The organism is bacterium, from assembly GCA_016708025.1.
In the GTDB taxonomy this organism is placed as follows: Bacteria; Zixibacteria; MSB-5A5; order GN15; family FEB-12; genus FEB-12.
Window position 1 is genome coordinate 1,441,526 of the sequence record JADJGQ010000001.1, and the last position, 44,630, is coordinate 1,486,155.

A 44,630-nucleotide genomic window follows, 5' to 3' on the forward strand; every position below is an offset into this window, starting at 1 on the left:
TCTGGCGGAAGCTCCGCCTTCAACTGCTCCAGTACTTTCTCCACGCCCGCCGCGATCTCTACCGTGTTGGCTCCGGATTGCTTCACCACGGATAGCGACACTGCCGGTTGTCCGTCAAGACGTGCCAGCGAACGCTGTTCAAGTGTGGTGTCATGCACCGACGCAATGTCCTGCAGATAGACCGGAACACCATTGGTCGTTTTGACAATGACATTATTAAAATCGGTCACCCGTTCCAGGCGCCCCATCACACGGACGAGATATTCGCGCGATGCTTCAGCCACTCGGCCGCCCGGTATCTCCAGATTGGCCGCCTGAATCGCATATTGGATGTCAGCCACCGTCACACCACGGGACTCCATCCGGTGCGGATCAAGCGCTACGAGGATCTCCCGTTCGGAACCGCCGATAAGATCTACCGCGCCGACTCCCTGGACTGATTCCAAACGCTTCTTGATACGGTTCTTGGCTATCTCGGTGATGTCTTTCGGCGTCCGCTTCCCCGAAACCGCTATCGAAATGATCGGCTGGGCAGTCGGATCGTACTGACTGACGATAGGCTCTTCGATCTCGTCCGGAAGGTCATTGCGTACCCCTGCGACTTTCTCGCGCACATCGTTGGTCGCCTCCATCCCATCCTTTTCCAGATGGAATTCGACCACCACCAGCGAATATCCCTCGCGGCTTTGCGAGGTTATGTGACGTACCCCGGAGATCTGGTTGACCGCATCCTCGATCTTCTTCGTGACATCCGTCTCCATGGATTCGGCGGATGCACCCGGATAGACGGTCTGCACGACCGTGAATGGAAAATCGACATCCGGCATCATATCGACTGAAAGACCGGTGTATGAGAAATAGCCCAGGACGACCAGGGCCAACATCATCATGGTCACGAAAACCGGGCGCCCGACTGAGACATCTGACAGTTTCATGGCTTAGCCCTTTGCAGTGGAACTGATAGTCACTTTGAACCCTTCGTCCAGATAATTCTGTCCGAGCGTTACCAGTGTGTCGCCTGGTTTCAGGCCTTCAAGAATAACAACCCGTCCTTCGAGTTCCGGTCCCAATTTGACTGTCCGCTTTTTGGCGACGCCATTCTCGACGACAAACGCAACATCCTCATTGTCCAACCGAATGATGGCTCCCCGAGGCACAGCCAACACCTTTGGTAACTCTTGCTCCGTCACCTGAATCTTGACAAACATGCCCGGACTGAACTGGCTCCCTTCATTGTTTACAAGCGCTTCGACCTGAAAACTCCGGGTTGCCGGATCGGCCGATTCTGCGATCGACACTACTTTCCCCGAAACCGTGTCATGCACGACATCCGAGACGATCCGTACATCCGCTCCTTGAGAGATGTAGCGAATGTTGTCGGTATTCACCGCGAATTTCACTCGCAACTTACCCGGTGTCGCCACCACCGCGAGTTGCTGACCGACATGCACAAAGTCACCATCGCGAACTGAGATCGAGGTCACTGTCCCAGCGATCGGAGTGCGGACATCAACCAATTGGCTAACCGCCTCGTAATTCGCCTTGGCTACCTCAAACTCCGTCTTGGCGCCATCATACTGAGTCTCGGAGATCGCACCGGATTTGAAGAGATTCTCCATCTTGGTGAAGTTCTTCTCCGCGTTTCGAAAGACCGAACTCACTTCGTTGAAATTGGCGGTGGGGCCGTTTTTGTCGAGGCTGACGATAACCTGATTGGCCCGGACGGCCTGACCTTCCCGCACGGGAACATCAGCGACCGCTTCGGCCAATTTCGCATAGAGGACCGCCTGCTTTTCGCCTTCCAGCGATCCACTAAATGTCCTGACCAACCGTTCGTCGGTCGGACCGATTGTCTGTACATTGACAGCTATCGACCGCTCGGTCTGGGTCGCCTTCTGCTCCTCGGAGCAGGAAGTGACCAGAAGCGTCAACGCCGCCAGGAGAGCGACTCGGATAATTGCTTTTTGCCCGTTCATGTCTCTATCTCGTTTCTGCACCAATATCAATGGTGGTTGCTCTTTTCAATTCTGCCTTTGATGTTCTGAAGAAGTAAAGCGCCTGCGCCAGCGAACGGCGGGCATCAGTCAACGCCGCCTGTGCCGACAACACTTCGAGTTGCGTGCCGACTCCCTGCTGATAACGCAAATTCGCGATCTTCAACCCTTCCTCCGCCTGGGCAATGGTCTCCCGCTGAATATCCAGAGACTTCTTGGCCCGAATGACCTGATCATATGCCTGCTCTATCTCAAGACGGACGTCATCTTCCATCTGCGCCTGAGCGATCCGGCTCTTCTCATAGTCGGCGCGGCGATATGCCACCTGGCTCGACCGATTGAAACCATCGAAAATCTTAAAATTGAGAGAAAGCCCAAGAGTTGATGACTTACTGACATTGTTGTCGAGCTGCCAGATATCCGATGACGACCTGGTATCGTAAGTATACGATGCATCCAGCGACGGCCAGTAATCCGCCTTGGCTATCCCGATCGCCTTCTTGGTGATGCCGGTGAGAGTGGTCGAGGCCCGCATTTCCGGACGATTCTGCAATCCAATATCCAGCATCTGATCCAAATTTGGGATTGACGCCAGCGATGTATCCATCACATCCTCGATAAGGATGACCGAATCTCGCAACGGCAGGCCGATAAACGACTTCATCCGCTTTTCGGCCAGTTCCAGGTCGGATTCCGCCTGGAGAATCTGTGGTTCCAGATTAGCGTTCTCTACTCGCGCGCGTAGTAATTCGTACTCGGAGACTACCCCCTGCCCATACTGCTTTTCTACTACCTCAAGGTTGTATGAGGTCGCCTCATGTGCCTTGCGCAGAGTCTCTAAAACTGATCGCTGGAAGATCGCCCCGTAGAACAGCAGATCCGCGTTGTAACGTACCACATTCTCGACAGCCTTCAGATTTGACTCGGAATAGTCTCGGTACAGCTTTGCGATCTGCCAGGCGGTCAGTACCTTCCCCCCCTCCCAGATTGACTGCTTCACCGAAAGCGCATATCCGAAATTATGCTTGTAGGAGGTCTGCAATTCCTGCGTCTCTCCACCAAAGGAAACAAACATCTTCGGGATTGTGAAATTTCTCGCATACGAACTCGAAAAATTGATGTCCGGGAATACCCCTGCACGCGCGGAGGTAACCTGTGTGCGAGCCTGCTCCAGATCCTGCTGAGCAGAGAGGTATTGTCGATTAAAAGTCGCCGCCCGTTGCCGAACGTCGTCAATGGTCAATGCAGTCTCCGCCGCACTCACCCAACTTGCAGTAGCCAGTACTATGAGTGCTGCAACCGCCGCTGCCCATGACCCATGTGAACCGAATTGTCGAAGTCTGTCGTTCATATATCTTCACCCTGTCGAGTCTGAAATTCTTATCCCTTAGCCGGCTGGTACATACCTTCGAACATCCGGCGAACCAGCTTCATCTGGATCGCGTCATCCATACTGTCCCTATTAAACACTCGTCGCCCGGCGATTCCGTCGCACAAGGCAAAAATCAGTACTACGAGCTGCTGTAATTCGTCTGCGCTCACCTTGGTACCGACGTCCAGGTGCTTAAGCACATACTCTATTTTCTGGTTATGTTCGTCCCGGATATACTTGCGAATCCGCGGAAGGCGCATCCCCTGAACCCAGATATCCATGATCGTGCGGAATTCGTTCGGCTTGGTTGCTTTGGTGTGACAGATCACCAATTCGACGATCTGCAAGGGGGTGAGTGGGGTCGGAAGCGATTGCAGGGCCAACAGAAACTGGTTGCTCATCTGCTTGACCAGCGCCAGCAGGATATCTTCCTTGCTCTTGAAATGGAAGTAGAGTGCCCCCTTGGTCAGTCCTGCATTGAGGGCGATCTCTTCTGTCGATGTCCCCGGGTACCCCTTCTCTGTGAACAACTTGCGGGCCGATGCCAGCAGCTGCTCGCGGCGCTGCTCGGCCGGCATTTTCGGGCTTTGCTTTATCTTGGCCATCGATCCATCCTGTCTCGTTGCGGTCCTGCCCGCGCAGGCCCGGCCTCATCTACCTACCGATCGGTATCTAACATATACCTACCGGTCGGTATGTCAAGACTTATAACGGAAGAATGGACAAAAAAGTTTAGTTTAAAACCACTTTTTCTTACGGAAATAGATAAGCTGACCGATCATGCTGCCAAAGATCACGGCCAGCGCCAACGGATACCCAAGACTCCAGTCGAGTTCGGGCATGCTGGCGAAGTTCATGCCCCACAAAGAGGCAAGCAAGGTCGGCGGCACAAAAATAGCGGTCAGAACAGTCAGGAAGCGGATCACGTCGTTGGTGCGAGCCTGAACAGAGGAGTAGTGGATTTCCAAAGAAGAGTTTAGTAGTTCTCTATGGGTGTCAGCGGTATCATTGATTCGGATCAAATGGTCGTGAATATCCGAAAAGTACGGCACCAACGGCTGCGAGATCATGGTGTAATGCTGACGGCTAAGCTGGGCCACGATCTCTTTCTGCGGCAAAACAATTCTCTTGAGCTGAACGATATCCCGGCGCAAAGCGAAGATCGACTTCAGCGTATCTTCGTCGGCGCTCCCCAAAACATCATCTTCAACCTGGTCGACCTCGTACTCAAAAACGTCGAGAATGCCATTGTAGTTATCCACGACCGTATCGATCATCGCGTGGAACAGGTAATCCGCGCCGCGTGATAACAGCCGCTCATCGCGCTCGGCCCGGCTATACAGATAATCAAAGATCCGGTGCTCATCGTAATGGACAGTCACCAGTGTGTTTTTGCTCAGGAAGAAGTCCAGCTCCATGATCTTCAGCCCCTCTTCCCTGCCTACATAGTCGACCACCTGGAACACCAGGAAGAGGTAACGGTCGTAGTCGTCGATCTTGGTCCGCGGCTTTTCCGAGATAACGTCTTCGATCGCCAGCGGGTGAAATTTGAAGTCATGGGTCAGAACAAAGGATTCCTGATCCGACGGCTTGCACATGTCCACCCAGAGCAAAGCCCCTGGAACACTGGCGAGACGGTCGAAATCAGCCACCCCTTCAAGTACCTCAACCCCTTCATTCGGGAGATAGTAGAATGACCGGATCATACTTTCTCCTCCTCAGTGACATCCTTGTCGGCGGCGAGGGTATCCAGCACTGAGCTGTCCGGTTGTTGCGACGCTTTTGCTTTCAGTTCGCGAAGCGAGATCTTCTCAAGATGGAAGAAGATCGACCCCATCGTTACGATCGGGAGGAGATCCATCAGGTGCAGTGAAAGCGCAAACAGAACGGCATCAGTCCGTCCGATCGAAAACGCCGCCAACGAAGTACTGACGGCAAACTCGAAAGTCCCGGCATTACCGGGAGTCAGTGGCACCATCAGGACGATCGTATTGATGATCATAATAGCGGCGGCCGCGGCGATCGGGAGGTCAAAGCCGAATGATTCATACAGGAACCAGATCACCATCATGTGAGCCGCCCATGAAGCGAGCGAATAAATGACCGACCCGACCATATGCTGGCTCGAGCGGATCAGCATGATCCCTTTAGTGAACGACCGGACAAACTTCTTCAGGCCGATATAGACGCCCGGCCATCGGTGGGCCAGCTTACGGCGCGCAAACTCCTCGATCCGGGACTGCTTGCTCGTTATAAGATAGAGACCCGCCAACAGCACCGCAGTCGCACCTGCCAGGATGTAGCTGAGGAATCGATACTCTTCCGGAAAAGCAAACGCCAATGAGGTGAAGAAAATGAAGATGATCAGGCTGAGTGCATCAAATAGCACCTCAAGCACGATCGTTGAGAATATATACGTCTTGCGCAATGCCAGCTTGTTCGAGAAAAGAAACAGCCTCCCGACCTGACCGGTCAACACGGGCATCACCATGTTCAGCACTTGCCCGGCGGAGTAAAGACAGGTCCCTTTGACCCAGGGCAATGGCACTTGGCGGGTGATCATCATGCGCCAGCGCACTGCGCGCAGGATGATAAAAACAAAAGCGGAGATGATTGCCGGGAGGAGATAGTGGTAGTTGACGCGGCCGGCAAGTTCCTGAATTTCGGCCCACCTGATATCTTTGACGCAATACGCCAGCAACCCGATCGCAATGATCGTGCCCCACATCTGCTTGTTGGTCAGGAACTTCTTCATAGCCGGCCTACCCCGTTTTGGGCATAACGGGTAAGATAGGCGGCCACTATAGGAGTGTCAACCGAAGAAAGCCCGGATTCAAGGTGATAACCGATTACACTTCAGCCAGTAAGCTCTTTTGGACCCAGCCCCGCCGCTGGTTTTCGAAGATGACGTCATAATAGTCGCCGGATTCACCCGCGATTCGCACCACCAACCCCGGTTCCCCCTGGAACTCAAGCCCCGCCGACTCAACCGGCCCGGAGAGCACGTTCACCTCTTCCCCGACCACCACCGCCCAACGTGTCACGAAATCGTGATGGTATTTGTAAGAGGTAAGGATGGAGCTACATACCAGCAGGATCAGAACAAAGATGATAGCCGGCTTCAATGCCGAATGCAGCCCCCCCATCCCAAATCGAATGATCAGGAGCACGACTAGCAGGATAAAGATGATCGAGGACAGCCAGGCCAGACTATTCAGGCGAAATGGTGAAACGATCGATTCAAACAGAGAATTGATCGGATTAAGCTGGACCCCCTCAAGTTGCACGGTCGCCAGGCTCCGGGCGAATTCAAGATTCCCTTTGATATCCTGATCAGCCGGGTCCAGTCGTCTCGCCTTGAGATAGTAAAGTACCGCATGTCCCAGATCGCCATTCTTGAAATAGGCATTCCCCAGATTGTAGTATAGAGGAGCTGATTCCAGACCCGATTGCGCCGCTCGCGTGTAAGCTTCGATCGCTTTGGTGAAGTCTTTCTCCTGGAAGAAAGTGTTCCCTTGGGCAAAGTCGTCCGCGGGAGCCGCCTGGATCGCAACGGCCAGCAGCAATCCGATGGAAACGAACATCAATAACTTACGCAAAGCGGACCCCCTCGATCTTCACCATGACAGCTTCGGCTTTGCCAAGCGCTGCGTCCATATCCTGTTGACTCAGATTTGCCGGGGCAAATCGGGCAAAGTCACACTGTTTGAGTAGCCCAAGAGTATCAGCGATCAACTCTGGGTTCGCTTTCCGTTCCCGCAGAAGTTCCGCGATCATGTCGCTGGTCAGACCATTGGGCGAGATATTCAGCTTGTCGGCGACATACTGCATGAAAGCCAGACTCAACTCACCATAGAACTCCCGAATCGATTCCGGGCGCGCCAGAGATTTCGCTTTGGCAAGACGCTTTCTTGCCTGCGACGATGCTCCGCGTGCGCGAGCCAGGCCGACGTTTGAGGCCAGCATCTCCTTCCGCTTCCGCGCGAAGATCATCCCGGCCAGAACCAATACCGGAATACCATTCACTGCCAGATAAAGCGGACTGAACAGAATCACCTCACCCGCCTGCTTGAGCTCGCCGGGATCCTGCTTGATAAACCGGATATCCTGTGCCTGAGTACCGACCGTCACCGATGGTCCCGCAAAGGGAACGTCCGGCGACGCTACATATCCTTCCGGTTTCACCACCGAAAGCGAGATCGGTTGCGTCCTCAGCACCTGGTACTTGTTGGTTTTAGGATCGAAATAGTTGAAACTGAGCGCCGGGATCTGGAGCATTCCCGGACGTTTCGGGACAAAGACCTCTTCGTATATCTTGGTCCCCCCGATCTTGTCGTCAACCTTTGTAACGTTTTCATTGCTGGCGGCACGATAGACCCTAAAATCGTTTGACTCCGCGATCATTGGCTCGCCGACCGATTTGATATTGCCGACTCCACTGATTTTGACTCGAACTGTCACCGGCTGATTTAGCTCAACCTCTGTTTTGTCGGCTGAGGCGGAGATCTCGAATTTCCCTACCGTACCTGTAAAGTCTTCCGGCTTTCCTTCGGCTGGAAGTGGCTTGACATTGATCTTGATCGGCTCCGATCGAACCGCGATCTGTTGCCCTTGTGGGAAGAGATCGCCAAACATATCAAACGGATCTCTCCGCGCATTGCGAGCTGCAACAGTCGTCGTTATAGCCGCTTTGCCAATCGTCAACTCGCCGGTCTGCGTCGGGAAAAGCGCATACTTTCGCTCGATCACCCGATAGTTGCGATTATTGATTCGCTGGAAATACGGCGCGCTGTTCCCCACTACTTCGGTCCAGAAGCCGGTAGTCGCCGGTTCGTCCAACTGTGGACTGCTGTAGTACTGCACGGCGATATAGAACTTCAGCGTCAGGGTCACCTGCTCGCTCACATACGGATTCTTTTTGTCGATCAGGGCTTCCAGAAAATAGTCTTTGTTTCCGCCCTGTCCGTCGACGGCACGGTCTTCAAGTTTTGGCGATGTTGCCTGGCGTTTGTTTTGCACCACCAACAGCACACTGTTACCAACTACCTTTTTCCCGTTGACTGTCACCGATATTCCCTGGATCGGGAATGAGCCGGGCTTCTGCGGAAGCAACAGGTACCGATATGCCACCGATGCTGAGACCTGGCCGTTGACAATACTCACACTACTCGATCTACCCTGAGAGTAAATCTCAAAACTGGGAAGCGACGGTATTTCGACTTCCGGCACATTCTGGCTCGAGCCGGAGACTGTGACTTCGAGCGTTGTCTGTTCATCGAGACCAACCGTGTCCGGGTGCAGGGCCACTTGCACCTGCAGGTCGGCTTGCACAGCCAGCACCGAGGTCGAGCAGATCAGGAGACAGAGCAATGTGCAGAAGCGAATCAGCCTCATCTTACCAGTCCTTGCCTGTGTAGTCGCCGCCCTTGACAGACCTGCGCAATTTCTTCTGGATATCCTGCTCGTCATCTTTCAGCGCGTTCAGTAGTCGCTCAGCATCCTCTTTGGACATCTGCTTGGGCTGTCCCATCTGCTGCTGTTGTTGCTGCTGTTGCTGGTCTTTGTTCTGCTGATCCTGTTGCGCCTGATTCTGCTGCTGCTGGTCTTTCTGATCCTGGTTTTGATTCTGTTGATTCTGCTGGTCTTGCTGTTGCTGGTCCTGCTGCTGCTGGGTCGAATCAGACTTGTTCTGGCTATTGGGGTCCTGTTGCGGTTTGAGCTGCTCTTTCAGTTTCTTGCGCGATAACTCCAGGTTGAACTTGGCATCGAGATCGTTCGGGTTCAGCTTCAGTGCCTCTTCGTACGACTTGATCGCATTCTGATAGTTATTCATGCGGAAATAGGTATTCCCCATATTGTAATGAGCCGCCGCTTCCACCTGTATATCCTGCGTGCGCAGCGCTTTCTGCAGCTTATCGATCGCCTCTTCGTAACTGCCGTCATTGGCCAACGCCGACCCGATATTATAGTCTAATTCCGGCGAAGTTGGGTTATCGGCCTCTGCCGCCCGATACTCTTCAAGGGCAGACTTATAGTCCTTCTTTTTGTAAGCGTCATTCCCCTTCTTGACTGTCCCGATAAAATCGGCAAACACTGTCTGGGCGACAAATAAAAAGAGCACGGTTATCAGAAGCGATGACCTACGCATTGGGCGCACTCCCTGCAGCTTTCTTTCGTTCAGGAATGAAGAACTCTATCACGATCAGAAACAGCCCGAACAGCAACGGCCACTGGTACCGATCGTCATACTTGGTCACCAGCGTCCCTTCAAGTTCCTTCTTCTCCATACCGGCTATATCGTCAAAGATCCGGTCGAGTTCCATCTCGCCCGCAGATGCATTATAGAACTTTCCGCCGGTGGCCAGGCTGAGCTTGCGCAGTGTCGCCTCATCCAGCTTGGTCATGATCACTTCGCCGTTTTCATCCTTCTTGAAACCAACCTGATTCCCCTGCCGATCCAGGATTGGAATAGGCTCGCCCGCCGGATTTCCGATTCCCACAGTGTAGACTTTGATCCCGTCGTTGCGTGCTTCTTCGGCCGACTGCTCGACATTCCCGCCGAAATCTTCCCCGTCGGTCAGGATGACCAGTACTTTGTGTTTTTTCTCTTTCGACTCAAACGATTTCTGCGCCACCTGGATCGCTGAACCGATCGAGGTCCCCTGCACAGAGACCGACTGGTTGTCCATCACCTGCAACAGGAGCCGCGCGGTTCCGAGGTCCAGCGTCAAGGGGCATTGCACAAACGCTTCCCCGGCAAACGCAATCAGCCCGATCCGGTCTCCTTTGAGGCGATCGATGATCGACCTCAGTTCCTGCTTTGCCTTCTCCAGCCGATTCGGCTTCATATCCTGCGCCAGCATCGAATTCGACACGTCGAGAGCGACTATAATGTCAATCCCCTCACGCTTGAGCATCTCCAGATGAGTACCGAACTGAAGGCGGGCCAGCGCTACGACTATGAATGACAACCCAAGAACCAAAAAGATCGCTTTGGTCCGCTGGCGAGCGAAACTGATATACGGCGCTGTCCTGAGGATGAGCGGAAGGTCGCCAAATCGGGAAAGTATCTTCTTCTTCCGGTTAATCGCCCAAAAGAGAAATACTCCGACCAGCAAAACTCCCAGCAGAAGCGCAAAATGTAGTGGCTCGGCAAATCTCATAGCTTACGGCAGTTTCCTGAAATAGCTGTTGGCCAATACGATCTCAAGCATCAGCAGGGCCAGCCCAGCATAGGTAAACCAGTGAAACAGTTCTTTATATTGAACGTGCGATGCTACCTTTCGTTCGGTCTTCTCCAGTTCATCGATCCGGGTGTAGATCTCTTCCAGCTCTTCGCCCGATCTTGCCCGGAAGTATTTACCGCCCGTCCGATCTGCGATCTGTTGAAGCGACTTCTCATCGATTTTGGTCGGCTGATAAACGTATCGTTTGCCGAAAATCGGATCCTGCACCGGGAACATCGCATTCCCCGGCTTGCCGCAACCGATCGTGTATACCTTGATGTCCATCGCCTGGGCAAGGTTTGCGGCCGTCATCGGATCGATCTCGCCGGCATTATTCTCACCATCGGTCAAAAGGATGATCACTTTGGATTTCGACTCGCTCTCACGCAGTCGATTGACCGCCGTGGCGATTCCCATTCCAATTGCGGTCCCGTCATCAACAGTGCCAAAATCTACCTGGTCCACAAAATTAAGCAGGACACCGTAATCGGTGGTTAACGGGCACTGGGTGTACGCATATCGCGCAAAAACCACCAGCCCGATCCAGTCATTAGTTCGTTTCTGAACGAATTTCTTCAGCTCTTCTTTGGCAACATACAGGCGGTTGTTCGGCTTGAAATCCTCTGCGGTCATCGATGATGACACGTCGAGCGCCATCATGATATCCACGCCCTCTGATGTCACGTCCGTTACCTCGGTTCCCGAGCGCGGACGGGCAAAGGCCAGAATCAGAAACGCCACCGCCAGGATTCGCAACAACGCCAGTACAAAACGATACCGCTGTCGATTGGACCGTGCCGCACGCTTGACGATCCGTACATCCGAATACTTTATGGTCGCCGACTGGAAGCGGTGTCTCCTGACATAGAAAAACCACATTACAGCCAGGAGCAGTAATCCACCCAGCAGGATCACCAGGGCCGGGATCACCAGCCCGGATTCGCTGAAGAGATTGAGCGCCAGACCGCCAAATTCCATCGCGTTCATTTCCTGCCTCCTGTATCCGTGGAGGTCGGCGTTGTATTCGATGCCAGATGCATCTGAGTCTGTTGGCGGCGCTCCTCTTCGATCCGTACCAGATTGACTATCGTATGGGCGGCCTCAAAGTCCTGTTCGGCACGGCTCCGTTCCGGAACGTATTTGGCGAACTTCACCAGGTCGGCGTGCTGTAACAGATCCGAGGTCTGCCCGTAAAGCCCTTCCGGAAGGTCCATCCCCTTGAATATGACCAGGAACTCCTCGGTGGTCATATCAAGAACGGTGATTCGATAGACGCGCCCCAGGAAATCGCGGATGATCTCCGTCAACGCGACATAGTAATCCTTGTACTTTTCGTCAGCCAGAGTCGGTGATGACTGCAGGAGCGCCAGCTTTTCATAAGCGATCTCCCATGGCGGGCGAAGGTCAACGTAGGCTCCCGCCTCGGGACGCTTGCGCAATTTCCACCACAACGCAAACGCGATGAGGAGAATCATCAACGAGCCGCCCAGCAAATAGTACGGGACCCAGTTCCGTTTAAACTCATACGGGTCTTTCACCGGGCGAATATCAACCGAATCTCCCGCATTCTCCAGCATCGACTTGATCTTGATCGGAACCGGCTCAGCTAACATCACCTTTCGCGTTTTGTCAGGCAATTCAAATAGGATAGGGATCGCCGGAATCACATAGTCGCCGGTCGTGAATGTGCTCAGCACGAAAGTCGTGGTTGTCTGAACTCGGCCGCCCTCCAGCTTCTTCTCTTTGTCCGGATCGTAATCCTTGACATCAAATGCCCCCAGATTGGCGCCAAGTGGCGGAGGGATCAAGGTGATCGCTGAATCGTGTTCGATTGTCACCTCATATGTGATGAGGTCTCCAATGAACACTTCCGCCTTGTCCACCGAGGTTGTTATCTGGATCCCTGGAATTGATTGCACTGTGTCTGCCCCAGACTGGGCATACACCGCCCCAGTCGCCAAACAGAGCGACAGGCAAATCAGAAGCTTAAGAAAGGGTATAGTCGGTCGAATCTTCATCTACAGGTTCTGATCCAGAAATTCCACATTTTCGGCTTTCGCCAGATCATCCAGGTATTGCGCATAGGCCGCTTGAGCCTTCTGCGATTGATAATCCATAAATACTTCTGCCCGCACAGAATCATACGGCTTGCTGGCATAGCGCGTATCGCGATTCGCCAGATAGAAATTGCGGACATCCGCGGAATCCAGCTCCATCTCCGGAAAGACCTTTTCAGCAAGATACTTCTGCACGACCAAAGATTTGATCATCTGGTCTTTCCGTTCGGCAACTTCCGGGTCACGATCCATCCCCTCGCGAAGGGCCGCGCGGTACATTAATTCGACTCCGACATACTGCCGCAGAAACTCACGCTTCGATTCCATAGACGTGATCTGTAGTTGCGTTTGCTCCGGCAGCGACTGGATCTGTTTTTCGACTTCCGAGCGATAGATCGTCCTGCCGCCCACTTTGGCTACCGCCAAATCACCGGGCACCTGCGGCTTTGCGTCGATATCGGTTGCCGCACCCAATTCGCGGCGGGCGTCAAGGTGGTGTCCCATTTTTTCGAGCGAGACGACCAGATTCTGCGATGCTTCGGTGACGAACGATCCGTTCTGATCGTATTCGCGCGCGCGCACATACCAGGCCGCCGCACTGGCATAATCATTCAGATCCTCGAAATAGACCTTCCCGATCAGGAAGCTGATATTCCCCTTCTGGCTTTCGTCCAGCCCGCCATACTGTAGAATGGCCTGATATTCTTCGATCGCCGCCGCGTACAGCTTGTTGTCCCGAAGTTCTCCGGCGATCTTCTTGGCTTTGTCCACATCCAACTTGGGGCCACCCGCATTGCAGCCGGCCATCACCGCCAGGCCGCACAGCAGCAAAGCGATCAGTATCTGTTTGCCCGGACGATATCCCTGCATAATCGTTACAGTCTCCGTTCACGCATCTTAAAGAAGTTGATCAATGGCACGATGTACGATTGATCGGTACGTATATTAATGAAGTCGAGATTGATCAATTGGAAACTCCGCTTCAGAGCGGAAACATCTTCCTGCGAGCGCGCCGCGAACTCTCGACGAAACGCCTTTGACCCGGTGTCTACCAGGATCACTTCGCCGGTCTCGGCATCTTCAAGTTCGATCAATCCAAAATCCTCGAATACAGTCTCGCGCGGATCGGTCACCTTGATCCCGATGATATCATGTTTATTGTTGGCGACCTGCAACGGCTTGTAGAACCCCTCCGACATGAAGTCGGAGATCAGGAAGATCACTGACTTGCGACGGATAACGCGCGAAAGATACTGAAGCGCCCCGGCGATATCGGTTGTTATCCCGGTCGGCTTGAAATAGAGTATCTCCCGGATCAACCGGAGCACATGGGCACGACCCTTCTTGGGCGGGACGAATTTCTCGATCCGGTCCGTGAAGATGATCAGCCCGACCTTGTCATTATTCTTGATGGCTGAGAATGCCAACAGCGCACAGAGTTCCGCCGCTGTCTCAGACTTGAACCGTTCCTTGGTGCCGAAACGACCCGATGACGACGCATCAAACAGCAAGACGACAGACAGCTCGCGCTCTTCACGAAACTTCTTGATATACGGCTGCCCGGTCCGGGCGGTCACGTTCCAGTCGATCAACCGGATATCATCCCCCGGTTGATACTGGCGTACCTCCTCGAACTCCATCCCCTGTCCCTTGAAAGTGGAATGGTATTCGCCGGAAAAAAGGTCGTTGACCAGTCGCCGCGTGCGGATCTCGATCCGTCTTACTTTTCTGAGTATCTCTTTCGGGATCATGCTCTGCTCATGGAACGTCGATCGCGTCAAACACCTTCTTGACGATATCATCCGAGGTGATCTCTTCAGCCTCGGCCTCATAGGTCAACAGCACGCGGTGACGCAGGACATCGGGGCCGATCGCCTTGATATCCTCCGGCGTCACATAGCCGCGTCCACGCAGGAACGCATGCGCCTTGGCCGCCAGGTTCAGGTAGATCGTCGCACGCGGCGACGCTCCGAATGAGATCAGGCTCGACAGGTCATTCAACCGGTACTTCTGCGGCTCGCGGGTCGCGAAGATCAGGTTGATGATATACTCTTTGATCTTTTCATCGACATAGATCGAGCGCACCACCTCGCGCGCGCGCACGATATCCTGCGGAGAGATCACCTTCTCTACTTTACGTGTCTCGACCGCTGTATTCCTGTCCATGATCTCCCGCTCTTCGGCCGGAGTCGGATAGGTTACTTTCAACATCAACATGAATCGATCGACTTGAGCTTCCGGAAGCGGATAGGTTCCTTCCTGCTCGATCGGGTTCTGCGTTGCCATCACGAGGAACGGTTCATCCAGCTTATAGGTGGTGTCGCCGATCGTCACCTGACGTTCCTGCATTGCTTCCAACAGCGCTGACTGCACTTTGGCAGGAGCGCGGTTGATTTCGTCAGCCAGGATGATATTGGCAAAGACCGGACCCTTGCGAACAGTAAACTCCGCCTTCTGCGGATTGTAGATCATCGTGCCGATCAGGTCGGCCGGAAGCAGGTCGGGGGTGAACTGCAGTCGGCTGAACTTCACCTGAATCGCGTCCGAGAGAGTTTTCACCGACAGCGTTTTCGCCAGTCCCGGCACACCCTCGATCAGGATATGACCGTTCGCCAGTATACCGATCAGCAGTCGGTCGATCAGGTAACGCTGGCCGACGATGACATTGCTGATCTGACCCTGCAGCTTGTCGACAAACGAGGATTCTCGCTCGACCACTGCCTGGATCTGTTGAATATCCGTGTGCATCGATCCTCCACTCTATTTCTTCATCTGCATTTGTTCGAAATACTGCCGGACTTCTGCCTCGAGACGGATCGTCTCGCCCGGCGCCGGGGGTAACGGACTGAATTTCTCACGATCGGCACGAAGCAACCAGCCGGTCAGCTTCTCTTTGTCGGATTCCGACAACTTGGTCTCCCGAATCGCGGAAGCGATCTCTTCCGCCGATCGACCCGTACAATCTACCTTCAATTGATCCTGCGCAAACTTCACCAATAGCTTATACAATCCGGTCTGGAAGCGCTTCAAATCGCCAGCCGACTCACCCGCCAGATGCGTCAGTTTCTCCAGAAACTCTGCCGATGGTACCTGTTTTACCGGGACCGGGCTCTTCCGCCCCCGCAGGAATAAAAGCACCCCAAACCCGGCAACGGCCAATACCACCACCCAGATCAGAATCCATCCCCAAATCGGTAATACCCCAAACAACCCAGTCGATGTTGAGTTCGGAATGGCCGCCGCGACGGTCAGCATCATTGACGAGGTCGTCAGATCTCCAGGAATCGAATCCGGCCAGGCCAGATAATGAATCGTCATTGGCTCAACGCGAGCTGTCCCGGAACCGGTCGGAACTAAAGTAAACGTGAATGTTTTCCGTGTAACTTCTCCGGTAGCAGTCACTTGCGATGCGACCGAAGTGGCGAAGCGCTGAACCCGAAGCTTCTCGAGGGTGGGCTGAAGCGGTCGGTCAAACAGGTATGCCGTCTGTCCACCTGGCCATTCGACTGTGATAGTGAGGGTCGCCTGCTCTTCGAATGCCATCGACGTCTTGTCGAGCGATTGGGATAGATCTATCCCCATCGCCGTGGTGGCGAGCAGAAGCAAACTGAATATGTTAAACAGCCTGAATATCAATTGTGTCATAGTCCCTGAAAGGTTTCCCGGCCAGATCTCGGGCGGGTCAACTAAACTAAACCCTGATAACGCTTTGTCAAGTTCTTTGCTGTCCGGGACAACCCCGCTATCATTCGACTTATACTGGTCCCGGCAACGGAGGTTTCAGCCGTTAACATTGTTTAACGTTCAGCCGATCAACAGGCTAGCCAATCCAACCAACATCCCGATTTTCAGCGACTGCCGCGCCCACGCGAGATGTGTGACTGTCGGTTGCATCAGACTCAGCAGAAGCACCGCGGTCAATGGGATATTGAGCCCCACCAACACAATGAGTAAATAGAGCAGACCATACCACTCCATCGCATAGGGGACAAAGGTCGATGCAGCTAATACCAGATACAACCCCAGGGCAATCCCGAGTGATGGCCGCACTCCCAGCCACAATGCAAGTGACGAGCTTCCCACCCGGCGGTCCCCTTCCCTGTCCTCCACATCTTTAACAATCTCGCGTATTAAGTGAAACAGGAATGCAAAAACGGTCGCAATAAGTGGCCCCGGAAGTGTCAGCGCCGCCAAGGGATCAACTGCCAGGCCGCCGCACACAAAAGTCATCCCTGCCAAACTGGCCACAATCAGGTTTCCCACCAGCGGTATGCGCTTTAGTCCAAAGTTATATGCAAGCAACAGGACGATAGCCGTCAGCCCGATCAGTCCAACCAGTCGATTTGAAAAGAGAATGAGTAGTATCGCCAGTGCGTGGACCACACCCGCCAACCACCAGACTTGATGCTCGGTCACGCTTCCTGAAGGCAACGGCCGATCCGGATGACTCACTCGGTCAGTCTCCCGATCCCGAATATCATTGATCAGGTTTCCACCAGCACAAATGAAGAAGACCCCCGCCATGGCGACACTCAACTGGGGAGATATCCCAAAACCGACCGTCATATATGCGCCAACCCAAACGGAAAGAGCCGCCAAAAGACAATTACCGAATCTGATGAGCTGGAGGACTAAATGGATTGACACGCCGCAATCTAACACCGACGATTGCCGCCCGCAAGATTTAGAGACCGGAGAGGAAAGCGACCGAAAGAAATGGCTGATCGATAGCCAGATCACGATTCCAGCCAAGCGATAACTGGATCGATCTCTCGGCTGTCGCCAGTGTGATCCCGCCACCAAACCCCTGGCGATAGATCTCTTCAATCCCTCCCCCTGACGAGGTCTGCATCAACGCGCCATCCCAGAACGCAAACAGGTGACCGCCGTCAAAGCGGACACGCGGCTCGAATGAGGCGGTGACTCCCCTGCGTGCCGCAAACTGCTCGCTCTGGAACCCCCGAATGCTCCCGGGCCCGCCAAACAGGATCAATTCTGAAACCGGCAGTTCGTCATCCTCGGATTCGACACCGTGATAGCCAACACCCGTTGCCAGGACGACCGGCCCGATCAACCGGAAATAGTGCGATACCTCAAGTTCGGCTCGCGTCTCACTATAGCTCCTCCCGGCACTCAGACTATCTGCATCGACAGAACGATAAGCGTACAGGACTGACGACCGGAGCGCATATCCACTCGTCGGATTCTGCGGAAAGTCCAGATCGTGCCTCCCAAAGCCGACTCCGACTGCATACCGGCTGTATCCCGAGGAATCAACCGGCTCAACCCGCTTCCAGCCAACAGTCAGGCCGGCAGTGGTGCCGCGCGACAAGCGAATATCCAGCCCGATATTGAGGGCAAACTCATAGAAGTCATCCCGAAAATCTCGGGTCGATAGTTCCGCCATCACCTCAGATCTCCCGACAATCCGCGCCGGCTGACGATAAGACAGATAGAGATGATTCCTCCCCTTTTGACTTCGCTCGGACTGCAGCGAAACCTGTTTCCCTTCGCCAAACAGATTGGGCATCTGCATCGAGAGGTCCCAGAGCAGACCCTGCTCCTGTTCGTTCTGATACCCAATCCCGCCAGAGAAGATCAACTGCTGACGCTCGCGGAAACGCAGCTCGACATCCGCCTGATTGTATCCGGAAAGCGGCTTCACTCTGGCCGAAGGAACGTACTCGACATATCGTATCTCTCGGGCATCCACCTCCAATCGGTCGATCAACCGATCGGTCAGCGTATCTCCCGGCCCCACCTCAAGATCGCGTAAGACCGTTTCATCTCTGGTCCGCTGGAGTCCTTCTATGGTCACCTGATTCAAAGTCACGAGTGGCCCCGGAATCAACTCCAGATGAATCGTAACCTTGTTCTCATCCCGGGCTATCGACCCAATCGTCGCGCGAGCATAATAATAGCCACGCGCATGATACGCCCGGAGGATATCATCGATTACCGACCTGACATTGACCTCGGTGAATGGGACAGTAAATGAGAAGCGATCGTTCTCTGCCGAATCAACTACCATTTCCGTCAGAAGATATAGCGGCCCCGCGCTCACCCGCAGTGTATCGTTTACCAGAGTAGCGGCCGCATCAAGATGCCCCTCTTTCATCAGCAGATTTCTCACTGAATCCGGATTCGCCGCCAACGTAGTCCCATTGGTGACCTGGAGTCGTTTCAGTAGTTTGCTGATCTGCTCAGTGCGTTCCCCCTCGATCCGCACTTCAACCGCAGATGCCGTTCCCACGAAAAGCAGTAGCACAGCCATTTTGCAGAATAGCTTTCTCAAAATGTCGCCACCACCTCTCCCCGTCCGGAGACACGCCCCGGGCGGTCATCCGAATGCCGGCCGCTGAAATTGAGATTCGCCTGCAACCCTTGTCTGATCCCATAGCGGAGTCCGACTGTCCAGATCGCCCCACGCTTCCCGTTGCGATTGTCAGTCAACTCGTATGAATAGCTGGAACTGCGAAGAGTGAGCGATTGACGATACAACTCCAGATCAGCGCGAAGCTCCCCTTTGCCGATGGATCGCACCCTCACTCCAACCAATAGCGCATATTGATCCGCCCGATCCTGCTCGGTCGACTTGGCCCGACGAACCGCGACTCCGCTATTCCACTCAAATCTCTCCAGTAATTGCCGGATCATGGCCAAACCTCTTACCCCCTCGGCCGTGCCGGCTCCCACGTAATAATCATCCCGCTCCGACCGAAACAACTCACCCGTCTCCTCGAGCAGGAAATTTCCCGCCGCCTGCTTCAGGGAAACGCTCCCTCGACTGTCACGACGTCGATTCCCACTTCCGGCAATCGAGCGTTTTTCCAGATCGTCAGTCAGCGTGATATTCACGGCGTAGAAGTTCTTCCACTGGAAGAATCGAAGCTCGCTGTCGTAGCGTCGCGAAAAGAGCAGGTAAGGCTGCGTTTCATCTGAGTAAAACGGGATCACCCACCAGACAGGACGTTTCCCCTCATCCAGCAATTCTTCCCGGATATTCGATGACAGCCGGATCGTCATCCCCGTGAACTCCTTGTTGAAGAGGAAACTCTTCTCGCCTCGCCTCACCGATGCGCGATCCGACAATAACTCTTCGACCTGGATGTAATTACCGAAAGGATCAGGAATGTACTTCCCATCCTCGAGGCTGTAGTTTCCGCGACCCGGCTCGACCTCCAGATAACTGATTCCCCGTTCGTTGCGAAGTTCATTTGAAATCAGATAGCTCGCCTGAGTTTGAAGGCGACGACGGCTGTCGCTGTAAGACAGTGAACTTCTCCCCAGCAAATAAGAGGTTCGGTTGACCCGATCGGTCAATCGTTGCCAGCCGATCTCCGACGAAATGCTCAGATTCCTGATCTGCCGATTGGAGAGCGCAGAAATTCGGTCTCGACTCCCTGAACCGAACCAGTCAGTCTCCAGACTGTCCTCGTCATATCGCTCCAACCGAATCGATTCTGTCGGTGATCCGGCTGTTAACTCCCAGCGGTTGAATCGCAATCCTCTTTCGTTTCCGGTATATCGATGTTGGCGACTGTCGCTCTCAAATGTCCCCTTCAGGAAATTCGCTGCGCCAAACCGGTACGCTGCTGAGGAAGAATACGTGTTTGCGCTTCCATCGCTGGCGATGCCGCTGGTATCAAACTCTGTCGATACCGAACTGACCTCCGCGCCAATGATCAATCGGTCGAAAGGTTTCATCTCAACGCCAAGCGCCCCCAAGTTTGATTTAAGTTCATTCTGGTAAGTCAATCGGGAGAATTGCGGCGCTATGGTCAATCCTGAAATTGGTGAAAAAGACATCTGCGCAGAGTGTGTCAGTTCATCCGATTGGCTGATCCAGCTATCGGGGAGAAGAAATGAGCGTGCAAAATCCGGTTCAACCAGACGTTCACGAGAAGCAAATGCCGCTTCACGCAACCGTCGCGAAGCATTGACTGAACTCGGCGCCCCGTTCATTCGCCAATCCTTTACGTAATTGAGGAAATAGTACAGGCCGTCGTTATCCCCATCATCCCGCGACGAAAGGAGATTCCTGTCGCGCGAGGTTTGCCGAAACTCTGCCGACAGATTACCGGCCGAGGTCTTCAGACCGATCCGACTTGCATATAGATCGATCCGTTCCGGTCGAGGGATAATCCGGATCGGAGCATAGTCACCTTGCCCATCGCCGACATACTGATAGCTCTGCCCGCCCACGTAACGGTAACTTCCAACGCCGCTTCCGACATATGAAAAGGTGACATGAAAATCTCCGATCCCCATGCCAACATAGGTCCAGACCGTGTCGGGGAGGCTGTCCGTAACAAGCCGATAATCCCCTGCGGTATCCGCGACCACGCCAGATCGGTAGCTCTCGGCGTCGCCACCCTCCTCGAGCATTTGGCGGTCAATATCGCTCAACTCCCCGATCAACATCTGGTTTCTGTCGTCACCCTCGCGATAGACCGAGGCGCTCACAGTCAGCAGAGAGTCACGAATGTTGACTCCACCGCCCAGCGTTAACATCTCCTGTCGGTAACTTGTCGCCAGCGGTTCGAAATCGATCTCTATTCGACTTCGCCGGTCAATTGGGTGTCGCACGCTGAAGGTGATCTGTCCTGACGGGTAGTCAACTGTGTAGTCCTTGTCTGCGCCGCGCTCCATTCGCTGTCCATCCAGCCAGACGATCTCCGAACCGGGGACCACCGGTGAACTTGCCTGCGAGCCTCCCATACGATACGGACCCTGGAAGCGGTCCTGACCGCTCATTGTGGTCGACTGGAATCTCCCTTTCGGCCGGGCAGCACTCGCCTGCATTTGCCAAGATGGGTAGATAAGTCGGACCGATCCCCCGGAGACTGTCTTTGCATTACCGCCGAATTCGCGCGGCAATGTGATATCTCCCAGTTGTGCCAGAAGCACGCGTGATTTGAGTTGGAGATTCAACTTATCCAGTTCATTGAGCCGGCTGGTCGAGGTCCCATATGACGGGTCATACCCACGGTCCGTTAATGCGCCGGTCAGTTCCAGCCCTGGGGAGAGTTCGCCGTTGATGCGAAGATCCAGCGATTGCCCAAAGTCCGCCTCCCCGGCAGTTCGACTGCTGAACCGAAATGTCTTGGCACCCGAGATCCGGATATCCTTGGCAAAATTACCAGGACGCGAAGACTCACCTAGGTCAACCGGGATCGGGATCGGCGATTGTGGCACCGATGCATCCGGAAGTTCTCGCCCATAGACCGACGCGGCCCAGAGCGGTACCTCGTGATAACTGACCACCAGCGTATCTTCTGAATTCAGACTGATCTGTGAAACGTCGATATATCTGGACTGGAGATCAATTGTATAGTCTATCGATCGCGAAAGCAGCCGACCATTCAGTCGAAGCGTATCGCTATGGAGAAATATCCCTGCGGTGGGCAGTGTCAGGCTAGCAGGAAGAGTGCGATCGGTGAATTGCTGTAGGACTCTCCCCTGTGCTGACCCGGCAATCAGCATCAGCAGACCGATCAGACAGACGCAGCGAAATTTCATCCGGCTCCCGGTGCGCGCTACTTGTAGATCAATTTGCAGAGAAGCAGCCTCGCATTGGCCGCATCAGAAATAACCATCGTGGAATCGGTCGGTCGACTGAACCCCGCGGGCACCACATCCTCCGCCCCTGGCCCGATCAGGCGAATCCCACCAACTACAAGATTTCTCCCCTCAGCATCAAAACAGAAAAATCGATTGGCCAACTTGTCCAAAACCCAGACCGTCCGCCCCCGCCCCATCAAGACAGCCACCGGGAGGATCATTTCATCATCGGTCAACGCTTGTTGATCGGAGCCATACTGGTCGTAAACCATTACGCGTCGGTTACCGCCGTCGCAGACATAAAAATTGTCGTCGTGATCGGTGGCGATCCCTTCCGGCTCGCGAAGTTGGCCACCGCCGGCGCCAAAGTCTCCCACGAACTTCTCAAATTGTCCGACATTGTCGAACGCCGCCACACGGTCGCGTTCCAGGTCGGCCACCCACAGCGCACCATAATTGGTTACCGCAATGCCGCTCGGTTCACCATACTTCAGCGGATCGGTTTCATCGGAATAGGGGATCTCATCGACAAAATTCAGCCGCCCATCCAATCGGACCAGTCGTCGGTTCCCCGCGTCGCAGATCCAGAGATTGAGTTGGTTATCGATTGTAATAGCGCGCGGGCGGTTAAAAAGACCGGGCTGATTGCCGAATCCCCCTCGATCAACCACCGGTTTCATAGCGGTATCAAACTTGATTATCCGGTTATTCCCCTCGTCGCACAGATAGCTGTCCCCCCGGTGGTCGCTCACCAGCGCCGATGGTGCGCGCAGTGATTGACCGATCATCGGCCCATCGATAGCACGCTCGATCAGAATAGCTACTGGCTGAGATTGTGCTGGAGTAGGAGCTTCCCGCTTCATCGCGGGACCGCCGCAACTGCCGAGGAACACCGGCAGGATCATTAAGCAAAGAAATCGCCTCATCTGACTCCGTTCAGAATGGCGTGCGAACTGACAGCACCACCTGCTTGGTCGGCGAAAATGGATTCAGTTCCAGCCTGACCGGAGCCTCGGAAAACTCCCGATCGAGCCGGCTGTTGTAACGTTTGACATCCCGGACGGCATCAATGATCGAAACCACACGGGTGACCAGGGCGATCCCGATGAAGAAGTCGGAGGTTCGATACGCCTCGCGGCTCCGATTCTTCAGGTGACGATAGGTCGCCCTATCCGCCTCAGATTCCCACTGCCAGTGATTCTCTGGTGAATCAACCAGATATGGGCGGTCTGTGTCGAACACCCGGCCAAAGGTATTGTACTCGTTGATATTCGTGTAGAAACCTACCAGATCGCGGAACTCATCACTCTTGTTTTCTAATTGCGCGTTGGCATTTGTTTGAGCAAAGCGGACATAGTCCTGCTCTTTTTCATGGCCATAGATCCGGTACGAAGCGAACCCGATCCAGGTGACTGCATCGGCCGCAAAGAAGATCCGCGCCTTCTTCCGATTCCCGACATAATACTCTCCCAGCCCTGGGATCAGCGCTGAATAAAGTCCTGCCTTGAATAAGGACTTCTTGTCGCCTGACTGAGCTCTGGATTCAACGTCTTTTGTCGAGGGCTTTTTGTTGTCGAACTCATCATCCGCCCATGCCAGCTCTGTTCTGGATGCCAGATCGAGCGCGGAAAGTTCAATTGTCTGCGCGTCCGCAATCGAGGGAAAGAGCCCCACCATGAGCAACCCTGCAAAAATGACTGTAATGCACTGCTTGCTCATCTGCTCAGAACCTCACTGTCGCGGTCAGGTATGGGGTGTCATTCAGGGAGTTGTATGAACGAAGACTCGCCTTCAGGCCCAGGCTGGAGAACTCTTCGTCGCCGCCTCCCACCTTCCGGTTATGCCTCTTTGCTCCAAAAAACGCGTCAAAGCTGGAGATCAGGTGGTTGACGATCGATACCACTATCATTCGCTCCGCCTGATCATACTTGTCATTGGCGTCTTTGCGCATCTGAAGATACGCTTCGCGCCGGGGAGATGATGGTGTGTGCGCCTGGTCAACTATCGCCAGATCCGGATTGCCGAGCCAGTCGTCCAGCGGCATGCCATTGCGGGTCGCGTCATCCCATCCCCACGCAAACTGATTGTACTTCCCGGTCATTTCGAAATATTGTCCGGTCTCCGTGTCCGGCAGGTGATGGCTCACCTCCACTGCATCGATCGAATCATCATCCGAGTAACCATATGCCGCCTCAAGGTAATCGGCATAAGCCTCCCGACTCCAGTGCGCACGCTGGAAGTTCTCGAATGCGACCGTCATATCGTCGTAATCCCCATGCAGTTTGAAATACATGGTCCAGGCGGTCACTTCGACGCCCAAAAAGACCCACGGCTTGATCTTACTGCCGTTGTAGTATTGACCAAGTCCCGGTACCACCAGTGAGAGCGCGAATGCTTTGCCGGGCGATTTACGTCCAACCGACTTGGTCTCCTTCTCGGCGAGATCAACCGTCCCAAGCGCATCGTCGGCGAATGCCATGGTCGAGCCGTATTTCAGTTCCAGCCCGGCTTGCTCAAATTGAGTCAGACTTACCGAATTAGCTGACAATGATCCCGCGACGAGACAGAACAGTACCGTTAGAAAAAGCGAACATTTCATTGGTATCCTCATCGGATCACCGCCACATCGGTGAAGGCCGTTTTGGTTTCCCCGGCAAAATCGATGACGATTCGACAGCGGTACACTCCGGGGGTCACATCGCTGCACTGCCAACCATACTCGTTGGTCCCTTGAAAAGCCGGACCATTCATTGACGCTATCTCTCTCCCCGACAGATCATAGATGGTCATCTCAACCCGATTGGCCGCCTCCCCGAGAATATAGCGGAAGGTTGTCGAACCCTCCGTCACCGGGTTCGGATAATTAAAGAAGCTCTTTTCGGCGAACTTGTCCGGCGAGGTCACCGGATCATCCAATTGATCGACCGGGAGCGCAAAGCTCCCCTGGGCATCATGCCCGGCCATCGGCCAGTAATTGCGCGTTGAATCGGTCGAGATGTTCCAAGCATAAAACCAGCCATCCACTCCCACATACCCCAGCTTGGCGGTTGTATCCGAATGGAATATTACCGGCGAACCAACGCCAAGCTCACCCGCTGAGAGCGGGAATCCGTACGATTTCCCCAGACCGAATGAGTAGATATTCCCGATCCCGGTCGGGAAGATCATCTCCGGTACACCGGAATGATTTAGATCGCCATGGATCGGCGCCGATATCACTGAATCCGATGGATACCGATCATTGATCTCCACCGGGAAATTGGTCAGCAACTGAGCTCGACGGTCAAATGCGTATATCGCATTGCGGCCGCCAATGATCATGTCGGCGTAGCCATCCAGATCGGCATCTCCCGCTACCGGGTTGGCCGAAAAACCAAAGCCCGTCTCTCCCTCTTCCAGAATCCGAAGCACAGGATCTGTCCCGGCAGTATCGATCGTCGCGTAGATGATCCAGCCATCGGGCGAAGCCGCCAGAATCTCCGGCTGGCCATCACGATCCATATCGCAAACCACAGGACCCCAATTGTAATATCGCGGGAGTTCCAGCGTCACCGAAGGTGTATCCAGTACCGTCAATCGGGTGACCAGACTGTCGCCATGCATCACCACTGCTCTATTGCCCATCAGGCAGAGCCCATGATATTGCTCATCGATCACGTTGAAAGCGCTGTGTGGCGATACTGGATTGTCGAACCCGTACACTCGACCAGAGTCGGTGAGAACAACAAACTGATTACTGAACGCCATGGCGATCGGCACCCCGGTTACATCATTGGTATTACCGGTGAAATCTGCCAAGCCGTTACCCGCATCATCATACTGCGTAAGGAAAACGACCTTACCGCCCGAGGCAGAAACTTGATACCCGATCGCGATCATTTTCATCGTGTCGGCTCCAAATGTCCCAACCACCGGCTGAGTAGTGATATCGCTATTGGCAATGAAGTAGGCCGGCATGATATGCTCGCGCCCCGGATGTACTGAAGCAAATGAACTGTCCCTGTATCGGGGGCATGCTGCGCAGGTGTCTGCGACATCCAAAAGATAATTCCCGCCGGATTCGGTCATGACATGCAGGAACCGTCCCGATGCAACGATCACTTCAGGCGAGCCGTCATTATTCATATCCTCAACTATTGGAGAAATTCCATATACCGGCTTCCCCACCCGCACCGGGAAACCGCTCGCCAGATTTTCCGTTTCCAGATCGAACAGCATAACACTGTCCAGATATGTGACATCGTGTGCCTGCGGAGCTCGGATCGTGTCACGGGTGATCCCGGTAATAAACACGCGGCTATTGTTGCCGCTGTTATCAATCGATGGTGGATTGGTGTTCGGGGTGAAGGATCGGTTGCGATCATCCCGGTACATATCTTCCGCTTTACCAAACCCGGACCGATAATAGCCACCGAAATTGATCAATCCGTCGGCTTCGATCAGCGTCAGGAATTTCCGCTCTGGATTTATCTGCAGGTCATTGTCATCAAAGTTATTGAGCCCGTCACCATCCCAGTCCAATCCGGCCACTGCCTCGTCTACGAGATAGATCAGCATTCCTGAACCGGGAATCAGGAAATCATACTCCCCGGTGAACTGCCGCGCCAGGTTGACCGGACCCTGTATGACATTGGTCGCTGAATCAACCAGAGCGGCTGTCTGCAACCCATCCGTCTCCTGAATGCGATTCTCGATCAGGTAAAATTCATTCTCCGAGATCGGCACTCGCGCGATCTTCGTCCCGTTCGAGGCGACCTCGGCCGCCACTACTCGGATATCCGAACCCTGGCGATAATCCACCACCGGGACATATCCAAGATAGGCACGCGACCAGGCATCCGGATAGATCGGGATCGCGCCAAAAACCTGACCGGTCTCAAATCCAAAATCGATCCCGGTCGAGAACCCGTTGTTGTCCATCAGCGAAAAATCGCCGACCTGCGACAGAAAATTGGTGGTGCTGTAGATATCCACCAACCCAAGTTGGTGGCCGAATTCATGCGCGAGCACTGCGTTGAGTGCTGTCGCCCGGTTATCCTGACTCGAGGTCTCTGGCATCAACAGCGCCGTTCTGACATACCGTGCCCCGCCATCCACCGGAATGGAATCGCCAAATCGAATGAACCCGGTGAACAGGTCAGAGCAGGTCTCCGGAAAACCGATATCATTCTGCCGATCCGATCCGGCATGGAAGAGAATGATCGCGTCATACAGGGAGAAGTCGATATTGGTGTCGCCAAGCATATGGAGCGTATCGGCGAGCCGGATGCAGTCCTCGAAATAATCCTCAAGTCCGATCACCACCGAATCGCAACGTCCGTAATACGACATCGGATGCGGCAGCGTGTACGCAGAATCGGAAACCTCCGGGAAATTGTGCCAGATAAGCGATACATGCCCTTCCGAGACCTGGTTCCAGTAGCGATCCAGCGCCATCATCTGGGCATTAAAGTACTCTTTGTTGTGCGGAGGAGGGTCGATCCAGTGGCCAACCTGATTATAGTAAGCCGCCGAATCAGTTGGATTTTCCAGCGGACGCGAGAAGTCCATTACCCCGCGGCCAGTCGTATTGGGATCGTCCGTCGTCTCTTCCTGGAAATTAAACCGAAGCGCCAGCACCCGGACCACCGCCTGCTGGTTCTCACCCAAAGCCGCTTTCGGCAACGACCACGGTTTATCCCGCTCGACTTGCAGCGCGGATGGTGTATGCATCGGGCCACACTCAGGCGTGAGGCACTGATGCGTTACTTTATTTTCGCCGGATGCCGAAACCGGTTTTTTCGTTCCGATCAGGATCTTGTCTGCCGGCACTACCGCAGTCGCGAACAGCACCATCAAACAGCCGGCCAATCCTATTGACCCAACCCACCTCTGTCTCTTCACCAACGAACATCCTTCCAGTTGCAGTCTAGAGCAAAATGGACAACGAGAAGCGTGTGATATTGGCCAATGCCACCGACTCACCGCTCGGAATATAGGCGACATCAAAACGGAACCGCTCCAGCGCATTGATCCCCGCGCCAAGCGTCCAGACCTTGACATCACCCTCTTCGTCGTAGACATAGCCGAATCGACCAGAGATCAGATTCAGGAAGGTCGCTTCGACACCACCGTTGAAGACCGCTTCTTTGAGCAGCTCATCGGTGAAGCTGTCATTCAGTCCAACCATCATTTTGTTGTACTCGGCCGTGACGGTCACTCGCGTGTCGCGGCTGCGCAGCAGCTTGTAGGCCGCTCCAACCGACAGGTTGCGCGGAAGATCGTCCGCCTGGTTGGCATCGATGTACGTCATCTTCGGACCAAGATTGGTCAGCGCCATACCCAGGTTCAGCTTGTCGCTGGCATGATACAGCAATCCGAAGTCGAGTGCAAACCCATACGAGGTCCCCTTCCCCTTTTCCGCCGCCGCTCCCTGCTCGGCAAGATGCGACCAGAGGAACTTGGCAGAAAGTCCGCCCTTGAGCTTGTTGGTCAGGGATGTTCCGTAGGAACCCTGGAACGCGAAATCAAACGCATCGAATGTGCCCAGATCTTCTGCGTTCTCACCGGTACGGGTGATCGTTCCGTATGAAATGAAAGAGGTCGACAGGCCAACTGTCCCGCCAATACTCCCCACCGGGAAGACGCCAGAGAAATACGTGTAGTAAAGGTCGTCCGCAAGTTCAGGCAACCACTTCACATACATCGTGGAGATCTCCGGATGAGCGGAAGCGCCTGTCACCATACGACGATCGCTCGCCGCCCACAACTGTGAGTTCACCATCGAAACACGTCGCGATGGTTCGTCACCAAGGCCGCGGAAATCGCTCCGCCGCCACTCTTCCCGCGAATACTCCAGCAATCCGGCTTCCGTCCCGACATAGACGATCTCGTCATACCAGTCGATCGAAGTAACCGGCGAGGATGCCGCGTTTTTGTGGATGAGGACCGTGCGTCCCGGAGGAATGATCCCTTCCGGAAGGTCATTGACCACTTTGAGTCCTTCGGTGTACTCTGCAAGTGTGGTGCCGCTGAGGTCTTTGCGCAGCGCCGCAACCTGTGCGATCGTCATGATCGAATCAGCTGTATACTCGCGATAGCCCGGCATCTGCCAACCATCACGGGTCATCATGATCACGCCTTGATCTGTTCCGATCCAGACACTCTGTCCCGGAATGCCACCGAGTACCGAGGAGACCTCTCCGTTCAGGATCCCAAGGTACGGGACATTGATCACCGTCCCCGGACCGGGGTTATTGAGATTCTCCATGCCCACGTTGGCCGCGCGATACTTCTCTTCGAATCTCCGCAGATCAGTCGGCGAACCATAGATCGTGTATTTCGCCGCGATCTTGGCCGAAGTGTCGTCGATCAGAACGGTATAGGGGAATGTGTTCGACCACTTGACACCGTCAAACCGATAGAGGTCTGCATCCACGACCGCAAACAGTTCGTTTCCGGTACCGGCAGACATTGCCGATACTCGCCCAATGGGGGCAGCGGATGAGGTATCAAACGGTTCGATCGTCAGCCCATTAAACTTAGCCATTCCGGCAGTTGTGCCGATCAGCGTTGTAGAACTGAATGTACGCAGACAGGTGATCGAGTCGGAAGGCAATCCGCCCTCGGTCGTGAAGGTCTGCCAATTTTTGCCGTTGTAGCGAACCATCCCGGCCGTGGTGCCTATGATCAGTAAATTGTCCTGCGAGGTCAGCACGGTAGGCTCGCCCGATAGTTTCACTGAAAACGGAAACGTCACCTCTTCGGGGATAAACCGGTTCCTGGAGCGCTCTACCGCAAACTGGATCCGCTCGGTCTCCCGCGCGGTTAGCGCAGAATCTTTCTTGGCATCGTTAAAGATCGACTGTGCCTCGGCAAATCGATCCCAATTTATACGCACCTGTGACCAGGCCTCAAGAATCGAGTCGAGTGACTGCTCGAGCCCGGCGCGGTCAGAATAATCGGACGGCGCCATCGCGATCACCGCATCGCGGAATCCCTGGACATCGGACTTCGGTGTCCGATTGTTGGCCGCCGCGACTTTGTCTATCAAAGCCGGAAGTTCATCCGGATTGGTCACGTTGTAATACCGGGTTGTTAGTTGAGCAACCGTCTGGTCAGTTCTGGTCGCCTGTACTTCACCGGCCGACCACTTTCCCGCCTTGGAGCGAAGCAACCCCTGCGAGGTGATCGCCCAGATCTCGTAATCCTCAACACTGCTTCCCTTGCCGGAGCGCAAGGCCGCCAGACTTTTGATCGGGCGATACTGCGCGGGGATATTCGTTTCAATGGAGCTGTTGGAGAGCGGATAAGCTCCCAAACCGGCAGGGTTGTAGTGCGTAGCGGTCGCATCATCCGCGATAGCCACAAATGCTTCACCCATACCTGCGGCGCGCGCACCGGGTGCAATTCTCAGGAATAACACCGCAGCGTTGGAGATATCCGCGTAACTCGTGGAAACCATTCCGGTCACCAGAAGAAGGATAGCCAACAGGCAGGTCACTTTGATCTTCATTAGTTCAGACTCCAGTACTATTAGTTAATAACCACTATCTTGCCAAATGATTCGACTGTCTCGCCTCCCCCGGAAGGGACGGCACTGACCTTGTATACATACACTCCGGTGGCGACCCGATCCCCTTCGACATCCCGGCCATCCCACATCACGCGGAAATGGTCGTTCGGATAGATCGAGGCGATAAGATTCTGCCCGGAAAAACTTCTGATCTTGCGACCGGCCACGGTGAATATCTCCACCGACATCCGATCAACATCATCCGTCAATTCAAAATAAAAGGTCGTCTGCTCCTGCATGGGATTCGGATAGTTCAACAGGTCCTGAATCGCCAGACGTCCCGGACTCGAGACGGTCGCGGTAAACTCCGTTGTTGACGAATTATTGGCGTTATCCCAGGCCTTTATCTTGAATGTGTGCTCCCCCTGGCTGAGCGAGCCTAGTGGATAGGCCAACCGGCCGCTCCGATAGGACCCCTGGTCATAGGAGAAGTCATCTGATAATTGTATCGGCTGATCGGCCCGATTATCAAGTATCAGGGATATCCCATGTCCAAGTCCCCCAGCGACATTGATACCGGAACTATCCTCTATTTCCACCAGCAGAGTATCCTGCAACCAGACGTAATCCCCGTCCCGGAAATCGGGCCGCCCGCTGATACTGTACCCTATGCTTGGGCCCGTAGAATCAGTGGTGACCGCAACCTGAGTCGACACCGGAATTGAGTCGACCAGACCGACTGCATCTATGCTGTCCAGAATAGCATAGGCGAGCACCTTCGCCCCCTGGCCACCAAAACTGATATCGAGAGGCGAGATAAAGTCTGCTTCAAACTGACCATTCGTGATTGCAACCGAGCCACGGAACAATGTCGGCCCGGCTAACTTGTAATTGACTTCCTGCGTCACCTGTCCGGCGCTGTTCACCAGACGGTACGTTCGGTCGCGGTCTGAATCAAAGACCGTCAGGATCAACTCACCATCAGACAAGACCGGCTGACCCGATCGGTCCAGGACACGTCCGGCAACCCGGCTCCCGCCAAGCGCCATCAGACTATCCGGGTCCTGGGTAAATTCGATCCGCAAACGCGGCATCCCAAGTTTCAGGAACGGATCTCCGAAATAGACATATGCCCGGTCGTTGTCCTCGGGAGATGGTATTGTGTCATTTCCATACTGCCTGAGCATTTTCGCCGCGAAAAGCGCCTGACAGATAGTCAACGAATCGTCGTACATTAACAGGTCGAAGACCTCTCGATTAAATGCGGCATTGTCCGACGAAAAGACGAGACGCGTGGCGGAGATAACGCCGACTGCACCGCCCGACGGCATCGTCAGGAAATCTTCTCCCATCGCCTGACGACCTGGATCATCGAAGAAACCAATGGCGCACGATGCCGTGAAGATCAGCGGGAGACGATCGATATCGCGAAGCTTCGGCAGATCACCGGTTCGGGTGAAAACATGCTCATGCGCCCAGACATCCGGATTTCCATGCCCGACATAATTCACCACCAGCGAACCCTTGTTGATCGCCTCGACAATAGCTGTATTGACCGCCGGCTTCTCACCATTCACGAATGGATAATCCCATAAATAGATCTTGTTCCGCATGAAATGGGCCGGAAGGTGAGCGCGCTGTAATTGTTCGGTTTGCGTTGCGTGAAATGTCTCGGTATTGAACTGACCATATTCATCATCCGCCACCAGCGTGACATTGGTCCGCCACGGTCCGAGATCGGTGCTGGATTCGTAACTCTTGATCTTGTTGACGATATTAGCAATTTCCGTACGGCTTCGGACCGGCCAGCGGGCCGACATCATATCAAATCCGCGGTCTCCCAGGAGATAACTCCGGTCGCCGTCCAGTATTCCGTAGGTACCGAAGTAAACATAGTTGTCGTCGCCGTATGAGGTCCCCAGAGAGTTCCCTTCCAGTGCGTTGATGTATGTCGGGATATAATTCGCCTGGTTGGTACGCAGACGATTGAGCCAATCGTAATTGGCATCACCGACCAGTAACACTGCCGATGGAGCCGGGTCAGGGTAGTTTTCATACGCGAATTTCAGATAGTCGCGTATCGCCGTCGGATCGGGCATCCCCCATGAGAAATTGTCATATAGCGACTCAAGCGTCACAACCTTGATCGCGATCCCATCCGCTTCCCGGTAGGCCACATATTCATCCATGGCCGTTACCAGGCTTTGCGGGGTGACAATGATCAGATCGGTTTGTGCCGAATTCCCGCGCATCGCGACTGGAGTGACGCTCTGGATAGAGACCGGCGCCAGGGCTACCGTTGTGGTGACACCGTAGAACCGATTAGTACCCGCAGATTCGAGCATCGTTTCAAACGACAACAGCCCGCCTCCGCGCTGGTAACCGGTCAGAAAGACCGGCTTCTGCGGATCGGCCAGATCAAGCAACCAGGGTGCGACCGTGAAATTATCCTGCACCTGCACCAGCCCGCGCCCATTTGACAACTTGAGATCCAGGTCGATCTGGTTGTTCGCCGGAAGCAGACGGCTCATATACGAGATCTCGACATAATCGAAATATGGTGGTACGTCACTGGCGACAGGCGTCAAGCTGACATCGATATCATTCAATCCGTCCACCAGCGAGCGAGTCCCAAACCGGCAGAAACTTGCCGTCCTGATCGGATTCAGTCCGATCACTCCGTTAACCGACACACTCATGTACGACCCGGTCCCGGAAACGCCGGTTTTCCCCTGCAGATAGAGCATCGCCGAATCATTGGCGATCACGCCGGGCGTCGGCACAAACAAGCTCAATGTCCGCTGATCGGTCCAGTACCAGTTGTAATAATCGCTCACGTGATTGCTGGCATCTTCGGAGAGGAGATTGTCCTGCTCAACATGCACGCGACGGCGCACTGTTGTGATCGTGGTATCTTCTGTGCCGGATGGCGCTACTGAAGCGACAGCCATACGCACCGGCGAACCACTGAATCCACCGGAAGCAACCGTCAGCCAGTAGATATTCTGGTTGGTGTAGATATTGTTGAGCCACTGGGTCGGCTGGTTGTCGAAATAGAGAAAGCGATTGGGCGCTTCCCCGAAGAAGTAGATCGCGTCACCCGCTCCGATAATTCCATCGCCACCATCTTCGATTCGAATCGCCAGCTCGTTAAATTCGGGGCGCGGATTTTCATTCCGCATATCCACCGGCTGGCCGCCGCCGTTGAAAACTCGTATCGAGTCGGACCGAAGATTCGTCAGCGAGATCCCCGCCGCCTGCAATTGTGCGCCGGTCACCCGATAAAGTCCAGTCTGCGTCACCGCCAGTTTGAGCCAGATCGATGACAGCACGAACGGATTCTCTTCCGCCGCGATCTTTCCAGCGGCTCTATCTGACTCCACGCGCCATTTTTGCGCTTGATCGAAATTGATGACCGAACGTGAGAAAACTCTATCAAAGATGGGATCAGCAACAGATCCGGTTCCGGACTTATCCCCGCCATCAAACGCCACCCGGATATTCACCTTGCGATAGTAGGCATCTCCCACTACCGGCGAGATCTTCAGAGCAACCAATTGCCGTCCGCGGACTACTCGCGGTTTGTCCAGACTGACCAGCGGAACATTGGCTGACAGATCGCTTACTAACTCAGCGGCCCCCTTCAAATCCTCTCCACTTGCAGAAACGAGGCGGGGGGTCGAACCGACCGGCATACACAACTGGACTGTCGCGACAAATGCGACGGTCGAATCAGGATATGCAACTTTGGTCAGGGAACTGAGATCGGTGATCTCATAGCTGAAACTGACTTCATCAGGGGAAGCGCTGAGCAGTTTACCGGAGGAAGGAGAACCAAATGCGGCAGGCGCAACAAAACAGAGGCAGACAATAAAAAACGACTGCCACAAAAAGAGATACCCGCCCGACCGCAACCCGGTCAGGGAGCTTCCTAAGATTTTAGCACTGGCTAACTGCCGATTCAACAATTGCTATCCTGGCTGAAACGGTTTGTTCTGTTCGTTAGCTACGTGCTATAATCTTTCTCCTCTGTTTGTACAGACGTTAAGCGACATAAATCGCCGAAAACTAATAACTTCCGTCGAAAAAGTCAATATCTCCCCCTCACTCCCTGGGCTTGTTGTCGCAAATTCCCGGCCAACAATCGGCTCCATCCCCGAACTTTCGATGAATGGTTCTGATTTGCAACGACTTAGAAAACAGGAGGACTCCAACCCGCTTTCATCTGTAGGACCCGGTCGCTCCCCATTTATTCAACTAAACTGAACTTCAATTCACAAATCGGCCGTCTTTTCCAGCCCCTTACCCCTAATAGCGCCTGAGGTCGTCCTGAAGTTCCCTACTTTGTTTCTCGGTCTCGGACTGTGCGTCATAAACCGCATCCCGATACTGCGACGCACTGCCTGACGGATAAAAGACAACACTATAGTTCTTGAAGAACTGGCCACGGAACTTCTCCAACAATTCCATGCTCGACTGGTCAAAAACGCGATCGATCTTCATCTCTTCCATAGCCAGATCAACCACATCTTCGTAGGCGGCGAAGATCGAGCGCTGAGATTCGTTCGACCGTTCAACCATCGATCGCATATCCGCGGCCGGTGTCTCTACTCCCCGCGCCTGATTTCCCGCATCCCAGTCATCGGCCACCCGTTCGCCATAGCGAAAATAATTCGCCGATACCGAATCCACCAAAGTCTTGAGAATCTCTGCCTTTTGCACCGGGTCCGCTGCGCGAATCCGCTCGCTGTACTCGGATCGAATCTCCCGCGCTCGCGTATCGGAGACTTCCGCCAACCGCTGCTTATCTTCGGGGCCGGTCTGAATGGTCACGCCGCAACCGTTCACCCACAATCCCAGCAGGATGACCACGAACGTCGCGGTCACCCCTCTTTGATATGCCAACTTCATACGTGTGCAGGCTGCGACTGCAACGCCTCCATCTCACAAGTAAAGTGACGCAACAGCGCCGGTTCGCGTGTAATGCGGTAACCGGGGATCTGGTTTTTCTGGGCCACGATCCGCTCGGCCACTTCTGCCACATAATCCAGATGTGAATTGGTGAACACCCGGCGCGGAATCGCCATTCTCACCAGTTCTTTGGTGGCACTGTACTTTTTGCCGGTTGCGGAATCTACCCCGCCGAACATCAGTGAACCGATCTCGACCGTACGCACCGCCCCCTCAACATAGAAAGCGATCGCCAACCCCTGTCCGGGGAATTGATCGACAGGAATATTCGGCAGCAACCGCCCGGCATCGACAAACACCGCATGCCCGCCGGTCGGCTCAATGATCGGCATTCCGGCATCCTTGATCTTCTCGCCAAAATAGTGCACCTGGCCTATGCGATAGTCGAGATAATCGAATTCGAGTACCTCTTCGAGTCCCACCGCCAACACATCGAGATCACGTCCCGCCAGCCCGCCGTAGGTCGGAAATCCCTCAATCACCACCATCAACTCTGCGATCTTGTTATAAAGCTCTTCATTGTTGATCGCGATCAATCCGCCGATATTCGCCAGGCCGTCTTTTTTGGCGGACATCAGGGCACCATCGCAGCAGTCGAACATCTCATGCGCGATCTCCCGGATAGACTTCTCATGATACCCCGCCTCATCCCGCTTGACGAAATAGCAGTTCTCCGCAAATCGTGCCGCATCGAAATAGAACGGAAGCTTGTATCGATGGCAGATCTCTGCCGTCTCATGAATATTCGCCATCGAGACTGGCTGACCGCCCGAAGAATTATTGGTGACAGTCAACATCACCGCCGCGATCGATTGCACTCCCTTTGCCTTGATGAATTCCTCAAGTCGAACGATATCCATATTCCCTTTGAATGGGATCGGCTCATTCGATGATGCTTCCTTGCACGGCAGGTCTATCGGTATTCCCCCCTTATGCATCACATTGGCGCGGGTTGTATCAAAATGGGTATTATTGATGACATACTGCCCAGGCTTCATCATCGAACTGAACATCAGGTTTTCAGCCACTCTCCCCTGATGCACCGGGATCGCAAACTTCTTGCGGAAAAGCTGTTGGACACGGTTCTCGAACCGCCGATAGGATTGCGCGCAGGCATATGACTCATCCCCCATCATCAGCGCCGCCCACTGCGCATTGGACATCGCCCCGGTCCCTGAATCGGTCAACAGATCGATATAGATATCAACGGCATCTATTTTGAAAAGATTGTATTTGGCTGCCTGGATACGGGCGAGTCGCTCGCCACGGCTCATGAGCCGGATCGGCTCGATCGCCTTGATTCGATACGGTTCGGCAGGTTGACGTCGGACTCCCATGGGATAGTCTCCTTTGTCTCACGTTGTTGGTTAGCACACTTTCACTACTTCAACAACCCAGACTAGTCGACCGCCTTGATCCTCCGTCGATGGTACCTGAGGTCAAGATGGTTCGGGATTACAGACATATGCAACACGTTCATCCTCAGACCGATCTCAGTTTAAAGACCGGAACAATATGGCCGGTCACCAGACCGGCGTTGTTCTTGATCTCCGGACTATTATACCGAATAAGATGCGCAAAGTCATCCATGTTTTGCACGATCCCCAGTTGGCGCAAAACCTCCAGACAGATCACGCCAAGCCCCCTTGCGCCACCATCATGCACCTTGACCACGATCCCGATCCGCTGGTCGCGGAACCCGATCGCCTGGAGCGCTTCTGCTCCCCCTTTGCAGACCACATTGAAAGGAAATGACCGCATCAGGTTGAAATCAAATCGGTTCTCCCCAGAAAACAGCAGCGGGAACTCCGCCATCGCCTCCCGTATTCGAGCCAACGACTTCTCCGTTCGGTCTGCACTGTGGTTGGCCACTGCCAACCGCATGAAGCCAATCGCCAGATTTCTGAGCGGCATCGGAAAATTCGGCGCCGAACAGCCATCTGTCCCCATCAGCATCTGCTCTTCCGGATAGTCACAAACCTCCGAGATCGCCCTCTTCACCAGACGCTGCACCTCCCCCTCCGGATCAAGGTAACTCTCCGGCGGGACACCCAGATGCCGCGCCAGAGCCAGAAATCCGGAGTGCTTCCCCGAACAATTGTGCCGGAGTGGGTCTTTATCTTCCCCGTGCAACGGGTACTTGTTATCGGTCTGCATCCCTAGCGGCCAGTGATATCCGCATTTCAGGTGGGATGGCTCATTGCCGGCTTTCCTGAGATTTGATCGCACCACTGCGATATGCTCATCGGTTCCGGAATGTGACCCAGCCATGATGGAGAGATTCGGATTGGAAAACCCGTACTCATCTGCTCCCCCGCTCGCCACCAGCGGCACCAACTGGAACGGCTTGATCGATGACCGCGTCATCGTCACCATCTCCGGGTCGCCCAGACAATGAGTCACTCTGCCCGAGTCATCCACCACGGCGATCGATGCATAATGCGTCGCTTCGACTACCGACCCCCGATAGATCACTGCGCCCGGCTCCGCCCCTTTGGGTATGGTCTGCTGTATTACTTTCATGTCCATAGCACGCCTAAGGTAGATATTCAGAGGTGAAACGAAAGTTTAATCTTTGACAGCCTTGACTGCCCGTATTGCAAGGAACGCCGGGGTAGCCAGGGCCGCGTCAAACGCCTGTGGGTTAATGCGACGACTTCCCGGCGATGGTTTCGCCTCCAGCGTCCGGTCAATATGAAATCCCGCCCGCGAGAGTCCGCCGCTGATACTCTCGAACGTCTGATGATAACTCACCAGTTCCATGCCAGGGAGCATCCGCCAGCGATATGGCTCAGCAACACTGAAGTACACGGATTTTGTTTTTCGCTGTTCCTGAAGCATCTTGAAGGAAGATAATGGATGGTGAATTGAAAAGATCAGCACCCCGTCTGACCTGAGCAACTTACCGCACCGCTTGAAGAGACCATCCAGATTCCGGATATAATGAAAAGCGAGTGAACTAACCACCAGATCATACTCACCCGCTTTCGCCTTCACTCGCCGCATATCGGCATGAACGAATCTGGCGCCGCTCACTTCCTCCCGTGCGATCGCCAGCATCGATTCCGAATTATCTACCCCCGTGACTTTGCCTCCCATCCGCATGAGCTTACGCGTCAAAAGCCCTGATCCACACCCCAGCTCCAGGATCTTTCGCCCACGCACCCTCCCGCGCAGGAGCTTTGACATCATTGGCCATTCGAGTTGGTCATTGTAGAAACTTCGCGCGTTATCCGCGCGTTTCTCGTGATAGACCCGTGCATGACGATCATATTCTCGACGGTTCCGGTCACTCATCGCATGACTCACTTCGCCCGGATCAGCACCAGCGTCTGGTCATCTTCCTGCGCCCCAAACCCGTCCACCGACTTCAACAACTCCGCCCTGATCTCCGCTAACGGTCTGCCGACCTTCTCCCGGATCAGATGCTGAATCCGCTCCTCACCAAACATCTCACCAGACTTGTTTTCGACTTCGGTCAGTCCGTCGGTCAGGATCACCAGCAAATCGCCCGGCTTAACACTCAGTTGAGTCTGGGCAAACGGAAGGTCCTTCACCACCCCCAACGGCGGATTCTGACTCTCATGCGATGCACAGGTTTTGTCAACTCCATTAATATGCAGGAGCGACGGATGCCCCGCCCCCGTGTATGTCACCGAATGGTCCGTGTGCAATTCCAGATACACCCCGGTCGCGTACATATCCGGGCGCTTCAGCGCATACACCACATTATTGAGATCCGCACAGACCGTCTGCTCTGTCTTCCGAAGCAGCGTTGTTTTTAGCGCGCTTTTAATCATCGCCATCATTACTCCCGCTCGCACCCCATGCCCGGAGACATCGGCGACAGTCACGATCACCCGCTTCTCCATCAGCATCACATCCAGCATATCCCCGCCCACTTCGCTCGAGGCTGACGAACTCCCCAGAATCTCCCACTGCTCATTGTTGAGTGTAACTTCCGGAACGAGATGATCGTGAATCTCCTTGGCAAGTTCCATCTCCGCCTGAAGGTGCACCGTCTTGGCGCCTTCACCCCTGATGAATATGACGAACATCACATACCCGATCACGATTGCAACCACCATCACTAACCCTGTGATGGTGAAGCCGGCATTCCCTGTTGCCAGCGAGCCCGAGAAGAACATTCTCTGAGAGACCGGGACAGCAGCATTGAGGATGATTGGCAGCCAATAGTGACGTCCCTTGAAAAAAGCGTATGCCCAGCAGACCGCGATGGTTGCTGACCCGATCAACCACCCGGCCACATCCACCCAGTGCCATCCCTGGCCGACATTTGCGACCATCAGCATGGCTATCGGAGAGAAAACAAAGAAGATGGCCGTCAGCAGCGCAATTCGCGCACGCATGGACAGATTTCGATACAGTATGGCTGAATCCACTCAGTACTCTCCATTTGGGCTTGGGTTTGACGGAATATATATGATGAAACTCTTCCTGACCACTCAAACTCTTTCACTGTCTACCGTATTACTCCACGATTAGCGGAACCCGCCGCCCGTCTCCCCTGTTTTCTCCTTAGTCCGTGGCACGAGAGATCGACACTTGAACCTACTCATACGAAGGAATCGAACATGAACCATCTCGTTCTCGGCGGCACCGGCACGGTCGGCTCGGCCGTCGTCCAGGGACTGCTCGCCAAAGGCCAGACTGTCCGCGTCCTGACCCGCTCCGAAGAGAAATCCAAAGCCCTCCCGTCGGGCGCAACCGGCGTGGTCGGCGATCTGACCAACCCGCTTACCTATGATGCCATCTTCAAAGGCTCCGACTCCCTTTTCCTGTTGACCGCCAACTCGATCACCGAGACGTTTGAGGCGCTCTCAGCTCTGCATGAAGCAAAGAAGCTGAAATACAAAAAGATCGTTTACCTTTCTGTGCATTTCCCCGACTGGGGACGCCATGTTGCCCATTTCGGCGCCAAAGAGAATATCGAGCATGCGATCAAAGAATCCGGCATTCCGTACACGATCCTCCAGCCGAACAATTTCTATCAGAACGATTACTGGTTTAAGGACCCGATCCTTCAGTATGGCGTTTATCCTCAGCCGATCGGCGATGCAGGCATTTCGCGTGTCGATATCCGCGATATCGGCGATGCCGCCGTCAACGCCATGATCACCGACAACCACACCAACAAGACATATGCCCTGGTCGGCCCCGAAGCGGTCACCGGCAAGTCAACCGCCGAGGTTTACTCCCGTTTGCTTGGGAAAGAGATCAAGTATGGCGGCCATGATATGGATGCCTGGTATGAGCAGTGGAAACAGTGGATCCCGGTCTGGATGGCGTACGAATTCCGCATTATGTACGAACTCTTCCAGACGCGCGGCCTGAAAGCGACCCCGGCGCAGTTGAAAGAGACCGAGACGGTGCTCGGCCACGCTCCTCGCCGCTTCGAAGACTTCGCGAAAGAAATGATGGGCAAGTAAGTATAGTGGCTTGCTTAAGCTGAAATTCGTCATCGCGAGGCCCGCTCGTCAATTAGTCACGGGCCAGGCGAGGGGTCAGGAATGACTTTGGACTTCTGTTGGTTGAGCGGCTAACCTTGAATTTGACGGCAGACCTCGATTTGAACGGCAGACCTCCTGGTCTGCCGTTTTCATTCGAGCCATGGGGATGCCAGCTCGGAATGATCATGTTGTTGGGTTTGAGCGGGATGTATTTTCCGGAGAATGATTTGAATTGAGGCAGAGGACATCAGTCGGAGCATCGCCTCTATATAATGGGGCGCACTAAGTACTGACAAACGTAATACGTTTTAAGGGGAGAGATGAGAACTGGGCTGCCTGTGCGCTCAGCCCGATTCTCCACCTACACACCACCCACTTTCTTCTTGCCAATCCGGACTATTTTTGTCTACTTTATCGCAGGTGGGGTAGTCCCAGGGCTCACAAAGTAATCGTCACACGCGACGTGTCATCGGCGTTCCAAAGGGAGAGTCGTATGAAAAAGATGATGGCTACTGTTCTGGTGGTAGTATTCGCCGCGTCATTTCTGGTTGGCGCGTTGATCACGGAGACGAAAGCCGCTCCCCCCTGCCGGATCGTCTGCAATGGCCTCGATGGCTACCGATGCTGCAAAGTAAAGGGGCGTTGACTCCTACGGCACGATCATCGATCGACTTAACGTCAAGCCGATCTGATTCCGCGGACTTCGCAGTTTGTTGCTTGAATGCAAGATTCTTGGAATCGACAGGATATCAAGTGAGACCCGAGCCCCACGATCCCCCACCCCGCCGGGCTCACGAAAATGCAAAGAATACGTCCCATTTGCGAGCGGAGCCCCACAACCGAAACTATACCCCACCATTAGCCGCCCGTCCGCGGTGGCGATTCAATCAATCCGGTCAGCGACGCTTTGTCGAGCGAATTGAACCGGATGACCGGAGGCTTTATTGTTTTTCTCCGATAGTAATTGACTGTAGCTGGTCCGCAATTCGATAGCCAGTAGTTTTTTGCCGGTCTCTATCTCAATGCCAATTCCCAGTGCTATCGTGAAGTCGGGATTGTTGAGATTGGCGATCTCACGTTGCGATTGCCCGCCCATGCCTCCAGTTCCGCCTGACCTCCTTTGACGGGCAAAGCAGCAGAGCAAGGCGCGGGTCCTACTAAAAACGTCGCTCCGGACAGCGGAATTAAGAATCCCGGTATCAACCATAAAAAGAACCCGGGCACTCAACTCGGAATTATTGAGGGAGTTACATCTGCCGCATACTGATTGCCGAAAATCTGTCTTCAGCGTCCCCTTCCCCCCTTCCGGATTGAAGCTGACTTCCGGCTGAATCGAAGAATTGATTCATCAAGCCGGTATGGTAACAAAACCCGCCGAACAAAATCCCCCTTGGCACTGGTGGAGCCAAGAGACAGCGCAGACTGGTTCTCTACCACTAATCCTGGAGGACCGAAGCGATAGTGAGTATTCTTTTGAACGGGCCGATGCGTAGCGGCCGACCTTTGAACGGTCGACGCACCTGCCCCACCGCGCCCGAAGTAGCGGAAAGCGACAAAAGCAGGAGACGGGAGCAAAGAACAAGACTACGCGATTTTGCATCGGACCACCCGGTTTTTGGCAGAGCGCCACCTAACGATCGTCGTTGCGCGCGGAGCAAGACTGTTCGTCGACCCGCTTCCACGTGAATTCTTCTAAGCGCATCATTCCCGCGCGAGGCGGAAAATCGGACATCGATTCTCAATCTCTACCTCGGCAGACGCTGACAACGAAGCATGAGTCAATAATCGACACTGGCCCGGATAGACACAATCAGCTCTGCGTCCAGTTTGGCAAAGCAATTCCCAGGTCATGCCACGCAGAGATAACACAACCACCAGTACCATGGCCGAATTTTCCGCCCGATTTCGGATCAGTGCGTAGATTTTCCGGTGCGCTGACGTCGGTCTGTCCCCCTGCCCAAGCCATCCAAGTGGCCCCTCTGGAATTCTCACGACCCGGCGAAATGTTGGCGACACGAGATTTGTCGAGATCAAGCCTGCGCAGTGACTATTAGTACAGCAGGGGAAAATCGGTTTATCACCATTCAAACCATAAGAAGCACGAACCAGTTCGATCTCACACCACCGCGACCAAGATGACCAATTACGGTATTTGCTTTCGATGACAAACTCCCTGCCTCGGACATTCAGACTACGATTGCTTCATTATGCGGTCATGATTATATCTCCTCAATGCGAAGATGTACATGAATAGCGGAGTGTCTGGCGACGGAGCGGGCTCAGGAGCCCACCATGAATGGTGGGCCACCTGCCACCCGGGCATGCTCCACGCAATTCGCGACTGTCTGATTCTAATCGCTACACTCTCCTGCATGTATCCGAAAATACGTCCCTACATCGAGGTACCACCAGTAACCATCGATGAAAAACTTAGGGACATCCTCTTCATAGAGTTGATAGATGAGTGCCTGCACGTCTGAGCGAACGGTTCGGTCCTCCCACCTGGCGTGTCCTTTAGTGAAGGATTCGAACTTTCCACTGACCGTGTCCGATCCTGTGCAGAAGACGCCATAGTCGGTGAAAGACCGTCTGTGTCGAATGATTCGTGTCGGGTTCGCACGGGGACTCAAATTGATAGTGGTCAACGATTGTCAACCTGTACGTTTCTTCCGAGCGACTGCACACTGAAGAAACGTCCATCAATGCGGATACATAGCCTGGATCGACAAGAGCATCTTCTTCGGAACAGTCCCAGGCAGTCATCTTTCCAAATACATCCGAGTAGCACTGGCGTAGCTAAGTTGCAATTTTCCATTGCTTACACAGATGAGCGCATATCCTCCCAGCGACAAGCCGTCACATCTCAGGCATACTTCAACTCCAGGAAGTGGTCGAAGAGCACGGTTAGGCTGTCCAATCCAAAATTCCCTTCATTTCAGATCCTTTGCGAATCGAGTTCAAGCGTAGAATCGACCTTTCCACAAGTCGCGATAAACGATGTACTTGCTTGGGTTCTCCCTCAAAGTCTTCAAAGTGACTACGAGATTATCTCGTCCTCCAAACCTGCCGGTGGTCTGAGCGCAAAAGGAGGATTTGGTAAGATGACCAGCACAGCCCGCGTGTTGTCACCACTTCCAAATACTTCAATCTATTCCCCGCCAATTCGTCACCCTTCATGTTTTGACTGCAATGTGAGCCGAGCGATTCCGGTCTGCCAGCAGTCGTGTCAGGTCCGAAAACGGATCTGACCTACGAAGCCCCCCTACACCCCCAGCTTTTTCAGCGTCTCCGGGATATCTCTGATGTGCGGCAGGCGTGCGCTGGATTTTGCCAACTGCTCCAGCTGCTGCTTTCGCCGTCCCCATCGTCCCCTCGACAATCGCGCGGCATGCCCATCCGCTTTCCGGGAGGCGCAAAAAACGCCGCCGATCATCACCAGCACTTTCCGGCTTTTTCATTTTCGGAATGATCATCGTCGCGC

The 44,630-nt window shown here is 54.2% G+C and carries 33 protein-coding genes (1 of these 33 cut by a window edge); 2 read left to right on the top strand and 31 right to left on the bottom strand.

Annotation, left to right across the window (positions count from 1 at the left end; all coding sequences use genetic code 11):
* From IPH75_06265 to IPH75_06410, 30 genes are all read right to left on the bottom strand, one after another.
* A protein-coding gene (locus tag IPH75_06265) for an efflux RND transporter permease subunit (protein ID MBK7141664.1) crosses the window boundary here: on the bottom strand, positions 1–935 show its start. The gene continues 2,242 nt to the left of window position 1, outside the view; 935 of the gene's 3,177 nt are visible here — the first part of the coding sequence; the start codon lies at positions 933–935; the stop codon falls past the left edge of the window.
* A 3-nt stretch (positions 936–938) separates the two neighbouring features.
* Positions 939–1,976, bottom strand: a complete 1,038-nt coding sequence (locus IPH75_06270) for an efflux RND transporter periplasmic adaptor subunit (GenBank protein ID MBK7141665.1) — start codon at positions 1,974–1,976, stop codon at positions 939–941.
* A gap of 4 nt (positions 1,977–1,980) precedes the next feature.
* Positions 1,981–3,345 (bottom strand): TolC family protein, encoded by a 1,365-nt coding sequence (locus IPH75_06275; protein ID MBK7141666.1) that lies wholly within the window; start codon positions 3,343–3,345, stop codon positions 1,981–1,983.
* Between the two features lie 29 nt (positions 3,346–3,374).
* A complete protein-coding gene (locus IPH75_06280; protein MBK7141667.1) occupies positions 3,375–3,971 on the bottom strand; it encodes a TetR/AcrR family transcriptional regulator in 597 nt (198 codons plus the stop codon).
* 132 nt (positions 3,972–4,103) lie between these two features.
* The gene (gene corA, locus IPH75_06285) at positions 4,104–5,072 is read right to left on the bottom strand and encodes a magnesium/cobalt transporter CorA (protein ID MBK7141668.1); all 969 of its coding nucleotides are present in this window, start codon (positions 5,070–5,072) and stop codon (positions 4,104–4,106) included.
* Complete coding sequence (locus tag IPH75_06290; protein ID MBK7141669.1) at positions 5,069–6,121, bottom strand: flippase-like domain-containing protein; 1,053 nt, start codon at positions 6,119–6,121, stop codon at positions 5,069–5,071. Before IPH75_06290 ends, corA begins: the two co-directional genes overlap by 4 nt.
* Positions 6,122–6,215: 94 nt before the next feature.
* Entirely contained in the window at positions 6,216–6,950 is a 735-nt protein-coding gene (locus IPH75_06295; GenBank protein ID MBK7141670.1) for a tetratricopeptide repeat protein, read from the bottom strand.
* Positions 6,951–6,957: 7 nt separating this feature from the next.
* Entirely contained in the window at positions 6,958–8,760 is a 1,803-nt protein-coding gene (locus IPH75_06300) for a protein BatD (GenBank protein MBK7141671.1), read from the bottom strand.
* Position 8,761: 1 nt separating this feature from the next.
* Positions 8,762–9,514, bottom strand: coding sequence for a tetratricopeptide repeat protein (locus IPH75_06305; protein MBK7141672.1), 753 nt, complete (start codon positions 9,512–9,514; stop codon positions 8,762–8,764).
* Positions 9,507–10,529: a VWA domain-containing protein gene (locus tag IPH75_06310; GenBank protein ID MBK7141673.1), complete on the bottom strand. Its 1,023-nt coding sequence runs from the start codon at positions 10,527–10,529 to the stop codon at positions 9,507–9,509. Before IPH75_06310 ends, IPH75_06305 begins: the two co-directional genes overlap by 8 nt.
* A gap of 3 nt (positions 10,530–10,532) precedes the next feature.
* Positions 10,533–11,570, bottom strand: a complete 1,038-nt coding sequence (locus IPH75_06315) for a VWA domain-containing protein (GenBank protein ID MBK7141674.1) — start codon at positions 11,568–11,570, stop codon at positions 10,533–10,535.
* A gap of 5 nt (positions 11,571–11,575) precedes the next feature.
* Positions 11,576–12,511 carry a hypothetical protein gene (locus IPH75_06320; GenBank protein MBK7141675.1) on the bottom strand — a complete coding sequence of 312 codons (936 nt, stop codon included), beginning with the start codon at positions 12,509–12,511 and terminating at the stop codon, positions 11,576–11,578.
* Positions 12,512–12,610: 99 nt separating this feature from the next.
* Positions 12,611–13,519, bottom strand: a complete 909-nt coding sequence (locus IPH75_06325; protein ID MBK7141676.1) for a hypothetical protein — start codon at positions 13,517–13,519, stop codon at positions 12,611–12,613.
* Positions 13,520–13,524: 5 nt separating this feature from the next.
* Positions 13,525–14,400: a DUF58 domain-containing protein gene (locus IPH75_06330; protein MBK7141677.1), complete on the bottom strand. Its 876-nt coding sequence runs from the start codon at positions 14,398–14,400 to the stop codon at positions 13,525–13,527.
* 7 nt (positions 14,401–14,407) lie between these two features.
* Positions 14,408–15,397 carry a MoxR family ATPase gene (locus tag IPH75_06335; GenBank protein MBK7141678.1) on the bottom strand — a complete coding sequence of 330 codons (990 nt, stop codon included), beginning with the start codon at positions 15,395–15,397 and terminating at the stop codon, positions 14,408–14,410.
* A gap of 12 nt (positions 15,398–15,409) precedes the next feature.
* Positions 15,410–16,294 carry a hypothetical protein gene (locus IPH75_06340; GenBank protein ID MBK7141679.1) on the bottom strand — a complete coding sequence of 295 codons (885 nt, stop codon included), beginning with the start codon at positions 16,292–16,294 and terminating at the stop codon, positions 15,410–15,412.
* Positions 16,295–16,453: 159 nt separating this feature from the next.
* Positions 16,454–17,296 carry a geranylgeranylglycerol-phosphate geranylgeranyltransferase gene (locus tag IPH75_06345; protein MBK7141680.1) on the bottom strand — a complete coding sequence of 281 codons (843 nt, stop codon included), beginning with the start codon at positions 17,294–17,296 and terminating at the stop codon, positions 16,454–16,456.
* A gap of 37 nt (positions 17,297–17,333) precedes the next feature.
* The gene (locus IPH75_06350; GenBank protein MBK7141681.1) at positions 17,334–18,923 is read right to left on the bottom strand and encodes a BamA/TamA family outer membrane protein; all 1,590 of its coding nucleotides are present in this window, start codon (positions 18,921–18,923) and stop codon (positions 17,334–17,336) included.
* Positions 18,924–18,940: 17 nt separating this feature from the next.
* On the bottom strand, positions 18,941–22,171 hold the full coding sequence (locus tag IPH75_06355) for a hypothetical protein (protein MBK7141682.1): 3,231 nt from the start codon (positions 22,169–22,171) through the stop codon (positions 18,941–18,943).
* Between the two features lie 17 nt (positions 22,172–22,188).
* Entirely contained in the window at positions 22,189–23,139 is a 951-nt protein-coding gene (locus IPH75_06360; protein ID MBK7141683.1) for an NHL repeat-containing protein, read from the bottom strand.
* A 10-nt stretch (positions 23,140–23,149) separates the two neighbouring features.
* Positions 23,150–23,932 (bottom strand): hypothetical protein, encoded by a 783-nt coding sequence (locus tag IPH75_06365; protein ID MBK7141684.1) that lies wholly within the window; start codon positions 23,930–23,932, stop codon positions 23,150–23,152.
* A 4-nt stretch (positions 23,933–23,936) separates the two neighbouring features.
* Positions 23,937–24,812, bottom strand: coding sequence for a hypothetical protein (locus tag IPH75_06370; protein ID MBK7141685.1), 876 nt, complete (start codon positions 24,810–24,812; stop codon positions 23,937–23,939).
* Positions 24,813–24,820: 8 nt separating this feature from the next.
* The gene (locus tag IPH75_06375; GenBank protein MBK7141686.1) at positions 24,821–28,096 is read right to left on the bottom strand and encodes a T9SS type A sorting domain-containing protein; all 3,276 of its coding nucleotides are present in this window, start codon (positions 28,094–28,096) and stop codon (positions 24,821–24,823) included.
* Between the two features lie 25 nt (positions 28,097–28,121).
* Positions 28,122–30,707, bottom strand: a complete 2,586-nt coding sequence (locus IPH75_06380) for a PorV/PorQ family protein (protein MBK7141687.1) — start codon at positions 30,705–30,707, stop codon at positions 28,122–28,124.
* A gap of 20 nt (positions 30,708–30,727) precedes the next feature.
* Positions 30,728–34,672: a type IX secretion system sortase PorU gene (gene porU / locus IPH75_06385; GenBank protein ID MBK7141688.1), complete on the bottom strand. Its 3,945-nt coding sequence runs from the start codon at positions 34,670–34,672 to the stop codon at positions 30,728–30,730.
* 343 nt (positions 34,673–35,015) lie between these two features.
* Positions 35,016–35,594, bottom strand: coding sequence for a hypothetical protein (locus IPH75_06390; protein ID MBK7141689.1), 579 nt, complete (start codon positions 35,592–35,594; stop codon positions 35,016–35,018).
* Between the two features lie 20 nt (positions 35,595–35,614).
* On the bottom strand, positions 35,615–37,015 hold the full coding sequence (locus IPH75_06395) for a tryptophanase (GenBank protein ID MBK7141690.1): 1,401 nt from the start codon (positions 37,013–37,015) through the stop codon (positions 35,615–35,617).
* A 145-nt stretch (positions 37,016–37,160) separates the two neighbouring features.
* Entirely contained in the window at positions 37,161–38,207 is a 1,047-nt protein-coding gene (locus IPH75_06400) for an asparaginase (GenBank protein MBK7141691.1), read from the bottom strand.
* Positions 38,208–38,246: 39 nt separating this feature from the next.
* A complete protein-coding gene (locus IPH75_06405) occupies positions 38,247–38,975 on the bottom strand; it encodes a class I SAM-dependent methyltransferase (GenBank protein ID MBK7141692.1) in 729 nt (242 codons plus the stop codon).
* An 8-nt stretch (positions 38,976–38,983) separates the two neighbouring features.
* Positions 38,984–40,081 (bottom strand): serine/threonine-protein phosphatase, encoded by a 1,098-nt coding sequence (locus IPH75_06410; GenBank protein ID MBK7141693.1) that lies wholly within the window; start codon positions 40,079–40,081, stop codon positions 38,984–38,986.
* 192 nt (positions 40,082–40,273) lie between these two features.
* Here IPH75_06410 and IPH75_06415 point away from each other — a divergent pair, with 192 nt between their 5' ends.
* Both IPH75_06415 and IPH75_06420 read left to right on the top strand, forming a co-directional pair.
* A complete protein-coding gene (locus IPH75_06415) occupies positions 40,274–41,128 on the top strand; it encodes an NmrA family NAD(P)-binding protein (GenBank protein ID MBK7141694.1) in 855 nt (284 codons plus the stop codon).
* Positions 41,129–41,642: 514 nt separating this feature from the next.
* The gene (locus tag IPH75_06420) at positions 41,643–41,795 is read left to right on the top strand and encodes a hypothetical protein (GenBank protein MBK7141695.1); all 153 of its coding nucleotides are present in this window, start codon (positions 41,643–41,645) and stop codon (positions 41,793–41,795) included.
* A 237-nt stretch (positions 41,796–42,032) separates the two neighbouring features.
* Here the strand turns inward: IPH75_06420 and IPH75_06425 are convergent, their stop codons facing one another.
* Positions 42,033–42,245 (bottom strand): hypothetical protein, encoded by a 213-nt coding sequence (locus IPH75_06425; protein ID MBK7141696.1) that lies wholly within the window; start codon positions 42,243–42,245, stop codon positions 42,033–42,035.
* Positions 42,246–44,630 lie beyond the last annotated feature (2,385 nt).

Coding starts and splice junctions, on each gene's coding strand:
- IPH75_06415 (MBK7141694.1), top strand. CDS start 40,274: ATGAACCATCTCGTTCTCGGCGGCACCGGCACGGTCGGCTCGGCCGTC.
- IPH75_06315 (MBK7141674.1), bottom strand. CDS start 11,570: ATGGAATTTGGCGGTCTGGCGCTCAATCTCTTCAGCGAATCCGGGCTG.
- IPH75_06350 (MBK7141681.1), bottom strand. CDS start 18,923: ATGGCTGTGCTACTGCTTTTCGTGGGAACGGCATCTGCGGTTGAAGTG.
- IPH75_06370 (MBK7141685.1), bottom strand. CDS start 24,812: ATGAAATGTTCGCTTTTTCTAACGGTACTGTTCTGTCTCGTCGCGGGA.
- IPH75_06325 (MBK7141676.1), bottom strand. CDS start 13,519: ATGCAGGGATATCGTCCGGGCAAACAGATACTGATCGCTTTGCTGCTG.
- IPH75_06290 (MBK7141669.1), bottom strand. CDS start 6,121: ATGAAGAAGTTCCTGACCAACAAGCAGATGTGGGGCACGATCATTGCG.
- IPH75_06405 (MBK7141692.1), bottom strand. CDS start 38,975: ATGAGTGACCGGAACCGTCGAGAATATGATCGTCATGCACGGGTCTAT.
- IPH75_06395 (MBK7141690.1), bottom strand. CDS start 37,015: ATGGGAGTCCGACGTCAACCTGCCGAACCGTATCGAATCAAGGCGATC.
- IPH75_06365 (MBK7141684.1), bottom strand. CDS start 23,932: ATGAGCAAGCAGTGCATTACAGTCATTTTTGCAGGGTTGCTCATGGTG.
- IPH75_06420 (MBK7141695.1), top strand. CDS start 41,643: ATGAAAAAGATGATGGCTACTGTTCTGGTGGTAGTATTCGCCGCGTCA.
- IPH75_06340 (MBK7141679.1), bottom strand. CDS start 16,294: ATGACACAATTGATATTCAGGCTGTTTAACATATTCAGTTTGCTTCTG.
- corA (MBK7141668.1), bottom strand. CDS start 5,072: ATGATCCGGTCATTCTACTATCTCCCGAATGAAGGGGTTGAGGTACTT.
- IPH75_06270 (MBK7141665.1), bottom strand. CDS start 1,976: ATGAACGGGCAAAAAGCAATTATCCGAGTCGCTCTCCTGGCGGCGTTG.
- IPH75_06295 (MBK7141670.1), bottom strand. CDS start 6,950: ATGTTCGTTTCCATCGGATTGCTGCTGGCCGTTGCGATCCAGGCGGCT.
- IPH75_06275 (MBK7141666.1), bottom strand. CDS start 3,345: ATGAACGACAGACTTCGACAATTCGGTTCACATGGGTCATGGGCAGCG.
- IPH75_06280 (MBK7141667.1), bottom strand. CDS start 3,971: ATGGCCAAGATAAAGCAAAGCCCGAAAATGCCGGCCGAGCAGCGCCGC.
- IPH75_06330 (MBK7141677.1), bottom strand. CDS start 14,400: ATGATCCCGAAAGAGATACTCAGAAAAGTAAGACGGATCGAGATCCGC.
- IPH75_06335 (MBK7141678.1), bottom strand. CDS start 15,397: ATGCACACGGATATTCAACAGATCCAGGCAGTGGTCGAGCGAGAATCC.
- IPH75_06305 (MBK7141672.1), bottom strand. CDS start 9,514: ATGCGTAGGTCATCGCTTCTGATAACCGTGCTCTTTTTATTTGTCGCC.
- IPH75_06310 (MBK7141673.1), bottom strand. CDS start 10,529: ATGAGATTTGCCGAGCCACTACATTTTGCGCTTCTGCTGGGAGTTTTG.
- IPH75_06425 (MBK7141696.1), bottom strand. CDS start 42,245: ATGGGCGGGCAATCGCAACGTGAGATCGCCAATCTCAACAATCCCGAC.
- IPH75_06300 (MBK7141671.1), bottom strand. CDS start 8,760: ATGAGGCTGATTCGCTTCTGCACATTGCTCTGTCTCCTGATCTGCTCG.
- IPH75_06400 (MBK7141691.1), bottom strand. CDS start 38,207: ATGGACATGAAAGTAATACAGCAGACCATACCCAAAGGGGCGGAGCCG.
- IPH75_06380 (MBK7141687.1), bottom strand. CDS start 30,707: ATGAAGATCAAAGTGACCTGCCTGTTGGCTATCCTTCTTCTGGTGACC.
- IPH75_06360 (MBK7141683.1), bottom strand. CDS start 23,139: ATGAGGCGATTTCTTTGCTTAATGATCCTGCCGGTGTTCCTCGGCAGT.
- IPH75_06355 (MBK7141682.1), bottom strand. CDS start 22,171: ATGAAATTTCGCTGCGTCTGTCTGATCGGTCTGCTGATGCTGATTGCC.